This window comes from Micromonospora sp. DT41, from assembly GCF_049841715.1.
In the GTDB taxonomy this organism is placed as follows: Bacteria; Actinomycetota; Actinomycetes; order Mycobacteriales; family Micromonosporaceae; genus Micromonospora; species Micromonospora profundi.
Genome location: NZ_JBNCKU010000013.1, coordinates 57168 through 114838, shown reverse-complemented (window position 1 = coordinate 114838; position 57671 = coordinate 57168). Strand labels below are relative to the sequence as shown.

The window sequence follows — 57671 nt, the reverse complement described above, 5'->3', positions numbered from 1 at the left end:
CGACCCCGCGCTGCGCTCCACGCTTGGGCAGGCCCTCGGCCTCACCGGACGCACCATCGTCGTCACCGGCGCCAACTCCGGCATCGGGCAGGCTCTGGCCCTCGGCCTCGTCGAACTCGGCGCCAACGTCCTCGGTGTCGCCAGGCGTGCGGAAGGACTTGCCGCCGTCGCCGAGCAGGCCGGCCCCTCGTTCGCGTACGCCATCGCCGACGTCACCGACGAGGCTGCCGTCGAGGCGGCGATGGACCGCGCCGTCGAGACCTTCGGTGGTCTGCACGGTGTCGTCGCCAACGCCGGCATCGCCGTCGTCCAGCCAGCACTCGACGTCAGCGCCGACGACTTCCGCTCCGTCGTGGACACGAACATCAACGGCGTGTTCATCACGGCCCGCAGCGGAGCCCGGCGGATGACCGAGGGCGGCTCGATCGTCCTGACCAGTTCGAGCTTCGCCCGCCGTGGCTTCCCCGACTGGTCGAGCTACAACGCGAGCAAGGCCGCCGTGTCGATGCTCGCCGAGACCCTCGCCGTCGAGTGGGCGTCGCGCGGCGTACGCGTCAACGCGATCGGGCCGACCGCGACGCTGACACCTGTCAACGAGGCGCTCTTCGCCGACCCGGGCTTCACCGCGTCGGTCGTCGCGGGCATCCCGGCCGGCCGCATCCTCGACGCCCGTGAGCTCATCCTGCCCACCGCGTTCCTGCTCAGCCCGCTCAACGAGATGGTCCTCGGCCAGACGCTGATGGTCGACGGCGGCCAGACCCTCTGAAACGGCTTCGAGACGGCTTCGAGCACCACAACCCTGGAGACCTCGCATGACCCAGAACAGCCCCCGCGTCGTCCACGACGTACCCGACGCGTCCTTTCCTGACTGGTACCCGAGCAGCCCGGTAGTCACCGCCGGCCCGTTCGCGTTCACCGCCTCGATGAGCGCCACCGACTTCGACAACGGCGGCCTCGCCGAGGCAGCCCAGGCCGAGCCCGGCCTGCCGCTGCACAGCGGCCACCCTGTGAAGAAGCAGGTCCGCGAGGTGTACCGCCGCCTCGACTCCGCACTCACCGTCGCCGGGTCGAGCCTCGAACAGGGCGTGTGCATCAACCAGTGGCAGCCGACCTTCCACACCGACGGTCACCTGGACCCGGAGTGGACGCCGCGCTACCAGACCCACTGGGAGGACTGGCGTTTCGTCGCGCACTCCTACATCCAGGGCCGCGACGAGTTCCTGCTGTCCGACCGTCCGGCGAGCTGCCTGCTGCCCGTCGAGCGTCTGCTCGCCACCGACACCCACGTCGAGATCCAGCTCATCTCGCTGCTCAACGACTCCGGCATCGAGAAGCGGGCGTACGCGCACGACGTCCACAACCCGCTCGGCGGCTACTCGGTCGGTGTCGAGTCCGGCCCGTACCTGTTCAGCGCCGGCTTCATCCCCACCGACTTCGAATCCGGTCTGCACCCGAACGCCAGGGTGCCGCAGCACATCTGGTACGGCAACCAGGTCGCCGCGGAGACCGACGAGACGCTGCGCCAGATCCGCATCACGATGGAGGCTGCCGGCGGGCAGTGGAGCGACGTCATCAAGGTCGTCATCTACCTGACGCCCGAGGGCGTCCGGCAGTTGCCCGCCATCGACGAGGTCTGGGCCAAGCACTGGCCGACCGAGCCGCCGGCGCGCACCATCGTCCCCGTCTCCGGCATCGGCGGAGTCAAGGGCGGCAACGTCGAGATCTACGTCATCGTGGCGCGCCCCGAGCACGGCGGCGACCGCCACATCGTGCACACCGACAACGCGCTCGCGCCCATCGGGCACCAGGTCCAGGCGGTCCGCAGCGGCTCCCTGCTGTTCCTCTCCACCCAACTCGGACGGACCGCCTCGGGTGCGCCCGACAGCGCCCTCGCCCGGAGCCTGCCGCACACCCGCCGGCACATCGTCGACCAGGTGCGACGCATCCACGACGACGTCGCGGCGATCTGCACGGCCGCCGGGACGTCGATCGAGAACGCGGTCCGCGCCGACCTGTTCCTGTCCGACCTCGAAGACGTACCCGCCGTCTTCCAGGCCTGGCCGGAGCCCTTCACCAACGGGCTGCCCGCCGCCGGGTTCTACGAGATCCCCAAGGGCTTCCAGGAGGTCCCCGGCTGCGACCTCAGCGTCGACCTCATCGTCCACATCCCGTGAGCAGCGAGGCGTACCGGGCCGTGACCGAGACCAACGCCCGCATCGACGAGGTCCGCGACGGCATGCGGATCCTGTGGGACGTCACCATCACGATGGACGACGGCCTGCCACTCGCCGCCGACGTGTTCCTGCCGGAGCAGCCCGGACAGTATCCGGTGCTGATCAGCTACGGCCCGTACGCCAAGGGGCTGCCCTTCCAGGAGGGCTACCCCACGGCGTGGGAGGCGTTGTCGAGCAGCCACCCCGACGTCGTCGAGGGCAGTTCCTGCGCGTACCAGAACTGGGAGGTCGTCGACCCGGAGAAGTGGGTGCCGCACGGCTACGCGGTGGTCCGGGTCGACTCCCGGGGCTGCGGTCGCTCGCCCGGCTACATCGAGCACTTCTCCGCGCGCGAGACGGCTGACTACGTCGCGTGCATCGAGTGGGCGGCGAACCAGCAGTGGTCGACAGGCAAGGTCGGCACCTCCGGGGTGTCGTACTTCGGGATGAACCAGTGGCAGGTCGCTGCGGAGCGGCCCCGTGGCCTGGCTGCGGTCTGCATCTGGGAGGGCGCGAGCGACTTCTACCGCGACGCGTCCCACCACGGCGGCATCCTGTCGACGTTCTGGGAGCACTGGTACGACAAGCAGATCAAGGTCGTCCAGTACGGCCTCGGTGACCGTGGCCCGGTCAACCCCATCACCGGGCTCAACGTGTGCGGCGACGAGACTCTCAGCGACGACCAGCTCGCCGCGAACCGCAGCGACTTCGGCGCGATCATCCGCTCCCACCCGCTGCTCGACGACTGGTACCGCGAGCGCTCCGGCGTGCTGGAGAACATCGAGGTGCCGTTGCTCAGCGCGGGAAACTGGGGCGGCTCCGGGCTGCACCTGCGCGGCAACGTCGAGGGCTTCCTGCGCGCCGGCAGCGCGCAGAAGTGGCTGGAGATGCACGGCCTGGAGCACTGGACGACGTACTACACGGACTACGGGCGACAGATCCAGCTCGCGTTCTTCGACCACTTCCTCAAGGGCGTCGACAACGGCTGGGACCAGCGCCCGCCGGTGAGTCTGCTCGTCCGCTCACCGGGCGAGGTCTACGAGGAGCGGGTCGCGTCCGCGTGGCCGCTGCCCGAGACGGCGTGGCAGCGCCTCGAACTCGACCCCGTCCGGCTGGACCTCGTCGAGAAGGGCGACGCCGCGGCGGGATCCGTCGAGTTCTCCGGCGAGCAGGACGTCACGTTCCGGCTCCCGGTGTCGGACGTCGATCGCGAGGTCAGCGGCCCGGTCTCGGCGAAACTGTTCGTGTCCACCGACTCGGACGACGCCGACATCTTCCTCACCGTGCGGCTGTTCGACAGCGAGGGCAAGGAGGTCACCTTCGCCGGTGCCGTCGACCCCAACGCGCCGATCAGCATGGGGTGGCTGCGCCTGAGCCATCGCGAACTCGACGAGGTCGCCTCCACCGAGTGGCGGCCGATCCACCCGCACTCGCGCACCCTGCCCGTCGAGGCGGGCACCGTGTACGAGGTCGACGTCGAGGTCTGGCCGACCTGCATCGTCGTTCCCGCCGGTCACACGCTCGCGGTGACAATCGGCGGCCGGGACTACGAGAACCCGGAGCTCAAGGACGCGGTGACGATGTCCAACTTCAAGAACGCGATGAAGGGCTGCGGGCCGTTCCTGCACGACGACCCGATCGACCGCCCGGCGCAGCGGTACGCCACACGGGTCAGCATCCACTGTGGAGGCGACCACCGATCGAGCATCCTGCTGCCCTTCCAGGAGCGCTGATCGTCGTGTCCGCGGACTCCGTGGGTCTCCCGCAGCTTCCCCCGTGGCTGCGGGAGGCCCTACGGTCTGCCGTCTCGGCGGAACTGGTCGAGCGGGTCGTGGCAGTCGACCTCGACGCGGCCTTCGACCATCTGCGCGACGACGAGGAGTTCGTCGCGCAGTTGACAGCGAGCGTCACGGAGAACGTGCGCACCCTGCACCGGGTGGCGATGGGCGAGGTCCGCATCGAGGAACTCGACCTCGTGCAGCCCCGACGCCTCGCCGTGGTCCAGGCCCGGCGGCGCGTCGTGCAGGCATCACTGCAACTGTCGTACCGGGTCGGATTCCTCACCGTCTGGCGGGACTGGGTGGCCCGCCTCGACGCCGTCGAGACGGACCCGGTCCGCCGGGGCGAGGGCGCCCGCCTGCTCACCGAACTCGTCATGGCCTACCAGAACGCGGCACTGGCCCAGGTCGCCCGGGAGCACATGCTCTCCGAGGAGAGCCTCCAGCGGTCGCGGGACCACCTCCGCTTCCGGCTCGTCAAGGACCTGCTCAGCGACGATCACGTACCGGACAAGTTCGAACTGCTCGGGCTCGGCTACGACATCGACGCCGACCACATCGCAGTGGCCACGCGTGGCGATGCCGGTGGCACCGACTGGGTGCGACGCGCCCAGAGCGCCTGCGCGGTGACGGACGTCCTGCACCACCCCGAGCAGGACGGCACCCAGGTGCGCTTCCTCGCCCGCCGCGCGTGGACCGCCGAGGCGCGGACGGCACTACGCCGGCTGCTCGTCGAGGGCGGTATCGCCGCCGAGGTCAGCGCACCCGCCCGGGGTCTTGAAGGGCTGCGCCACAGCTACGGCCAGATCGGGCGGATTCGTCGGATCCGGGAGGCGTTCGCCGGGAAACACCGACGCCACCAGCTCGCCGGTGACGGCGTCCTCGAATACGCCGACGTCCGCCTGGAGGCGATCTTCCTCGACGACCTGCCCATGGCGGCGCAACTCGTCGAGGAGGAACTAGCGGCCCTCAGCGGTAGCGGCAGCGGGCTCGACGTGCTGCGCGAAACGCTGTGTGTCTGGCTGCGCGAGCGCAACTACGCGGCGACAGCGCGCGCCCTGCACCTGCACGAGAACACGGTGCGCAACCGCATCCACCGGATCGAGGAGATGCTCGGCCACGACCTCCAGTCCCGCCAGGCCGAACTCATGCTCGCGCTACGCCTGCACGACCTGCTCGCCGGCCTGGACGAGACCGTCATACCGATCCGCCGTGTGAGGTGAGCAGTTCCCGGGCCCGCTCGGTCGCCAGCACCGCGTACTGCCGCATCGCCGTCTTGACGGCGTCCAGGTCACGCTGCTGGTAGCCGCCGACGATCCGCTTGTGGACGTCGACGAACTGCGAGGAGCTCTTCCGGGTCTTCCCGAAGCTCTGCGCCATGATCGTCGGCATGGCAAGCGCCTCGTACTGGGCGATGGCGCGCCGGTTGCCCGACAGGCCGACGAGGAAGCGGTGGAACCTGTCGTTGGCGGCGAGGTACGCGTCGAAATCGGTGAACTCGTCGTTGAGGATGAACCCGCACAGTTCGCTGCACAGCTGGTCGAGGACGGCAAGGTCCTCCCCGGTCACCGAGCCGACCGTCAGATCGGCGATCCCCGTCTCGATGATCGCGCGCGCCTCGAACGCCTCAGCGGCGTCGTCGACGGTGAAAGGTGCGACCCGGTGGCCGTAATCCGTCGACGTGACGAGCCCTTCCCGGCGCAGCGTCGACAGTCCGGCGAGGACGGCGGCCGGCTCGACGTCGAGGCGTCGGGCCAGCTGCGGGACGTCGATGTCGTCGTTGCCGTCGATCTCCCGCGCGAGGATCATGTCCCGCAGCCGCTGGTACACCTGGTTGAAACGGTCGAGGGTGAGGCCACCGAACCCGCCGCGGAAGTACGTCAGGGGCAGGCCCTCGCGCGCCTGCGCGTCAAGCGCCCTACCGATGAAGATGCTGTGGCTGCCCGCCTGCACAGTGTCGGACACCTCGCACTCGATCGAGGCGAGCGCGTCGGTGAGGACGGGATTGCCGAGGACACCCTCGTGGGTGCGTACGCCCGTGAACTTGTCGTCGCTGGGGCGGGCGAACTGTAGCGCCAGCTGCTCCTGACCCTCGCCGAGGATGTTGAGGCAGAACGTGCCCGCCTCGGCGATGCTGCGCTCGGTCGGTACCGAGCGGTTCACGCACACAAGCACCATCGGCGGGTCGAGCGACAGGGAGGTGAGCGCACTCACCGTCATGCCCGCGCGTGCCTGGACGCCTCGCGAGGTGAGGATGGCGACGCCGGTGGCGAAGCAGCCGACGACGTTGCGGAAATGGTCACGGTCAACGTGTGGCGTCCGAACGACGGTCATGGACCCGAGTCAACCTCCGAGGGGAGGGCAAGACAATCACGCCTTCCCACAACCTGCCCCGGTCAGGCTGTGGGAAGCCGTAATTGTTCGGGGATTGACCAGCGGATTGACTGATCTCGTGAGACTCGGATACTTCGCCATGCCGCTGCACCGTCCCGGACGCCTGTGGACGGAGACCCTCCATGAGGACCGTGAGGCGGTCATCCTCGCCGATCGGCTCGGTTTCCACGATGCCTTCATCGGTGAGCACCTGACGGACAACCTTGAGAACATCACCAACTCGATGCTGTTCCTCGCGACGCTTGTCAGCGACGCGCCACGGATCAAGCTGGCGACCGGGACGACGAACCTGTCCCACCAGCACCCGGCGCTCGTAGCGGCGAACGCGGCGATGTTCGACCACCTGACTGGTGGCCGGTTCATCTTCGGCATCAGCCCGGGCGCGCTGCCGTCGGACGCCGAGGTGCTCGGCATCCTCGACGAGGACCGCAACGCGATGTTCGCCGAGGCCATCGAGGTCATCCTCAAGATCTGGGAGGGCGAGCCGCCGTACGACATCGTCTCTGCCAGCGGGCGCTTCAACGTCTCGACGCGGCGGTCGATGGACCTGCCGCTCGGCGTGGGCTACCTGCCCAAGCCCCTGCAGAGCCCGCGTCCGGAGATCGTCGGCACCGTCGTCGCGCCGTTCTCCAAGGGTGTCGTGGAGATGGGCCGCAAGGACTTCCACCCCCTGTCGGCGAACTTCCTGCTCCCGCAGTGGGTGGCCACGCACTGGGGCAAGTACGTCGAGGGCAAGCAGGCCGCCGGTGTCGAGGCGGACCCGGCCGACTGGCGGATCGCGCGGACGGTCTTCGTCGCCGACACCGAGCAGGAGGCCCGCGCGTACGGGCGCGACGACGCGAACAGCCCCTACCGCTTCTACTACGAGCAGATGCTGCGCAAGATGACCAAGCTCGGTCGGCTGGGCCTGTTCAAGCGCGACCGCAACGAGCCGGACGAGGCCATCACCATCGAGCGGGTCCTCGACGACCTCGTCATCTGCGGTACGCCCGAGCAGGTGGCCGAGCAGCTCGTCGCCTTCCAGGAGGAGACCGGCCCGTTCGGGGAACTCGTCTACGCCGGCCTCGACTGGGTCGACGAGAAGCTCGCGCGCCGGTCGATGGAACTCATGGCGACCGAGGTCATGCCGCTCGTCGAGAGGCACGGCAGCGGTGCGTGACCGGATGCCCCAGTTGCCGACGGCGGTCCTGACGCCGGCGCAGCAGGAGGCGGTCGCGGCGATCAGCGCCGGGCCACGGGGTGCCCTCTTCGGGCCCTTCGTCCCCCTGCTGCGCAGCCCCGGTGCGATGGTCCGACTCCAGGAGGTCGGCGCGTACCTCCGGTTCGGGTCCAGCCTGCCCAAGGCGGTTCTCGAACTGGCCATCCTCCAGGTGGCCCGTGCCCGGAACCAGGCGTTCGAGTGGGGCTACCACTGCCCGCTCGCCCTCGACGCGGGTGTGCCCCGGGACGTCGTGGCGGACGTCGCTGCCGGCCGGGAACCGCGTTCGATGCAGGAGCCGCTGGCGACGGGCTACGCGATCGTCGCCCACGTGCTCGCCGACGACGCGATCCCCGACGAGCTCTACGACAGGGCGGTCGACGTTCTCGGCGAGGAGGGCCTCATCGACATCGTCGTGTGCGCGGGCTACTACACGACCCTCGCCATGGTCATGAACGCGACGGGGACGGACGCCGACGCGCTCGACCCGCCCATCGAGATGAGCGCGTCATGAGCGCCGTGGTCGTCGGTGGGCGCACCCTGCGGGAAGGTCCCGGCCCGACCGTCGTGCTGCTGCACCCGCTCGGCGCGGGCGCCGACTTCTGGACTGCGGCCGCCGCCGAACTCGACGGCGTCGGCGTGTACGCCGTCGACCTCCCGGGCCACGGTGGCTGCCCGGTCCCCGAGGACACCTACGACACGGCGGACGTGGCGACCGCGCTCGCGACGCACCTGCGCGGTCTCGGTCACGAGAACGTCCACGTGGTGGGGCTGTCCCTCGGTGGGCTGATCGCCCTTGAGCTCGCTGTGCACGATCCCGGACTCGTCGCCAGCCTCGTGGTGGCGGCAGCCGTCCCGACGTACCCGCAGGACTGGCGCGAGAAGTGGCGTGCCCGCGCCGCCGAGGTCGTCGGCGCGGGCATGGCCCCCTTCGTCGAGCCCACTGTGCAGCTGTGGCTCACCCCCGAGGCGCTCGCCGCCGACGGGCCCGAGGTCAGCTACGTACGCAACGCTCTGGCCGGCACCGACCCGCGCGGCTACGCCCTCGCGTGCCTGGCGCTCGCGACCGCCGACGTCACGCCGCGACTCGGCGAGATAACAGCGCCGACCATGCTCATCGACGGCCAGCTCGACGCGCCGCTGTTCCACGACGGCTCGGCCCGCATGGCCGAGGCGATCCCCGGTACCCGCCGCGCGATCGTCGCCGGAGCGCGGCACGCAAGTGCCCTGGAGTTCGCCGGGCCCTTCGCGCGGCTCGTCGGGGACTGGGTGCGCGTCGGCCACCTCGAAGGGAGCAGGCAATGACAGCGACGGCCCGACCGCGCGTCGGCTTCGTGGGGCTCGGCGTGATGGGCTCGGCGATGGCGGGCAACGTCCTGACCACCGGCGCTTTCGAGGTCGGCGGTTTCGACATCGACGCGGACCGGCGCCGGGCGTTCGCCGAAGCCGGCGCCGTGGCGTACGACGACCTCGCCGCGCTCGCCGCCGTCAGCGACATAGTGCTCACCTCGCTGCCGAGTGCGGCGGCCTTCGACGCCGTCCTCAACGGACTCGCCGAGCACGCGCGCCCGGGAACTGTCGTCGTCGAGACGAGCACCCTGGACCTGCGTACCAAGCTCGACGGTGCGGCCCGCCTCGCGGGGGCAGGCATCGAGATGCTCGACGCACCGGTGAGCGGCACCGGCGCGCAGGCCCGGACCGGCGACCTCATCGCCTACGTCAGCGGCGCGCCGGAGGCGATCGAGCGGGCCCGGGGCCTCGTCGAGGCGTTCACGCGCGCCCACTTCGAGCTCGGCGAGGTCGGCAAGGGCACCCTCATGAAGCTCGTGGCGAACCACCTTGTCGCTGTGCACAACGTCGCCGCGGCCGAGGCGCTCGGGTTCGCCCAGGACCTCGGCCTCGACCTGCGGCAGGTGCTGGCCGCCGTCGGGGACGGGGCGGGAGCCTCCCGGATGTTCGGGGTTCGCGGGCCCGACATGGTGCAGGGGCGCTACGAGCCGGCGAGCATCCGGATGGACGTCTTCGCCAAGGACCTCGAGATCATCGGTACGGCCGCGGCCGAGGCGGGCACCGCGACACCACTGTTCGACGCCGCACGTGCCGTCTACCGAGACGGTCTGTCCGACGGCCTCGTGGCCAGTGACACCGCCGTCGTGTTCGAGGTACTCCGCCGACAGCCACGCCCAAACGAACCGGCGCCCAGCGGGCGACGGGAATCCACGTCGACAAACGACAGAGAGGAACAGCCATGATCACCGGAATCCGCGGTGTGAACATCAAGGTCCGTGACCAGGACCGATCGGCGAGCTTCTGGACCGAGCAGGTCGGCCTGGAGGTCGTCAGCGACGTCGTCATGCCCGACTTCGCTCCCCGTCGGTGGCTCGAGACCGCCGCCAAGTCCCGCAACGCGGTGATGGTCCTGCACTGGCCGGTCTTCGACGAGGTGGAGTTCTACTCCGGCATCACCTTCACCTGCGATGACATCCACGCGACCTACGAGGAGCTGACCGCCAAGGGCGTCGAGTTCGTCTCCGAGCCGGTCCTGGCCAACTTCGGCTGGTGGGCGTCGTTCAAGGACCCCGACGGCAACGTGTTCGTCGTACGGCAGGAAAAGGGCTGAGCGGCGTCTAGGTCCCGCGCCCGCCGGGTCTCCGGCGGGCGCGGGCATCAGCGGGGACGACATCACACGACGGGGCTGGAAGGTGGTTGACGATGGTGGAACGTACGGTGATCCTTCCTCGCTGGGTGTACCTCGGCGCCGGTGAGGTACGCACGGGCGCGGCGGTGGTCGTCGAGGGCGATCGGATCGTTCAGATCCTGCCGGCCGAGCAGGCCGAGGGCATCGACGGCCGGCGGATCGAGCTGACCGACAAGGTCCTGCTGCCGGGTCTGATCAACATGCACACGCACGCGGGAGCCGGCCCGGTCGGCAGGGCCATCTCCGAGGACTACGAACTGCCGACGGGCATGCCGTTCTACGTGCCGCTGTCGCGGCTGTGGCGGCACGCGTACCGCGAGGAGCTTCGGGAGCAGTTCCGCGCGGTAATCGAGTGGGACGTCCTCGGCATGATGCGGACCGGAACGACGACGATCCTCAACCACGCGTCGACGGACATCGAGGGCTACCTGCACATCGCCGAGCGGGTCGGGGTACGCACCTTCGCCGGCCCGACGATCCCGCTCGACGTCACCCACCGTCTCGGGCAGCTCTCCGGTGGGCTGGAGGACCGCAAGCAGACCACCTCGGAGCAGGCCCAGTTGGCCGAGCTCGAAGAGCTGGAGCGGCTCTTCGGGGAGTGGGACGGCGCCGCGGACGGGCGGATCACGATGATCCTCGGACCGGCCGCTGTGCACACCGACGAGTTCAGCGTGCTCGCCGGGGTGGGCGCGGCGGCGCAGCGACTCGACTGCCTCGTCACGACGCACCTGTGTCAGGCGCCGAGCGAACTCGCCACCACCCAGGAACGGTTCGGCACGACCCCGCTGCGGGTCCTTCAGCGCGCCGAGCTGGCCAACGAGCGGCTGATCGCCGCGCACGGCACCTACCTGCCGGACGAGGACCGCCAGCTCGCCGCCGACACCGGGATCACCATCGTCCACTGCGCCTCGCGCAAGGCGAAGGAAGCTGTCATCTCGCCGTCGGTCTCCTTCATGGACTCGGGCATCTCCGTCGCGCTCGGCACCGACGGCTTCAACTGCGACATGGTCGAGGAACTGAAGTTCACGGCGATGCTCGGCAAGATCGGCGTCGCCCAGTCGCACCGGCCGACGGCCGCCCAGGTCGTCGACCTCGCGACGAGCCACGCCGCCTCGGTCCTGCGCCGCCCGGACCTCGGCGTCATCAAGGAAGGTGCGCGGGCCGATCTCATCGGCGTCGCCATCACCGACCCGTCGATCGCACCGGCCCTGGACGTCGTCCAGTCCCTCGTCTACTACGGCAACGGCCGCGACGTGCAGTTCGAGATGGTCGACGGCGCCGTCGTCATGGAGGACGGCACCTTCGTCGGCGTCGACATCAACGGCGTTCGCGCTCGTGCGGAGGCGGCCCTCACCTCGATCTGGGAGTCGGCCATCGACGCGGGGGTCGTCAACGAGGTTCTCCCGAGCATCAACCGGTCGCAGGCGCTCGCCTAGCTCCGCCGGCCCGGGCCCTGCGCCCGGAACCCCAACCGATCTCACACCCAGGGCATCTAGGAGGCGGTCATGACCGATCTGCTCCTCAAGGCTAGGCAGAACACCACGCTACTGGCGGACCGCCCCGCCATCGTCGGCGACGTGACGACAGTGTCGCGCCGTACCCTGACGTGGGGCGAACTCGGCACCCGTATCGACGGTCTGGTCGGAGGGTTCCGGGAGCGGGGCCGCAAGCCCGGCGACCGCATCGGCATTGCCCACTACCAGGGCACCTTCGGGCTGGAGCTCTATCTCGCCGCGCAGGCGGCGGGTCTGCAGCCGGTGCTGCTCGGTATCACCCTCAACAAGCACCTCGACGCCGCCGCGCGGGCTCTGGACCTCAAGGAGCTGTTCACCGGACCGGAGTTGCTCACCGAGGCCCGCCGCGCGATGGGGTCGGCCCCCGTCTGGTTCACCGAGCCCGGCACCGACAGCTACGACGAGGTCGCCCGGCCCGACGGCGACATCGAGTGGGTCGGCCTCCGGGCCGCCGACACCGTGTCCGGGATCCAGTACTCGACGGGTACGACTGGCGTACCCAAGGGTATGGTCCGCTCCGTCGGTGCGGACTTCTGGGACGCGGTGAACCGTTCGTTGTGCATGCGGCTGCGTCACTCGGAGCGTTGGGTCGCCGCGAGTCCGACGAACATCAACGTCTCCGTCGGCGCCCTCCGGTGCATGACACTCCTGGGCGGCACGACGATCGCCCTTGACGACGTGTCCGTCGCGTCGATCGAGCGCAACAGCGAGGACGGCGTCACGGTCCTGCCGCTACAGGCGCCCGCCTGGCGCGAGATGCTCGACTCGGGCGCGGCGCAGCGCCTGCTGGAGCGGGGTCTGCGGGTCTGCGTCGCGACGGGTCAGCGGACGCCGCGGGCGACGCTGCGCCGCCTCGGCGAGCTCATGACCGACCGGGGTGAGGTCGTCAACAGCTACGGCCTCACCGAGACGAGCACCCTCACGATCCTCACGTCGTCGATGCCGGAGTACGGCGACTCGTCCTCGGTCGGGCGGCCCGCGCCGCTGAGCACCGTCGACATCGCCCCGCGCAAGGACACGTACGGCGACCCGCGCGGTGCCGGCGAGGTCCGGGCGACCGGGCCGGGCATCTCGCCCGGTTACATCCTGCCGTCCGAGCTTCACCCGACGGCACCGTCCAACGTCGGCACGTCGACAGACGACTGGTTCTACACAGGCGACGTCGGCCGCTGGGACGAGCGGGGCAACCTACAGATCCTCGGCCGGTGGAAGGACGCCTTCGTCCTCAACGGCACGTACGTCTACCCGTACGAGATCGAGGGGATTCTCGGTGAGATCCCCGGCGTGCGCGACTCCGTGGTGCTCGGCCTGCGTACCGACGGTGAGGCCGTCGGCGGCGAGGTTTCGGCCGACTTCGTGGCCGTCGTCGTCCACTTCGAGGGCGACGTGGCCGAGCAGCGGGCCGCGATCGGGGCGGCTGTCGCCGATTTCCCGGCCGACCTGAGGCGGCTGTTGCTCGTCGACGAGATGCCCCGCAACTCCAGCGCAAAGATCAACCGGGCGGAGGTCGCAGCCCTCGTCCTGGCCGGCGTCCCGGCGGTGCTGGAGCTGTGATGGGAGGGATCGACGTGACGCCACTGCGCATCTGCATGATCTCGCCGATCCACCTCTCCGAGCCGATCACCTCGGCCCGGGCGGCGCGGTTGCGCACGCTCGGCGGATCGGATCTCGACGTGGACCTCGTCCGACTGCCGGCGGAGGCGCCGCGGGGCCTCGACCGACCGGAGGACATCGAGGCGGCGGCGACGCACATCGTCGCCGTGGCGGCGGGCCTGGACCCGGCGCGCTACGACGTCGTCATGCCGGACTGTGTCCTCGATCCCGGCGTCGAGGCGCTCGGCGAGGGGGAGATCCCGGTCCTCGGCTTGCTCCGCCTCATCGCCGGCGGCCTGTACGGGATCGGTGGTCCATTTTCGGCTGTCACCCGAAACGAGACCATCGCTGACGAACTCGCGGCACGACTGCGCGGCTACGGCCTGGCCGACAGTTTCCGGGGGACCGACATCCTCAACCTTGGAATCGAAAAGGTGGTCCACGAAGAGGAATGGACGAGCGCTCTGGACCGGATCGTGCGCGAGCGCTCCAGGGCTGGTGTCGGGATCGTTCTCAACGGGTGCAGCGCCGTAGCGACTGGCCCATCCTCCTGGTCGGACAGCTGGATAGTTGACCCAACGACATACGCTTTTGACCTGATCAGGGCCCGTTTGCGGAACGGTTTGCAGCCGGTCGGCTAGGCCTGCGAGAGCTGTGCCGGGCGGTGGTGACGCCACCGCCCGGCAGGTGCGGCCGATGTTGCCAAACCGCAGCCGATCTGGCCGTTGACATCACTGTGACTGCTCCATAATCTCGCATATAGAAAGCCCGTTCCACAGAACGAAACACGAACGGCTAAATCCCTTCGACGGCTTCGGGACCGCACCACAGTGCGACCGGCTCTCGCATCCCCTTGGATCACTCCTGCCCGGCTAGCTGGACCGGGCCCCTCTCCTCATCGGAGGACACCGTGAAAGAAATTTCCTCGACCCCGTTCAGCCGAAGGCGTGCGTTGTTCCTCGGGCTGTCCAGCGCGGCAGCCCTCGCCCTCACCTCGTGCCGCGGCGCCGACACCTCGACCGGCACCGGCGACAACATCGACGCCCTGTCCCGTGACGGCGGGCCGGGCGACGGGCCGCCCGCCGGTGTGCAGCTGGCCGCCACGCAGGTTGCCACAATCGCCGTGTCGAACCTGTCCTCGTCGGTCGACCCGATGGTCGTCGTCAGCGGCGGCGCTCGGCGCTTCGACATGTACGAGTCGCTCGTCGACACCCACCCGAACACCGGCGAGCCCCGCCCGTTCCTCGCCACGCAGTGGAAGCAGGTCGACGACCGCACCTGGCAGTTCACGCTGCGCGACGGCGTCAAGTTCCACGACGGCACCCCGATGACCGCCGAGGACGTCGTCTTCAGCTTCCAGCGGGCGTCCACCCCGGGCTACGGCATCGCGACGCACTTCTCGACGATGGAGAGCACGCGCATCGTCGACGAGAAGACCGTCGAGCTGGTCACCAAGACCCCTGACGTGCTGATCCTCAAGCGTCTCGCCCAGGTCGCCATCCTGCCGAAGAAGTACTACGAGGGTCTCGGCTCGGACCAGAAGGCGCGCGACGCCGCCTTCGCCAAGGCGCCGATCGGCACCGGCCCCTACAAGTTCGTGTCGTACGCCTCGGACAAGGCAGTGGTGAAGAAGGCCGGCGACACGACGTGGCGCAAGCCCACCCTGGAAGAGATCACCTTCCTGCTCGTCACCGACGCCGGTACGCAGCTCAACTCGTTCCTCGCCGGGGACGTGCACTACATCAACATCCAGCCGCTCAACAACCTGCCGACCCTCACGAACGCCGGTGCGACCCTCATCGAGCTGACAAAGGGCAACGACCTCGGTGCCTTCATGGACTCGGTCGACAACAAGGGCAAGCCGAAGACCGGGCCGATGGGCGACAAGCGGGTCCGCCAGGCCCTCCAGTACGCGCTCAACAAGCAGGAGCTCGTCAAGGACGTCCTGCAGGGCCGCACCGTCGCCGACGACGGCCAGCTCATCGGCAAGGGCCTGCCGGGCTACACGGACACCGTGAAGGACTACCCGTACGACGTCGAGAAGGCCAAGGCCCTGCTCGACGAGGCGGGCTACCCCGTGAAGGCCGACGGCACCCGCTTCACAATCACGATGGCCTCCGCCTTCGCGGGTACGGGCTCCGTGCGCCGTCTCATCGGTGAGTGGATGCAGTCGTCGATCAGCAAGCTCGGCATCAAGGTCGAGTTCACGGCGCTCACCGACACCGCGCTGCAGCTGGAGTACTTCTACAACACCAAGCAGCGCCCCGACATCTACCACTTCGGTCTGTTCACGCGCCCGTACATGGACGCCGCGCGGGCCTACAGCCGCTTCATCTCCACGAGCGGCTCGTACCACATGGCCAACCCCGAGTTCGACGAGATGTACAAGCAGCAGCTCGGTGAGCAGGACCCGGCCAAGCGGCAGGCGATCCTCGCCAAGATGACCGAGCTGTTCCACGAGGAGTCCTGCTTCCTGTTCGCCTGCGGTGACGTCTGGATCGACGCGGGGGCCAAGAACCTCAAGGGTCTGGTCCAGTGCGACGTCCAGACCGAGCAGTACTACGACCGGCTCTACCTGACGGCATGACGGTGATTCCGTCTGACGGGTCGTCGGCGTTGTTCGCTCCGGTTCCCGAGTCCACTCGGGATCCGGAGACGATGGAGGCTTACGAGAAGGCCCACGCGTTGTTCGGGCACGTCTCCGAGCTGTTCTCCGTCCTCGCGAACGCGCCGACGGCCCTGTCGGGGTGGGTAGACCTGCTCCGTCGCCTGCGCCGTGAGCTGGCGGTCGAGCCGCGGCTCACGGAGCCGGCGATCATCACCGTTGCGCGGTTGCACGGCAACGGACGGATCGCCGCGTCGCACGAGCGGCTGGCGGCCGCCGCCGGGGTGGATACACGACTGCTCCGCGCGGCTGTCGCCGGTGAGACCGACGGGCTCGACGCCGACGAGCGTCTGGTCTGCGAGCTTGCCACCGCGATCGTCGGCGGTGAGGCTCCGGAATCGCTCGTGCGGCTGTGCCAGTCGCGCTTCGGGGTCCGGGAGACCGCCGAGCTCATCATCGTCACGTCGTTCTACTGCATGGTCTGCCGTGTCACCGCCTCGATGCAGGTCTACGTCGACCTGCCGCCGACACAACCGTCCGGGGACTGATCGGCGCCATGGCTGCTGTACTCGAATACGACAGGTACCCCGGTTCGGGCCCGCTCGCTGTGCTGTTGCACGGGTGGGCCTGCGCCGGGGAGGACCTGCGGCCGCTGGCCCTCGAACTCGCGGGCCGGTACGAGGTGCTCGTGCCCGGCCTGCCGGGTCACCCCCGCACGGGGGCGGCGCTCGGTAGTGCGTACGGGGTCGAGGCGATGGCCCGGTGCGTTCTCGACCTCGTGCGAGCGGTGGACCGTGGGCCGGCTCTTCTCGTCGGCCACAGCCTCGGTGGCGCCGTCGCGCTCGCCGCGGCGCGGCTCGAACCGGAGCTCGTCACCCGGGTCGTCACTGTGGAGTCGTCGTGGGCCTGGGTGGCGGCACCTGAAGGGGTCGTCGACCCCGCTGAGGTGGAACGCCGGATCGCCAGTGTGAACAACAAGCGGGAAGAGCTCGGCCTCGCCACAGTCGCCGGTGAGCTCGACCCCGCAGCTATGGCCGAGTCGATGTCCTCGGTGCTCGCGTGGTCCCGGGACCCCGACCGGGGGTCGCCTCTGCACCGTCTCGGCGTCTTCGGCGACCCTGGCTGGGCTGGGGTGCAATCGGCCGGGGCGCAGGGGACCGCGGCGGAGGGCGTTCGGGTCGTCCAGTTGCCCGGGTGCGGGCACTGGCCGCACGTGGAACGTCCAGCCGAGGTTGCCCAGATGGTGGCGGCTGCCGAGAGCGGCTGAGAAGAGCATTGACCGCCCCGTAGTACTCAATTACGTTGTGCGGAACGCCGTTCCAAAATCGGGAGGTGTCGTGAGCTGTTTGAAAGTTGTGCTTGTCCACGGCGCCGGCCGTGGTGCCTGGTGTTGGCGGCGCCTCACCCCACTGCTCGACGCGGCAGGGGTGCAGTGGGAAGCGCCGACGCTTACCGGGCTCGGAGAGCGCGCGCACCTGCTCACCCCCGAGGTCGGCATGCAGACCCACATCGACGACGTGAACGCCGTCGTCGCCCGGCACGCTCCGGCCCCTGTGTGCCTCGTCGGCCACAGCTACGGCGCGGTAGTGGTGGCAGGCGTCCTCGGGACCAGGCCCGAGAACGTCGCGCGGGTCGTCCTGATCGACGGCCCCGTCGTCGAAGACGGCGAGAGCGGAGCGGACGTCCACCCGGCCGGTGACGCGATGCGGGCCCGGGCGCGGCGGATCGCCGACACCGACATCATTCCCATCTCCGGTGGGCCCGACGACAGGCTCTCCCCGGCGGACAACGCCTGGGTCGCCGCCAGCGTCACCCCCCAACCCCTGCGGTGCGTCACCGACCCGGTCCGCCTGCCCGGCGGATGGCCACGGGACCTGCCCAAGGACTACGTCCTGTGCGGCCCGCCGGATGCATTTCCGGACCGGCCGTACCTCTCCCGGGTCCGGGCCGGCGACGGGTGGTCCACCCACCACGTCGACAGTCCGCACGACGTGATGATCGCGCGGCCCGACTGGCTCGCGACGTTGCTCGTCGGTCTCTGCGCGAACCCCAACGACGACTCCCGACGCTCGTGCCCGTAGCGACGGAAAGGCTGAACGCATGACTCTCAACGTCGCGCCCCCGGGCACCGCCCCCGCGACGACCGGTGACGGTGACGGAGGCCCCCGGGCCCCCATCTGGTCCCGGTTCCTCTCGCACGGCGTCGTCAACTTCGCGTTGCGGAGCATCGTGCGCCTCGTCCTGGTCATCATCGGCGTACTCACGCTCCTGTTCGTCCTGCTCCGCGTCGCCGGTGACCCGGCCGAGGCCCTCGCAGGGCAGGACGCCGAGCCCGCCGACCTGGAGCGCATCCGCGAGGATCTCGGGCTCAACCGGCCGATCATGACGCAGTACCTGGAGTTCGTCACCAGGGCGTTCCTGTTCGACTTCGGCGACTCGTACCGGCTCGGAACCGACGCCATGGCCGAAGTGCTGCACCGCATGCCGGCCACCCTCGGGCTCATCCTGGCCGCGCTCCTGCTCGCGCCGCTCATCGGCGTGCCACTGGGCATGATCGCCGCGCTCACCCGCAGCCGGATCTACAACAAGCTGATGGACGTCATCGTCGTGGGCGGCCAGGCCATTCCGGTCTTCGCCGTCGCGGTCCTGCTCGTCTACCTGTTCGCAGTCGACCTGCGCTGGGTGCCGTCCATGGCGACGGAGGGCTTCGCCTCGGATCCCCGGGCGATCATCCTGCCGATCCTCGTGCTCGCCATCCATCCCATCGCCCGCGTCCTCGAAGTGACCCGGGCGGGCCTGGCGGACAGCATGCAGGAGGACTTCGTCCGCACCGCGCTGTCGAAGGGCGTGCCGCCGGCCCGGCTCGTGACCCGCCACGCGATCCGTCCGGTGCTCAACAGCCTCATCACCGTCATCGGCGTCGACTTCGCCGGAATGCTCTCCGGTGGCGTCGTCGTCGAGTTCATCTTCGTCTGGCCCGGCCTCGGCCACGTGCTCATCTCCGGCGTCTCCAACCGCGACTACCCCCTGGTGGGGGCGGCGACATTCGTCGCGGCCGTCCTCGTCGTGCTCGTCAACCTCATCATCGACATCGCCTACCGCCGGCTCGACCCGCGGATTCGAAAGGGGCGCTGACCATGGCTCAGACACCGCCACCGGGCAGCGCGCCGGGCCCGGCAGGCCACGCCGACACGGTGGCCGCCGACGTCCGTGCGGCTGCGGCGACGCCGGGCGGTCCGCCCGTACCCGGCCAGCGCGACCCGTCGCGGACCCTGGCGCGCTCGTTCCTGCGGTCCAAGGGCGGGGTGGTCAGCCTCGTCGTGCTGCTGGCCATCATCGTCGTGACACTGCTGGCCGACCAGGTCGCACCATACGACCCGGAGGAGCCCAGCCCTGCGAAGGCGCTGCTCAAGCCCGTGTGGGCCGGCGGCAGCGGCGACCACCTGCTCGGCACCGACGAACTCGGCCGCGACCTGCTCTCCCGGCTCATCTTCGGCGCCCGGACAGCCCTGGCCCTCGCCTTCGGCGCCGCCACGATCAGTGCCATCGTCGGCACCGTGCTCGGCCTCGTCGGCGGCATGAACCGTCGGTGGATCGGGCCTGTCGTCGACTGGCTCTGCGACGTGCAGCTCGCCTTCCCCAACATCGTTCTCGCCCTTGTCGTCATCACGTCGCAGGGCAACAGCATCGGCTCGCTGCTGTTCGTACTGTCGATCTTCGGGTGGGTGCACTTCGCCCGTGTCGTGCGCAGTGAGGTGCTCACCCTCCGGCAGGCCGACTTCGTGCTCGCGGCGCGTGGTAGTGGCGGGTCGACCCTCAGCATCACCTTCCAGCACATCCTGCCCAACGTGATGTCGTCCGTGCTCGTCCTCTGGACGTTCGCGGTCGCGACGGTGCTCCTGCTCGTCAGCGGCCTCAGCTTCCTCGGCCTCGGCGTGCAGCCTCCGGCCTCCGACTGGGGGCAGCTGTTCGCCTCCGGTCGCGCCTTCCTCATCCAGAACCCGTGGTACGCGTTCATGCCCGCCGTCGCCATCACCGTCACGGTGCTCTGCGCGACGGTGCTGGGCCGGACGCTCCGCAAGACTCTGAACCCGAGGACCCGATGACTACCATTCCGAACCCGCCCCTGCTCGCGGTGCGCGACGTCACCGTGTCCATCACCAAGGGCAAGCGCGAGACCGAGGCCGTGACGGGCATCGACTTCGACCTGGCCGCCGGGGAGATCGTCGCCATCGTCGGCGAGACGGGGTCGGGCAAGTCCCTGTCGGCCCTCTCCGTGCTCCAGCTGATCCGCCACCCCGTGCAGCTCACCCGCGGCAGCGTGCTGCTGGACGGCAAGGACCTCACCACGCTCGAACCCGCCGACCTGCGCCGGGTGCGTGGCGGCGACATCGGGATGATCTTCCAGGACCCGATGACCGCGCTGAGCCCGTTCCACACGGTCGGGCAGCAGATCGGCGAGGCCATCATGCTGCACCGCAAACTGCCGAAGGCCGCGGTACGCGAGAGAATCCTGCGCCTGCTCGGCGACGTCGGCATCGTCAACCCCAAGCAGCGGATCGACCAGTACCCCCACGAGCTTTCCGGCGGCACCCAGCAGCGCGTCATGATCGCGATGGCGCTTGCCAACGAGCCCAAGCTGCTCATCGCGGACGAGCCGACGACCGGCCTCGACGTGACAGTCCAGGCCCAGATCCTGCGCCTCGTCCGCGAGGCCGCCGTGTCGTGGGGAATGGGCGTACTGCTCATCACCCACGACCTGGGTGTCGTGGCCGGCTACAGCGACCGCGTCGTCGTCATGTACGCCGGCAACGTCGTCGAGAGCGGGCCCACCGAGGAGGTTCTCGCCTCGCCGGCGCACCCCTACACGCGGGCGCTGCTCGACGCGCGGCCGGAGAACGGCAGACCCGGCACGAAACTCAACGCGATCTCCGGCGGGCCACCGGAGCTGTTCAAGTTCCCCGTCGGCTGCCGGTTCCAGCCGCGCTGTGCGACGGCGACCGCCGACTGTGGCACGGCGAACCCCCCGCTCCTGCCCGCGCCGGACGCGCCCGAGGGGCGGCTCGTCCGCTGCATCCATCCCTACGGGTCGCCGGCGCCAAGCGAGCCGGTCCGGTCGCCAGGCGTGTCGATCGCCCCGCCCTCGGTCCGCGCCGAACCCGGCGTCACCGCCATCCACGCCGAAGGTCTGCGCCGCGTGTTCGGCAGCGGCACCAACATCACCAAGGCTGTCGACGGGGTCGACCTCCGGCTCGCGTTCGGCGAGACCCTCGGCATCGTCGGCGAATCGGGCTGCGGCAAGTCGACGACGGCGCGGATCCTCGCCGGCCTCGACCAGCCGACCGACGGCGTCATCGGGTACGCCGACGGCAAGGAGCTCTCGAACCGCCGCCGCGGCGTCGACCACACCTTCGTCCAGTACGTCTTCCAGGACACCTTCGGCTCGCTCAACCCCCGGCGTACCGTCTGGCAGATCATCGAGGAACCGCTGCGGCGGCTCACCGATCTCTCGAAAGCCCAGCGGGCCAAGCGGATCCGCGAGTACATGGCCGAGTGCGGGCTCATGCCGAGCATCGAGTCCCGCTACCCGCACGAGCTGTCCGGCGGCCAGCGCCAGCGCGTCGGCATCTGCCGCGCTCTCGTCGTCCAGCCCAAGGTCGTCGTCATGGACGAGCCGATGTCCGGCCTCGACCTGTCGGTCCAGGCGCAGATCATCAACCTGCTGGAGGACCTCAAGAAGGACCTCGGGCTGACCGCGGTGCTCGTCTCCCACGACATCGGCGTCATCCGGCACCTCTGCGACCGCGTCGCGGTGATGTACCTCGGCCGTGTCGTCGAGACCGGCCCGGCGAGCACCCTGCTCACCGGGCCGCTGCACCCGTACACGGCGGCGCTGCTCAGCGCCGTCCCGCACCTGGGAACCGAGGAACGGCGCCCCGAGATCCCGCTGCGCGGCGATGCCGGCGACGTCGACCCGTTGTCGGTCTGCGGTTTCGCGCCGCGCTGCCCGATCGCGCGCCCCGAGTGCCGGACCCGCGAGCTGGGCCTGCAACCCGGACGGGACGGTGTGCTCGTCGCATGCCACTACCCGGGGCAGTTCGACCAAGCCTGAACCACCTGCCGCTGTGCCCCGCGCAGATGAAGTAGCACCGCCACAAAGTAGAGGAAGGCCGATACATGAACGAGCTTTCACAGTGTGATGTTCTGGTCCGGGGCCGGGTCATCACGATGGACGCCAACCGGCGTGTGCTCTCCGACGGCTGGGTCGCCATCACCGACGGCGCCATCGTCGAGGTCGGCACCGGGCCGGCCCCCTACCAGCCGGGCGAGACCTGGGGCGGTGCCGACTACCTCGTCATGCCGGGGCTCGTCAACACGCACACGCACCTCGTCCAGGGCTGCATCCGCAGCATGGCCGAGGGCACGAAGTTCCAGGAGCGGCTGTTCGGGTTCTACTACCCGATGACCGGCGCCTGCGACGAGGAGCGGTCCTACTGGTCGGCGATGACGCCGACGCTCGACCTGCTGCGCTCGGGCGTGACCACGACGACCGACGACCACTTCACCCACGCCAACAAGCGCTCGATGGACGGCGTGCTTCGCGCCCTGACCGACTCGGGCATCCGCGCCCGCGCCGCGCGCCTGCTCATCAACGACCCGCTCGCGGTGCCGGAGGAGCTGCGCGAGGACATCGACACCGCCCTGAGCGAGACCGACCGGCTCGCGGCCGCCTTCGACTCCGAGACGATGTCGGTCACGGCCAGCTCGATCGGCATCACCTACGTCAGCGAGTCCGACCTGCGCGCGCTCTACCAGTGGACGCTCGACAAGGGCAAGCAGTTCGACATCCACGCTCCCTCGATGATGGACGGCGCGTACCTCAAGGAGGTCCGTGGCTGGGAGGGCGGCTCGTTCGAGTGGCTGCACTCGGAGGGCATGCTCGACAAGCACGTCATCGGCATCCACGCCCAGCACATCCGCCCGGGTGAGGCCGAGCTGATCGCCCGTGCCGGCGCCACCATCTCCCTGGTTCCGGACATGGAACTCATCCTCGGAATGGTCACCTTCGACTCGCGTCAGTACCTCGACGCCGGGGTCACCGTCGGTATCGGCCTCGACGGTCCGGTCGTCTCGTACGGCCACAACTACTGGCTCGGGCTGCGGTCGTACCTCATGGCCCAGCGCATCGGTGACAGCGCGCGGCGGCTCACCCGTGGCGACAAGGGCAACTTCGGCGACGAGCTGCTGTTCGGCACCGCCGAGGAGGCGCTCGAACTCGGCACCATCGGCGGCGCCCGCGCGCTCGGCCTCGGTGACCGGATCGGCTCGCTCGAGGTGGGCAAGGAAGCCGACCTGCTCGTCATCGACATGTCGCGCGAGACGACAGCGGCTCCCGACGGGGCGCTGCTTGCCAACCTCGTCTGGTCCGGCGGGCCGGCCCCGGACTCCATCGACCGGGTCGTCGTGCGCGGTCGCACGATGATGCGCCGGGGTGAGCCGGTGCAGGTCGACCTCAAGGAGGCCGTGCGCCGCGCGAACGAGGTCCAGCGCGAGCTGTTCGAGGAGACCGGCTGCGACAGCTTCCTTCGGCGCGGCTCGACCTGGCAGTGGTCGTGACGAGCGACGCGCTGCCGGACGCGCCCGCGAACCCCACCATCGGGTGGATCGGGCTGGGCGGCATGGGGATGGCGATGGCCACGAGGCTCGTCGATCGTGGCCGTCCCGTCCTCGGATGGAACCGGAGCGCGGCACGCGCTGCCGACGCCGCCGCCCACGGCGTCACTGTCAGCACAGACATCTCCGAGGTGGCAGCGCGCGACATCGTCGTCAGCACGCTGCCCGACGACGAGGTGGTGCGCCAGGTCCTCGCCGGTGACACGGTCCTCGCGGCCGTGTCACCGGGCAGCGTCCACGTCAACTGCGCCACCATCTCGCCCGGGCTGTCGCGCGACCTCGACGGCCTCTACCGGACTCGGGGCGCGCACTACGTCTCGGCGCCGGTCTTCGGGCGGTCCGCGGCAGCGGTCGCTGGTCAGCTCACCGTCGTCGCGGGTGGGGACGCGGAGCCGGTGGATCTGATCCGTCCGGTCCTCGCCGACCTGGCGGTCAGCGTCCACACCTTTCCGGAGGCGGCACAGGCCAACCTGGTCAAGATCCTCGGCAACTACCTGATCGCTGTGACGGCCAGTTCGCTCGGCGAGGTGGCCGGGGTCGCCGAGAGCGCCGGGGTGGACCCGGGACAGTTGCTCGACGTACTCACCGAGCGGTTGTTCTCCGGGCTGATCCATCGCGCCTACGGCGAGATGGTCGTGGCACAGCGTTACGAGCCGGTCGCGTTCACGATGCGGCTGGGTAAGAAGGACGTCGACCTGGCCCGCGCGGAGGCGCGGCAGCACGCGGGTCGGCTTCCCCTCGGTGACGTCATCGCCGGGGCGCTCGGCGAGGGCGTCGACGGCACGGCCGCCGAGAAGGACTGGGCGTTCGTCGCGGAGTGGTTCCGGACGCAGGCTGGAGGATCGAAATGAGCCGTTGGCTCGTCGTGGGTTACGGCCGGGCCGGCGAGGTGCACGCGGCCGCGCTCTCGCGTGTCTCGACGGCTGTCGTCGCCGGTGTCGTCGAGGCCTCGTCGGAGGCCCGCGAACGAGCTTCCGCCGCGGGCTATGCCGTCCACAGCGACCTCGACGCGGCGATCAAGGAAGCGCGTCCCGACGCGATCTCGGTGGCGCTGCCGCACGATCTGCACGAATGGACCGTCGAGGTGGCGGCGGCCAACGGGATTCCCGTCCTCGTGGAGAAGCCGCTCGCCCGCGACGCCGAAGAAGCGGGCCGGATGGTGGCCGTCGCCAGGGCCGGCGGTGTCGAGCTCGGTTGCCTGATGAACTACCGGTCCTACGCCCAACTGCGCTGGGTCCGGGACATCGTCGCCGACGGCACGCTGCGGGTGCACAACGTCGTCGTCGAGGTCAACCTGCCGGCGGCCGTCCAGGTGCCCGGTTGGCAGACGAGCGAGGCCCGGGCGGGACGCGGCCTCCTGCTCACGGTCGGGGTCCACTACCTCGACCTGCTCGCGTGGTGGTTCGGTGCTCCGGAGCGCCTCGTGGCCGACGTCAGGGGATCGTTCGACGACGCCGCGACGGCGCTCATCGCGCTGCCCGGCGACGTGCGGGCTGCCGTCTCGATGGTGGCGGTCGCAGCTCGTGGCGCAGGCGTGCGGATCACCCTCTCCGCCAGCGAGGGGACCGTTGTCATCGAAGGTTCCCGGGTGGTGTCGAGCCCCGAGGGCATGACCCCGCCGGAGCCGGAGACCGAGGGCGCGGACCTGCTGTACGGCGCCGGCCATCTGGAGTATTTTCGGGCGGCCGATCGTGCCGTCGAACTAGGGAAACCCTTCCCCGTGAGGGGGGACGACGGCTTGGAAGCCGTACGCCTCGTGGATCTCTGGTACGCCTCGGCGCGGGCCGGCGGATGGGTCGGGTACGGCGAGTAACATGGCGACCCACCACGATCGGCTTACCGGCACCGTGCTCGATGCCACTGACTGCGGCCGAGGGGCACGATTTGGGAAGGGACAGACAGTTGTCGCAGGGCAGGCAGCGGGCTGACGCTGAGCTCCAGATGGGGGCTCAGGTCTCGAGCGCCACAATCGCGACGGTCGTGCGGGCCGCGGATCTGTTGATGTATTTCAAGGACGCACCGACCCGCGACCTCGGCGTCAGTGAGATCGCCGATGGGCTCGGCATGTCGAAGGCGGCGACGCACCGCATGCTCGCATCACTGCGCGTGCGCGGTCTGATCGAGCTCGACGAGACGACGCGCAGGTACTCCCTCGGCATCGGCATAATGCAACTCGGTCTCGCCTACATGGAGCACATCGACATTCGCCGGATGGCGCATCCGGAGCTCGTCCGGCTGTCAAACCGGACGAACGAGACGGCGACCCTGTCCGTACGCGTGGACCAGCGCAGGCGCATCTACGTCGACGAGGTGGTGCCCCGGCGCGAGGTCATCATGTCGGTGAGCCTCGGCACGCCGTACCCGCTGCACGCGGGCGCGTCGTCGAAGGCGTTCCTCGCCTTCTTCACGGAGGACGGGATCGACCGTTACCTCGAAAACGCGCTGGAACCGGTCACCGACGGCACGATCACCGACACGGCTGCTCTGCTGAAGGAGCTCAGGGTCGTCCGGGAGCGGGGTTGGGCGCGGTCGACAGGGGAGCGGCGCAGCGGTGCCGCATCGGTCGCCGCGCCGGTCTTCGACCACAAGGGCGCGGTAACGGCCGTCATCAGCGTGTGCGGGCCCAAGGAGCGGTTCGAGTCCGAGTTCGACGACTGCCGTGACGCGTTGCTCGAGTCGACCGCGCGGCTGTCCGCGCGCCTCGGCTGGGAGCCCGGCCGCACGGAGAGGTGAGCGGTCGCCGGTAACCGGTACCGGCCGGGGCGGTGCAGGCTGTACCCAGCGGAGGTTTGCTGTCGACCCGTTTTCGGGTGACATCGGGGTATCCGACTCGTGCGGATACCCCGATGTCACCGTTGGCGGTGGCCTCGTTTCAGTCGCGTCGGGCGGAGCCGAGGAACGCGTACGTCAGCAAGCCCGCTACCGCCAGGACGGCGGCGACCACCGCCGCCGGTCGGCTGGCGTGGGGTTGGCTCTGCCAGGTGGCGAGGGCGCCCCACGTGCTCGACTGGGTGAACAGGGCGGCGACGACCGTCCAACCCAGGGGGAGGAACCAGGCGCGGGCCGCGCCGACGACGCTCGCGCACAGGGCGGTCAGGCCCAGCAAACCGGCGGCGTCGCGGAGCACCAGCGCGGCGGGGCCGAAACGGGCGTCGGTGGGCAGAGTGGCGAGCAGTACGACGAGCACGAGCGCCAGCGCGGCCAGCAGGTGCAGGGCTCGGCGCCAGGGCCAGCGCAGCGACGCGGTGCGCTCCAGATCCTCGTCCGGGGCGGCAAGCGTTGTCGACAGGACCGACACCATCAGCACGAGCGTCAGCACGACGATCAGGATGATGGCGTCGCGTTCCTTGGCGAAGGTCAGCCACAGCGCCCAGATCAGGGCGGCGGCGCCGACGGACGCGGCGAGTGCCAGGGGTACGCGTCGCGCGCGCAGGTGGAGGATCACCGCGACAGCAGCCCGGTGCTGTCCCGGCAGGCCAGGATCGCGTCGCGGACCGCCGTCACGCGGGAGAGCGCCTCCGCTTCCGGCAGCTTTTGCAGTCCCTGCCACAGCGCGACAGCCTCGGCGGTGATCTCCGGATCTTCCTCGATCATCTCGGGGATCGCCTCGACTGCGGAGACCGGCTCGCTGCCGAGCAGGTAGTAGGCGGCTGCCCGTTCGACAGCGCCGTTGCGCTCGCAGCGCGTGTCGCCGTACCCGGTGCCCAGACCGAAGACCATCTCGGGCACCACGGCGTCGGGATGGGCCAGGCCACCACGTTCGTCGATCCGGACGAAAACCGTGACGACGTCGAGGTCACGAGCCGGCGGACCATCGGTGAGGTAGGCCCGCCGTTCCTCGTGCGCCTGGGTGGGGGCGTTCGGCAGCTTCGCGAGGACGGCCAGCCCTTCGCGGGCGAGCGGGGTCAGGGTGTCAAGCACGTTGGCGTGGATCCGGGTGACGCAGACCTTCGGCGTGTCGTTGGTGCAGACGAGTTCGCGTGCGACCGGATCGACCGGTGCGACGAGAGCGGCCTCGTCGCGGGGGACGATCGCCGCTGCGGCGCCGAAGCCGAGCAGCACCGGCAGCGCGGCGGCCAGCCAGACCCGTGGGCCCCGGGCGACCAGCAGCAGTACGCCCGTCAGCGCGAGCCCGACCATCCAGACGGCGAGCGCGGCGGTGACCCCCGCGTCGATGGTCTGGAACGGATAGAACGAGCCGCTGCCGTAGGCGGGGGACAGCACCGCAGCCAGCCAGTCCGGCTGCATGACCGCTGTGAAGAAGACCAGCAGCACACCGGCCACGGCGAGCACGGGGGCGGTCACCAGCGCGGGCAGCAGCCGCCCGATGCCCAGGCCCAGCCAGGTCGCCGCGATCAGGGACAGCGCGCCGACAAGCACGATGGCGACGACGTCCGGCGGAAAGTAGCCGGCGGTCGAGGCGAGCTGTACGCCGCCCGCGACGACGACGAGCACGTAGGCGAGCCCGAGCGTGGCACCCATCGCGACGAGCACCGGCAGCATCCGCCGCAACGGTGAGCGGGGTGTGGTGTCGAACAGCTCACCGACCTTGGCGCGGTGCTCGCGGCGGCCCTGCCACGCGCCTGCGGCCAGGGCGATCGGCCACAGCAGGAGCATGTACTCCTTAGTGGCCAGCGTGAGAGGCAACCAGCCGTCCGCCCAGCGTCCCCGGGCGAGGTAGAGGGCGGCCACACCGACCGCGAACGCGAGCAGGGCGGCGCCGGCAGCCGCGGAGCGGCGCAACTCGATCCGGAGGATGCTCATCGGACGGCCTCCGCCCGGTGGCGACGCAGCAGGGCCGAGTAGCCGCGTTCGGCAGGGCTGTCGCCCGCCTGACCGTCGTCGCCCTGCGCGACCAGCCCGGCGGGCGTGCCCTGCCACACCAGCCGACCCTCGTTGACGAGCACCACCTCCGTGCAGGCGGCCACCACGTCCTCGACCAGGTGGGTGGAGACCAGCACGCACGCGTCAGTGCCCAGGTCACGCAGCAGTTCGCGCAGGTCGAGGCGCTGCTCCGGGTCGAGGCCGACGGTCGGCTCGTCCATCAGCAGCACCTGCGGGTCGTTCACGATGGCCTGGGCCACGCCGGCGCGGCGCAGCATCCCGCCGGAGAGTGTCTTGAGCCGGGCGTCGGCCTTGGCGCTGAGCCCCACCCGGTCGATCGCGCGTTGCGTGGCCGCCGGGATGTCGGCCTTCGGCATCTCCTTCAACCAGGCCAAGTACGCCACGAACTCGCGCACCGTGAACCGCGGGTAGTAGCCGAAGTGCTGCGGCAGGTAGCCCAGCGCGCGTCGGGCCGGGCGCAGGTCTGCGCGGCCGTCGACCGGGCAGCCGAGCAGTGTCAGCCGCCCACCGGACGGCGTGAGCACCGTCGCGAGGGCGCGCATCAGCGTCGTCTTGCCCGCCCCGTTGGGCCCCAGCAGGCCGTGGACGCCGGTGCCCAGGCTCAGATCGAGCCCGTCGACGGCCAGGTGACGCCCGGCGCGCACCTTCAACGCCTCGGCGTGAATGGCCCAGGGATGGGTGGTAGCTGTCGTTTCCGCAGTGCTCACCGCTCGCATTGTGGTTCCTCTCAGAACGAGGTGATGCGCCGGAAACTGTCGGCGCGTAGCAGGGTCAGGGCGGCCAGCACGACCGTGAGGAGGGCCCACGCGCCGGTGGAGGCGGGTTCGAGGAGCACGGGCAGCTCCGCGCTTGCCAGGCTGGGTGCGACCACGGCGGCGGCCCAGGCCGCCATCAGGCCGATCGCTGCGCGCTGGACGCCGACGAGGGAGCCGAGCAGCAGCGTGGCTGCCGTGAAGGCCAGACACGGCAACAGCAGCAGCGCAGGGCTCGGCCGGCTCGTACCGACCGAGGTGACCGCGGCGAGCACCGGGATGACAAGGACCAGCACCACTGCGGTACGCCGCAGCAGCATCCTCAACCCGGCCGACGGGGTACCGGCGATCAACTCCCAGGCCGGATCGGCGCGTCTGCTCCAGGCGGCCGCGACACCGGGCAGCGGTGCCAGGGGCGCGAGCAGCAACACGATCGACGGCAACTGGGGCAGAAGGTTGGTGAGCACGGTGGCGGTGCCGAGCACGGCGGCGGTCATGGCCACCCACGGCAGCAGCGCCGCCACGAACCAGCGCTGCCGCACCGGCGTACGGAGGAAGGCTCTTGATCGTGGGGCGGGGCCGGCGGCGATCTCGCTGTCGACGGCCGCCGCGACCTGGGCGATCAGGGCGCGCGACGCGGCAGTGGTGCTGCCGGCGAGCCGGGCACGGCAGTCGCCGCAGCTCTCCAGGTGCACCTCGATCGACCAGACGGTCGCCTCGTCCAGCCCGGGGCCGCCCTCGGCGTAGCTGTCGATCTCGCTCAGGGTGGGATGCGTGGTCATGACAGGGCCTCCCGCAGGGCGATCCGGGCTCGGCGGACCCGGGACTTGACGGTGTTCTCGGGTACGCCCAGCAGCACCGACGTCTCGCGGACGGAGAAGCCGTCGAGGACTGTGGCCCGCAGCACCGCGCGGACCTCGGGCGGCAGGGCGGCCAGGGCCTGTTCGAGTTCCTGCCCGACCCGGCCGGCCAGCACCTCGTCCTCGGCGGCCGGCGCCACTGTGACGCCCGGGTGCACCTGCGGCATCTGTGCCTGCCGGGCGCGGCGCCGGAACGCGTCGACAAGGCGGTGCGCGGCGATGGTCCACAACCAGCCGACGGCGCTGCCCTTGACGTGGTCGCCAGCGAAGCTGCCAGCAGCCCGCCAGACGGCCAGGTAGGTCTCCTGGAGCACGTCGGCGACCACGTCCGGATCGGCGCACCGGCGACGCAGCCGCACCTCCAGCCACGGCGCCGTACGCCTGTAGAGCTCGTCGAAGGCCCGCCGGTCACCGCGGGCCACGCGGCGCACGAGCTCCTGCTCGTCGGCCGCATCCAGGCTTCGTCTCACATGGGGTAAGACGACGGCTCCCGGATGATCGGGTCCCGCGATGGTGTGATCGCCGTCACTGCTGCTGCGCATGTCCTCAGTCGTTACGCCGGGGCGGCCCCGGTCCGCCGATCGTGGCGCAGCACCCGGTGACGGCCGGGGAACGGACCGGCGTCAGCTCCGTCCGGGCGTCACGCGGGCGGCGGAGAATCGTCCCCCCGGGGCGCCTTACGCAGCCACAGTGACACACCGGCCAGGCAGCAGACCGCACCTACGACGACGATCGCCGTCTCCTCCAGCTCGGAGAGGTCGTCCAGGAACGGAAATGTGTGCGAGAGCACCAGCGCCACGAACGCGATCAGCAGCAGAAGCACGGCGAGCACTCGGTTTCGGAGCATGAACGCATCGAAGCACACCACGTCGAGCATCCACGTGCGTCCACCCCGATCAGGCAGCCCCTCGTCGTGACGGCGGGCGGTGGACGACGGCCACGGCTGCCAGGCAGAACACGGCAGCGGCGACGAGCGGTGGGCGGGCACCGAGGTGGACGGCCGCCGAGCCGAGGGGGATCGCCACCACGAGGGGCCCGAACATCGCCGTGTTGGCGGTAGCGGAGACCCGGCCCAGCAGCGTCGACGGCGTGTGCGTCTGAACTGCTGTCACCCCGGCGACGAGGGTCCAGGGCAGGCCGACACCGGCGAGGGCCGCGCCGGCGACGGTGACCGGCCACCACGGTAGGCAACGCACCAGACAGCCGAGGGCGAACAGCGCAGCCCCGGCGGCGCCGAGAGCGTTGGTGCCCCACCTGTTGATGAGCCACCCGACGATCAGGCCACCGGCGATGGAACCGGTGCCCTGTGCGCTGGCCAGCACACCGAGGAACGTCGTCGGTAGGCGTAGCTCCGAGACGACGATCGCGTAGATCGCCGCGGTGGAGAAGCCGGACATGGCGATCGACACGGCCGCGAGCACGACCGGCACACGCGTCGCCCGCTGCGCGGACAGCAGCGAGATCCCCGCCCGCAGGCCGTTGTCCCGCCGGGCTGGACGGTGAGGTGGCGTGCGGTGCAGGCGGACGGCTGCGTACAGGATGGCGACGAGGACGGGCATCGCCGCGCTCAGCGCGACGACGGCGTGACCGCCGCGCCAGGCGTAGAGGCCCGCGCCGGCCAGTGGCGCGATCAGCTTCATGCCCTCCTGGGCGCTTGAGCGCCACCCGTTGACAGTGCCGAGTTCCGCAGGCGGCAGCGCGGACGGCAGCAGTGCGGTCTCACCGGCGTCGATCAGGACGTAGCTGAGTCCGTATGCGCACGAGACGGTGAAGATGAGCCAGGTCTGTCCCGGCCCGTGCACCGCGAACAGTGCCAGCAGGACGGTGGCCAGGGCGAGGTTGACGGCGATGACCAGCGGGCGTCGGGGGCCCGGTCGAGCAGGGCGCCCAGCCACGGGCCGGCGAGCACCGGGGCGTACACGCAGAGGCCGGCGAGCGCCGCTAGGCCTGTGGAACCCGTCAGGTCCAGGATCCAGATGCCGGAGACCAGGGACATGGCACTGCCGCCGAAGCCGGACAACAGCGAGATCGTCACGAACAACCCCGCGTTGCGGCGCATGAGCCCTCCAGGTTGAGCCGGGATGACTCATACTCTGATTCTTGAGCCGTGGGGGAGCAATACGCCTAGGGCTTTGTCAATGGCTTGTTGACAGGGTGGTGGTCAGCCTTCCCGTGACGATTCGGACCGGTGGCGGCACTTGGTCGCCCGCCGCCGCCAGGTCGGTGACGAGGTGCAGAGCCAACGCGTACAGCGAGCCTGGAGCCGCATCGAGGGCGACGTCCACCGTGCTGCGGACGAGTGCGGCCCGGCGGAACCGGGTGTCCCACAGTCGGTCCGCGCCGATCCACCGATCGAGGTCGACCACGGCGGCCCTTAGCGCCACGATCTGCGGCGAGAGGCTGAGGTCGAGGTATTGCCGCCGCGATCGCCGCGCGGCCAGCAGGCGTTGCCGGCGCTGTTCGGCGGCCTGCCGGGTGCCGAGGCCCAACGCCGTCGCGATCTGAGCCCACGTCGCGCCACCGTGGCGCGCCCGGTCGATGAGGTCCAACTCCTGCTCGTCCAGCCCGGTGCGGGTCACCCGCACGTCCGTCAGCCGGTCCAGCTCCGTAGTCACCTGTCAACATTACGTTGACACGGCGGACACGCGCTCCTGCTGCCGGAGCCCAGACCTGACCAGCCGATCAGCCCTTTAGTGGATAAGTAGGTATGCGTGTCGCAAACAGGACAAGACGGTAAAGCCCCTGGTGGGGCACTGTTGGGGCAGGGAAAGAGGCGGACAGATGTCGGCCATATCCCTTCCCACCGCCGCGGGCACCAGCAGCGGTGTTCACCGCCCACCGGGACAAGGACGTCATCACCGCCGGCAGTTCGCCGCTTCGCGGTCGCCACCGCATCCGCGCCTACCGGCATCAGCCACCGTGGACTCCGCCCGGGGCCGACGTCGCTCACCCGCGCGACCGGCCCCGGCGACCCGAATTCAGGAAGGACCCCCCAATGGCCGCTCCCACGGCGACCGTAGCACTGAACGCATCCGTCTTCGCGCCGGGTGACCAGATGCTGCTGACCGTCACGTACTCCGACGCCGACACCAAACCGCTCACCGTCACCATCGTGGTCACCGACGCGCAGGGCAACAGCAGCGCACCGGTGAAGGTCAGCGCCGTCATCGACCCGCTCACCGTCACCGTTTCCGACAGCTCCGGGCGTACCTGGAACCGGGTCTCCGACAACGGCTCGGTGGCCGTCTACCGGGCGGTGGCGTGATGCCCCGGGTCACCGTCCAGGTTTGCGACGCCGCCGGTCACGCCGCGACGGCGACCGCCGACTACGAGCTGAGCCAGCCGGTGCTCGGCGGCTACTACCTGTCCGGCGGCGCGGATCCGACAGCCGACATGGCCGGCGGCAACTTCCGCTCGCTGACCCAGTACCGCAGCCTCGCCGACGGCTACATCTTCCCCGGCTACAACCGGCCATGGCTGACCAGCCTCGGCAAGGCCCGGGTGCAGATGAACATGGTGCTGGAGCTGAAGCACTACGGCGCACCGAACGCCGGGCCGCAGACGTTCACAGTGGACGGAACCTCGTACACGGTGCCGGCGCCGTCGATGACCATCCAGCAGCGCCCCGGCACCACCTGGCCGAGGGCGTACGGGTACACGCAGGTCATCACCGGCCAGTGCGACGGACTGCTGCACCGCGCCCTGGCGCAGTATCGGACACTCGGCTTCGGGGTGAACATCCAACTCGCCTCCGAACTGGACACCGACCACGAGTTCGGCACCACCGAGAACGGCAAGGCGTACACCTGGGCGGAGTCGGACGCGCGGGCCGTGCAGGCGGTGAACTACATCATCAGCTGGTTCAAGGGACGGGCGCTGCCCACCGGCACCACCTTCTCGATCGGGGTGGGCGGCTTCGACCGGGCCTGCTACCAGCGCACCCACCCGGAGTCGCTGATGGCCCGGCTGGACTTCCTCCAGTGGAACGCCTACGCCACGGCCCCCGGGCAGACCGCGTTGGCCCGTTTCCGCCGTACCAGGGACTGGGCGGTGGCGGACCTCGGACCGGTGGCGCTGTCCCGGCCCGTGATCATCGCGGAGTACGGGGTGCGGGTGGCGGAAATCCCCGACCAGGCGGCCTGGATCGCCACCGTCCCGGCGGCCATCGCCCAACTCAACGCCGAGCGGGGGCCACGCATCGTCCGGACCAACTACTTCAACTCCGGGTGGGGCACCCTGTCGCCGAAGGCGGCCGGGTTGGCCGCGTTGCGCGAGGCGTACGCCAAGCGGCCGTACGTCTGAGCGACAGTCGAGCCGGCACGATCGGCGCCGGCTCAGCCGTTGTCGAGCCGTTCGGCCTCCGCATCCGTGCGCGCCGCGCCGAACGGCTACCTATGCTCGGATCATGGAACTGAGGATCTTCACCGAACCCCAGCAGGGCGCCAGCTACGACGAGTTGCTCGCGGTGGCCCGCTGCGCCGAGGACGCCGGCTACGGTGCGTTCTTCCGGTCCGACCACTACCTCAAGATGGGCGCGGTCAGCGGCGACCCCGGCCCCACCGACGCGTGGACCACCCTCGCCGGCCTTGCCCGGGACACCAGCCGGATCCGGCTCGGCACCCTGATGACCGCCGCCACCTTCCGGCTGCCCGGCCCACTGGCGATCACCGTGGCGCAGGTCGACCAGATGAGCGGCGGCCGGGTGGAGCTGGGCATCGGCACCGGCTGGTACGGCGACGAGCACACCGCGTACGGCATCCCGTTCCCGCCCCTGGGCGAGCGGTTCGACAGGTTGGAGGAGCAGCTCGCGGTCATCACCGGCCTCTGGTCCACGCCGCAGGGGGAGCGGTTCGATCACGCCGGGCGGTACTACCCGGTCAGTGACTCGCCGGCCCTGCCCAAGCCGGTGCAGCAGCCCCGTCCGCCGATCCTGCTCGGCGGCATGGGCCCGAAGCGCACGCCCCGGCTGGCCGCCCGCTACGCCGACGAGTTCAACCTGCCGTTCGCCTCCGTGGCGGACACGGCGGCACAGTTCGAGCGGGTCCGCGCGGCGTGCGCCGAGATCGGTCGCGACCCGGCCGGAATGGTGTGGTCAAACGCCCTGGTGCTCTGCTGCGGGCGCAACGACGCCGAAGTGGCACGGCGGGCCGCCGCCATCGGCCGCGAACCCGACGAACTGCGGGCCAACGGCCTGGCCGGGACGCCCGACGAGGTCCTGGAAACCATCGGCCGGTACGCCAAGATCGGCAGCCAGCGCCTCTACCTCCAGGTCTTGGACCTGGGCGACCTGGACCACGTCGAACTGGTCGCCACCGAGGTGATGGCCAACCTGTGAGCGCTGGCCCGGCGGGTCAGTCCCCGCGGTGGGCGTTCCCGGCCGGGTCGCGCAGCACGGTGTCCAGCCGACCGTCGCGGTCGCTGTCCACATAGGTGATGTCCGGTACGCCGTCACCGTCCACGTCGATCTCCACGATGTCGGCGAGGCCGTCACCGTCGAGGTCGGTGACCACCTCGACCGAGCCGTCCAGGTGCCGGGTCACGATCGACAGCGACCCGGCGCCGGGCTCGCGCGGCGGCGGCCCGGGCGACGGTACGGGCGTCGGCGCGGGCGCGGGAGCGGGTGTCGGACGGGGACCAGGCGTGGGCGACGGATGGCTCGCCCACCGGGCGTCCGGCGGAGCACTGGCCGGTTCGACCGCGCTGCCGGTCGGGTCCAGCTCCTCCTCGGACGGGAAGACGTCGCCCCGCGGGGCAGGGTCGCGATAGCTGCTCATGGGCGTAGGGTTCCCCGACGATGACGAGAACAACCGTGCCCGATCGTCCGGTGTCCGTGGCGCCCGGTCTGTCGGAGGATGCGGGAAGCTACGCCACGGTCATGAACGGGGGTCCGAGCGTGGAGCTGCGCCGGAGTCGGGGGTCCCGGCTGCTCGCCGTTGTCTGCGTACTCGGTGGGGTGGTGTTGTTGGCCCTGCCCAGCGACGGCTCCCCGCTACGGACGGTCATCGCGGTCGGCGCTGTCGCGCTCGGCCTCGTGGCGCTGTTCAGCGCCCTGCGGCCGTTCCGGTTCGGGATCGACGCGGAGGGCCTGACCATCAGGCGTCCGGGCCTGCGGCGGTCCATCGCCTGGGCCGAGGTCGACGCGCTGGTCCTCGACGAGCCACCTCGACGCGACGGGCGCCCGGAGCCGCCGCGCCTGCTGCTGGTGCCTCCGCCCGGTGTGCCGGTCGAGCCGGTGACCGCCCGCCACCCGATCGACGGGCGGCCCGCGATCGAGCTGCTCGTCCTCGACCAGGTCCGGGAGCAGCCCGAGCAGGTGGCCGCCGCGATCACCAGCTACGCCGGTGATCGTTTCGTGGACCTGCCCGCGCTGCGTCGCGCCGCCTTCGCCGACCCCGACCTGCCCGCCAGCCTGCGCGGCTACCAGATGAACCGGGTCGACCAGTTGATCCGGCTCGGTCAGGACGCGCTGGTGTCCGGCGACGCGCAGATCCGGCAGGCCGCCCGTAACGAGATCGAACACGCCCGCGCCGCCGGGTTGCCGGTCGCCCAGCGGGGGTACGGGACGCTCGCGGCCGAAACGGCGCTGGACGCCCTCGCCGCCGCGTTGGCCGACCACCCGACCACCGACCGGAGGACCACGCCGTGACCGCCCTCGAACCGGGCGGCCCGTCGGCCGCTGCCGACGTGCCGCGCCGTAACTGGGCCGGCAACGTGCGCTACTCCGCGCGGGAGTTCCACCGACCCGACACCATCGACGACCTACGCCGCCTCGTCGCCGGCAGCACCCGCCTCCGGGCGGTCGGCAGCGGCCACTCCTTCAACCGCCTCGGTGACACCGACGGGGACCTGGTCAGCCTCGCCGGGCTGCCCCCGACGGTCGAGGTCGACCGGGAGCGCGGGCAGGTCACCGTCGCCGGCGCGCTGCGCTACGGCGACGTCGGCAAACACCTGCACACCCAGGGGTACGCGCTGGCGAACCTCGCCTCACTGCCGCACATCTCGGTGGCCGGCGCGGTGGCCACCGCCACCCACGGCTCCGGCCAGACCCACGGCAACCTCGCCACAGCCGTCGCCGCCCTGGAGTTCGTCACCGCCGACGGCGACCTGTTGCACGTCGACCGTGACGACGACACGTTCGCCGGCATTGTGGTCGGGCTCGGCGCGCTCGGTGTGGTCACCCGGCTCACCCTGGACGTGGTGCCGACCTACGACCTGCGCCAGTACGTACGCCTCGACCTGGCCCCCGAGGCGCTTGACGAGGCGCTCGGCTCGGCGTACAGCGTGAGTGTCTTCACCGACTGGCGTACGCCACGGCTGCGGGAGGTGTGGCGCAAACAGTCGGTGGACCAGGCTCCGCCGGAGGCGGACTGGCTCGGCACCACCGCCGCCGACGAGCCACGGCACCCGGTGCTCGGGATGCCGGCGGAGAACTGCACCCCTCAGCTCGGCGTGCCGGGGCCGTGGCACGAGCGGCTGCCGCACTTCAAGCTCGGCTTCACCCCGAGCAGCGGCGACGAACTCCAGTCCGAATACCACGTGCCCCGCGCGTCGGTGGCCGAGGTGCTCGCCGCGTTGGCCGAGGTGGCGCACCTGATCGCGCCGGCGCTGCACGTGTGTGAGCTGCGTACGGTGGCGGCGGACGAGCTGTGGCTCAGCCCGAACTACCGGCGCGACAGCCTCGCTGTGCACTTCACCTGGGTGGACGACGCCGCCGCGGTCCTGCCGGTGCTGGCCGAGGTCGAGGAACGCCTGGCTCCGTTCGCGCCCCGCCCACACTGGGGCAAGGTCTTCGTCACCGATCCGGGTGCCCTGGCCGCCCGCTACCCGAGGTACGCCGACTTCGAGGCCCTGCTGACCACCCTGGACCCAAAGGGCAAGTTCCGAACCAACCTCCTAAACCACTACTTCCCGGCGTAAGGTGCCCATTTCCCTCCGGTGATCATGAGGTTGGCGGGGTCGGTGGTCGGCGTGTCGCACGCTAACCTCATGATCAACCGGACGTGGTGGTCGGGGCGCGGAGGGTGCTGCGCTGGACCGCTCGGCTGATGTCGCTGGGGGAGATGATGCCGGTGAGACGACCCTCGTCGTCCACCACCAGGGCCCGCCCGTCGGCGCACTCGGTGAGCCGGGGCAGCAGGTCGTTGAGCTGCTCACCCGGCTTGGCGAGAACCAGCTCATCGGCTCGGCAGGCCACCTCGGCAAGCGTGGTCGACGCCCGCCGGTCCGCCGGTACGCCCCGTACCCGGTCCAGCGTCACGAGCCCGCTCGGGCGACCCTCCTCGGTCAGTGGCAGCGCAGAATGCCGGTACGCGAACAGGTAGTGATCGACGAACTCGGCGACAGTCAGGTCCGCCGAGGCGGTCTGCGGCTGCGGAGTCATCACGTCGGCCACCCGGATCCCGCGCAACGCGCTGCCGGTGCGGGCCTGCCGCTCCTCCATGCCGGCGGCACCGATCAGGAACCAGCCGATCAGCGCCAGCCACAACCCGCCGAACCCGACGCCGGACAGGAACTGCCACAGGCCGACGCCGATCAGCAGCACGCCGAGCACCCACCCCGCCCGGGCGGCTACCACCGAGGCCCGGGTCCGGTCGCCGGTGGCCTTCCACACGGCGGCGCGCAGCAGCCGGCCGCCGTCCAGCGGTGCGGCGGGCAGCACGTTGAAGATCGCCAGCAGTACGTTGATGCCGGCCAGCCACGCCACCGCGCCGAGCAGCAGCCCGCCCTGTCCGGCAAGCGCGAGAATCACCGCGATGGCACCGAAGAACGCGCCGAGCAGCAGGCTCACCAGCGGGCCGACGCCCGCGATCCGCAGTTCCGCGCCCGGGTCGCGCGGCTCGCCCCGCAACTCGGCAACCCCACCGAAAAGCCACAGCGTGATGCCATCGACGGCCAGCCCGTTGCGCTTGGCCACCACGGCGTGCGACACCTCGTGGGCGAGCAGACCGACGAAGAAGACCACCGCCGCCACCAGCCCGGCGATGGTGTACGCCAAGGGGCTGCGGTCCGGGTACGAGCGGGGGAACTGGTTGGCGGCCAACCCCCAGGCGATCAACGCGAAGATGACCAGAACGCTCCAGTTGACGCCGACCGGCACCCCCGCGATCCGACCGAGTCGGAAACTCGCCCTCATCTCCGGCTCATACCCGCGAACGGCGTTCTCATGCCGCTTGGCCAATCGGCGGGAGGGAGGAGGGTCGGGCAATGCGCGGTTGGGCGACCGTGAGCGCCAGCAGGCCGTGCTCCAACCCGACCACCAGGGTGCCCCCGACGAAGTGGCATGTCAGTGCCGGGTGCCGGACCGGGATGCTCTGGAGAAGTCGGTGCGTCTGCGGATCCCAGAGCCGGACGGTGCAGTCCAGGCTCGTCGACACCACGATCTCCCGATCGCCGTAGGGCATCGGGTGCACGGCGGTGACCGGCAAGGTGTGCCCGGACATGGTGGCGACCGGGCGGCCGTCGGCCGGGTCCGACAGCCGGATCGAGCCGTCCTCCCCACCCGAGACGAGCAGGGTGTCGCCGTGCGGGGTGACCGCGCAGAGCGCACGTACGGCATCGTGGTGACCGGGCTGCTGCTGCCACAGCGGTGTGCCGTCGCTGTCCCAGAGCCGTACCGTGCCGGTGTTGTCGGCCGAGGCGAGGACCTGGCGGCCCTGACGAGTGACGACAGTGAGTGCGGTGAGCCAGCCGGTATGCCCGGGGAGGCTGTCCCGTAGGGCCCCGGTTGCCGGCATCCAGAAGCGCACCATTTTGTCGTCGCCGGCCGACGCCACGATCTGGCCGTCGTCGGCGTCGATCACGCACGTCGCGTTCACCGGGTCGGAGTACCCGCCCATCGCCAGCTTCGGCGTCGGCTTGGGCGCCGCGTCCCAGACCCGGATGCTCCCGTCGTCGTGGCCTGTCACCAGCACGGCCGGGTCGACGTCAACACAGGTCAGCGCGTTTATCGGGCCGAACCGGCTGTGGAACTCTCCGCGCGAGGTGCCGTCGGCCGGGTCCCAGACCCGTACGCTGCCGTCGCTGCCGGCGGAGACCAGCAGCCGTTCGTCTCCGATGGGCAGGGTGCAGAGTGCTGTCACCCGTCCGACCTGCCCGTCGGCGGTCGACCTGTCGGGAAGTTCGGCATCCGGGTTCCACAGGCGGATCGTGCCGTCTTCGCCTGCCGTCGCGAGCACTTTGCGATCGGTCATCGACAGTTCGCAGACCGCGTGGATCCAGCTCGCACGGCCCCGCAGGCTGGGATGCTCGACGCCGGACGCGACGTCCCAGAGCCGGATGACGCCGTCCTCCCCGGTGCAGGCGAGGAGCGTCACCCTGCCGGTGTCGATGGTGCACAGGTCGGTCAGCCGTCCGGTGCCGACGGCGAATTCGCGATCCGGTTGCCCGGTGGCGGCGTCCCACAACCGGACCATGCCGTCGTAGCCCGCTGACGCGAGCAGGGTGCGTGAGCCATCGCGGACGGTGCAGAGAGTTGTCACCCAGTCGGTGTGTCCGGCAAGCGTGTTGAGGGCCTCGCCGGTCACCGGATCCCACAGCCGAATGTTGCCGTCATACCCGGCCGACGCGAGCATCCCCGCCCCGCCGAGCGGCAGGTGAGTCACGGCGGTCGCCCAGCCGGCGTGACCGGTAAGCGTGTGGCGCAGGGTTCCGGTGCTCGGATCCCACACCCGGACCATCCCGTCGTCGCCGACCGAGGCGAGCAGGTCGCCGTCGGGGAACGGCACCGCACACACACCCCGGACCCAGTCGTCGTGGCCGTGGAACGTGTGCACCGGCTGGCCGCTGTGCGGATCCCAGACGCAGATCGACCCGTCGTAACTGGCGGTCACGAGGAACAGCTCACCGCCCACCCGGACCGTGCACATGCTGCGCACGCAGTCGTCGTGGCAGCTCAGCAGGCTCTCCGACTCGTTCGTGAGTGGATTCCAGAACCGTACGGTGCCATCCTCGCCTGCTGAGGCCAGCAAGGTGCGGCCCGCCACCGTGATCGGGCAGACGTCGTAAACCCCCTGCGTGTGGCCGCCCTCGAAGACGCCGCGTTCCTGCCGAGGCGGAGTGCGTGCCCAGCGTGCGTGGTAGGGCGCACCGGCAGGAGAGACGTCACCGTGCAGACCGTCGAGCTTGTCGACCACGGAGAAGAGCGCGGCCCGCTCGGCCGGTGGGGCTGCGATTGCGGCGGGAGTGCGTTGCAGCAGGTGGGTACGGGCGCGGGCGGCCGTACCCTGCGCCGAGCCGCTCACCCTCAGGAGGCGGTCGAGCCGGGCGTGCAACAGGTAGTTGTCGTCGCCGAGAAGGTCGTCGACGCAGCCGGCGCGGGCGGCATGGCCAGGCAGTGATCGCAGTAGGTAGTCGGGTGCCGCCGCCCAGTCGCTCTGCCACCCGATCGCCGTCCACTCCTGGAACAGTCGGCGTTCGTCGTCGGCCTGGCTCGTCAGGTCGGCGCGGGCGCTCAGCAACGCGTCGTTGAGGGCCTGGTGGAACAACCGGTACGTGGGCTGCCCGGCGCCGCCGGTCTCGACCAGGAAGTTCGCCGCGGAGGTGCGGGCGAACTCACCCAGCTGGGCCTCGGTGGCAGTGCCACCGAGCGCTGCCACTGCGGCCTGCCAGAGTGCCAGCGGCAACCCGGGCGACTCGGCGTACGCCAGCGCGGTAAGCGTCAGCCGGGCCGGCGTGGAACCGGCGTCGGGTAGCCACGTCAGGTAGGTGTCCAGGGCATCCGCGACGGTGCCGCTGAACGTCACCCGGGCCGGGTCGATGGCCACGGTGTCGCGCAGCGCTCGAACCCGCGCGACCAGTCCGGCGACGAGGAAGTTGCCGTTTGCCAGTTCGGCGATCCGCCGTGCCACCGGGGCGGCCACGGTCTCGTCGGCGTACGGGTTGCCAGGACGTTCGGCACCCTGAAGCTGGAGAGTCGCGCACGCGTAGTCGACCAGATCTGACTCGGCGAAGAACTCCAGCGCGTCGAGGTCGATCAGGTCCGCGTTGTTGCCGAACCGGCTGAGCAGGTCGCCTTGGTCGTCGGCGCGTCGGCTACCGATGACGACCTGGGCGCCGACGTCGGCGCTGCGGGCCAGAGGCAGGAGCACCTCTTCGATGAGCAGGCGGGCCTGCTCCGGGCTGGATGCCTCGTCCAACGCGTCCACCACGACGTTGATCCGCGTCGGCCGGCGGGCGAGCCGTTCCCGCAGTGCCGGCACGAGAGCCTCGGGGTGCTCCGGCAGCCCGACGCCGGCGGCGCGGGCGATCTCGGTCGCCACGTCCAAGGCGCTCTTGCCCTTGGCATGCACCGCGCAGGACACCGAGCCGACAGTGGCCCGCCAGGCGGAATCCGATGTCGGTAGCGCCGCTCTGATCGTCGCGTCGGCGGTGCTGACGATGCGGCCCAGGACCGCCGACTTGCCGACCCCGGGAGATCCTGTGACGATCATCGGCCGGCCCGTCGGCTGGGTGTTGTCCAGCCAGCTCGTCAACCGTTGCAGCGCGACCTCGCGCCCCCGGAACCGGGAACCCGTTTCGCTGGCGACCGCGACTCCACGCGCGCGTGGCAGCCAGTGCCGCCCGGCCTCGTCGTCGGTGGCGAGGGTCCAGCCCCAGGCGGCGAGGGCGGCGTCGTCGGCATCCTCGGCGCGCCACCGGGCGAGCGAGTCCAGCTTGAGTTCCGGCATCATCTCGTCGATGTGGGCGAAGGTCAGCGCCTGCCCGCGGCCCGACGCGTCGGCCTCCAGCAGGATTCCCGCCACGGCCTCGTAGTCGGGCGACCACAGGGCAGCACCGCTGAAGCCCTTGGCGACGCCGGGGTCGGACTCCGAGGTGAGCAGAACGCGACCCCAACCGCCCTCGGCGCCCACCTGGCCGTGCGCCGGGCGTCCGCCCACGGTGTCCTGCGGGAAGCCGTACGCCCACCACGGCCTGCCGCTGATTGCCTCTGCCGGTAGAACCCTCAGCCGGGCTGCTGTCACGGGGGCGGGAACAGGCTCGACGAGTTCGAGAAGCACCAGGTCAATGTGCTGTTCGGGGCGACCGTTGTGCAGGCACTGACGGACTTTTCGGCGATCCCAGTATTTGACCTTCGCCTTGGGAAAGGAAATCCACAGGTCGGCGCGGAGTTCGCCCTTGACGAAGGCCACATGTTCGCAGGTGAGGACGAGATTCGAGTCGATGACAAAGCCGGTGCCGATCGGCATATGGGTCTTCTCGCCGTCATGGATGGCGACTGTCCACGGGGCGCTCGGTGCTGCGGTCACCGGGTGGACCCCTAACTGTCGAACGTGCTGCCGTCAGCCGGCGACGCCTGCGGTTGCCAGTGGAGGGTTACCTCGAAGTTGCCCTCGGTGGCTGCCTTGGCGATGAGCCAATTCGTGGTACCGGTCACCTTGACACCGAATTTGACCTGCACGGCGTCGGGTGTCAGCACCCTGACCTGGTCGAGCAGCTCACGCGCGGCCTGGATCGCGGGTTTCGCGGCTTCCCTGACCCGGCCCGCGACGTCACCGGAGCTGGCTGGTTGAAACCCGGCGACCGGCTCGATCTCAATCTCGGTGATCGTCCCGCTGTCCACTTCGTAGCGGACTACCTCAGACGACACACCTGACCTCCGGCTTTGAGAAATCGGCAACACAATGCCGGCGATCGGTTGGACACGACCACCGCGGATGCCCTGCTCGTAACGAGCGCAATGCTGCACCGGCGTCAAGTTGGTTGGCAAGCGACCGGGCATGATCGGTTGCCCGGGGATCTGCTGACGGGAGTTGCATAAGCCGTCGACCAGGCGATTTAGGTATCGGCGTCGATCTCGCTGTCGGGTATCTGCCGTTTCATATCGGACCTTGCGCCGTACTCGGTCGATAGAGAGAATCGGGCCGGTATACCGTTGCCGGCGAAACACGGTCGACGATCAAACCCCTCCGCAGATGTCCGCCGTGGCTGTCGGCGCGATTCCGTACCCCTTCAGGAGCACAATGCCCCACGATGGTCTCACCCCCGTGCAGCGTTACGTACTCGTCCGGCTGATGATCAACGCGGATGCCCTGCCATTCAAGCTCTTCGGTAGCCTCACGAAGGACAAGCGGATAGATCTGGTCGACAGGGGTTACGTGGTCGCCACGGAGCGGCCGATCACCCTGGACCTGACCCAGCAGGGCCACGATCGGGCGGTCGCCGAACTCGGAGCCGAGCCGCCCCTGCGGGCGGGCACGGCCGGCGAGACCCTCTACGCCACTCTCGACTTCATCCGGCGGCTGGTGGAGCACACCGGGACGGAGCCCAGGGACTTCTTCCGGTTCCGACTGGCGAAGGACCTGCCGGCCGTCGCGGAGCAGGCACCGGAGCCGGCCACCGAGGCGACCGACGTGGAGCAGCGCATCCGTGCGGCGTACACCGATCTGGCGCCTCGGCCCGGCGACTACATCGCGCTGGCCGCGCTGCGCGCCGCGCTGGCGGGGGTGCCCGGCCCGCAGGTCGACGCCGCTCTCATCGACCTCAACCGTGCCCCCGACGTGCATCTGGTGCCCGAGTCGAACCAGAAGGCACTGACGGCTGAGCAGCGTGCTGCTGCGGTGAGCATCGGTAACCAGCACAAGCATCTCCTCGCCATCGGCCTGTAATGGATGAGGCCGAGCGACGCGCACTCACGGCGCTCCGGTTCAACTGGGCGCCGACCCCGGACGACGTCTGGCAACCCCCGTCCTTTCACGTGGACGGCCTGCACGAGCACGCCGTCGAGCTGATCCTGGACGGGGTCGCGGAAGCGGACCGGAGCGCCGACTCCAGCCCGATCGGCGTCGCTCTGCTCGGGCAGCGGGGCACCGGCAAGACCCACCTGCTCGGTTACGTCCGCGAGCGGGTGCAGGTGATGGGCGGGTACTTCTTCCTGGTCAGCCTGTTGGAGGCGAGTACTTTCTGGACCAACGCGGTGCTGTCCATCCTGGACGGCCTCGCCCGGCCAGGTGCTGACGGCCGGCCTCAGCTGCACTTGTTCCTCCGGCGGCTGGCCGAGGCAGTCGACGCACCGCGGCCGATCCGACGCGCGATCATCGGCGAGTACGAGTTGACCCGCCCGGCGCTCGACGCGTTCGTGGACCTCATCCGCAAGCACAACCGGCAGGTCGGCATCGAGTGCCAAAGCACCGCCCGCGCGCTGGTGCTCCAAGCGGCGGAGTCATCGGCTCTGCAGGACGTGGGATACGGGTTCCTCTGCGCCAACGACGAGGAGGAGCCCGGTGAGCGCGCCACCTGGGGGATCCGGCGAGGCAGGCGATCCCCGCAGGAGATCGTCCGGGACATCTCACGGTTGCTCGCCCTGACCGGGCCGACGGTCATCGCGGTCGACCAGATCGACCTGCTTATCGCCCAGTCGCTCAAGGCCACCAGCGGGGAGGACCAGTCCGACCAGTGGCGGACCTCGCTGCTGCTGGAGCAGATCGCTGGCGGGCTGATGGCGTTGCGCGAGGAAACTCGGCGGACCCTGTCGGTGGTCGCCTGCCTGCCGCACACCTGGATGGAGGTCAAGTCCCAGGCGACCGACACCATCCAGGACCGGTTCCGGGAGGCGGTCCGGCTCAAGGAGATTCCCTCCGCCGAACTGGGCCGGGCGCTCATCGAGCGGCGATTCACCGCACGCTTCGAGGAGATCTCCTTCAGCCCGCCGTACCCGACGTGGCCGGTGCTGCCGGCCGCCTTCGCGGAGGCGGTGCAGTTCACGCCGCGGGAGATGCTCCGTGTCATCGACCGGCACATTCGTGGATGCCTCGCCGCCGGAGAGGTTCGGGAGCTGGCACATCTGCTGTCCGGGGAGTCGACAGCCGTTGCGGCGACGTCGTTCGAGCGGGTCGCGGAGATGCGGGTCGCCGCCCAGGGGGACGATGTCGCGACGACAGAGCAGTTGGCCCGGTTCGACGCCGACTTCGCCGATCTGTGCGCCCGGGCCGACCCGACTGCGGCGCTGCGGCAGGAGACCGAAGATGCCGTCGTACCGGACCTGTTGAAGGCCGGGCTCACCGCGTGGATCGCCGAACGGGGCCCGGCCGGAGACGGGTTCAGCATCGACCCGCAGGCCGGCGGCAAGCCGGCACTGCATGCTCGGCTCCGACGCACCCTGGACGAGGAGATCGAGGACGAGCAGCACTGGTCGTTCCGGGCGGTCAGCGCCCGCCATCACATCGCAGCGCTGAATCGGATCCGCGTGGCGAGCACCACCGCCGGTCTGGCCGAGGGAGTGTCGAAACGACGCCTCTACCTGCTCCGCACCCCGGACTGGTCGCCCGGCGCCCGGACCAAGGAGGTCCTGGCCGCGTTCACCGCCGCCGGAGGCAGCACGCTGGCCTTCAGCGAGCAGGACGTGACGACACTGATGGCACTAAAGGAGCTGATCGGTCGGCACGGTTCGGAGACGCTGCGGCAGTGGTTCGCCAGCCGCCGGCCGACGGAGAAGGTCGCGCTGCTCCAACAGGCGCTCGGCGACGTGACCGCCGAGGCGGGTCAGGCCGACCGTACGGTCGAGTCGTTGTCGGATGCCGAGCCCGGTCCGACAGTGGGCCCGGGTCGATCGACAGCCGATGCGACAGCCGACGTCGACGCGACAGATACCGTCGTGCCGATCGGTGTGGTGGTCGGCGGCGACCGACCGGTGTCGGTCGAGCTGGAGGCGCTCAGGCGACACACGGCGATCTTCGCCGGGTCCGGTTCCGGCAAGACCGTCCTGATCCGGCGGCTTGTCGAGGAATGCGCTCTGCGCGGCGTCTCGGCCATCGTGCTCGATCCCAACAACGATCTGGCCCGTCTCGGCGACCCGTGGCCTGACCCACCGGCGGCGTGGGGTGAGGACGATGCGCGGCTGGCCGCCGACTACCTCGCCAAGACCGACGTCGTGGTGTGGACCCCCCGCTGGCACGGCGGCCGGCCGCTGAGTTTTCAGCCGCTGCCGCAATTCGCCGACATCCTCAACGACTCGGACGCCTTCGCAGCCGGCGTCGACGCAGCGGTGGCGGCGCTCGCGCCGCACGCCCGTGCCGAAGGGCCAACGGACCGAGCGCGCCTCAGCCGGGCCGTGCTACGTGAGGCGTTGACCAGCTATGCGCGCACCGGCGCGAGCGACCTGCGGGAGTTCATCGGGCTGCTCGGCGCGCTCCCCGAAGGTGTCAGCCAGCTCGAAGACGGCGTCAAGCTCGGGGCAAAGATGGCCCAGCTCCTGACAGCGGCCATGGTCAACGATCCGCTGTTCGGCGGTAGCGGCACCGCCGTCGACCCGGGGGAACTGCTCACCCCACCGCCCGGCTACCGGGCCCGCATCTCGGTGATCAGCTTCCTGGGGCTCCCTGACGACCAGCAGCGGCAGACCTTCGTCAACCAGTTGCAACTTGCCCTGTTCGCGTGGATCAAGCGCAACCCGGCAGGAGATCGCCCGCTGGGTGGACTCTTCGTGATGGACGAGGCCCAGACACTCGCCCCCTCCGGCGCGATGACGGCGTGCACGCAGAGCACCTTGGCGTTGGCCTCGCAAGCCCGCAAATATGGGCTCGGCCTGGTCTTCGCGACCCAGGCGCCGAAGGGCCTGCACAACCGGATCCCCGGCAACGCCGCGACCCAGTTCTTCGGCCTGCTCACGAGCATGACCCAGATCGACGCGGCGCAGGAGATGGCGCGGGCCAAGGGCAGCGCGCTCACCGATGTGGGTCGGCTCAGCACCGGCCAGTTTTACGCTGCCGTCGAGGGGAGCGAGTTCGTGAAAATGCAGGCGCCAATCTGCCTGAGCCACCATCCGAAGAGCCCGCTGAGCAACGAGGAGGTCGTCGCTCGGGCACAGCGGGCCAGGTAGGACTGGCCGGTGGTGCGCCGTCATGTTCAGCGGCGGGGTGCCTCGCTGGCGATGGTCGCCTCGCGGGGCAGCGCCGCCGCGCGCAGCGCCCAGTCCAGCGCGTAGTCGGCGATCCGCTCCCAGCCGTCCTGCCCGACGGTGAAGTGGGACCGGTCGGGGAACTCCTCGTAGGCGGTGAGCGCCCGGGACTTCTGGTAGAGCGCCGCGTTGGACTGCACAACTGTCGCCGGTACCACGTGGTCCTGTCCGCCGGCCATCAGCAGCAGCGGCGGGCGGTTGTTGCGACCGTTGTCGATCTTCGCGGGCGAGGTCGGGTCGAGGTTGGCGAACGCGCTTTCGAAGAGCACCCGCCCGGCTCCCGGGACGGCGTAGCGCTGCCAGGCCCGGTCGGAGTCGGCGCGGCTCATCGTGTTGCCGAAGGCGTAGGCGAAGTCGTCAGGGGTGAACGGGACGGCCCGGTTGCGGTTCGCGGGGTTGCGCAGGATCGAGAACGCCGAGCGCAGCTGGCTCAGTGGCACCTTCAGCACTCCCTTGGGCGCCGACGAGTGCACGCCCACAGCGGCCGCGCCGAGGCCCCTGTCGACGAGGATCTGGGTGAACAGCCCGCCGAACGAGTGGCCCATGATGATCGGCGGGCTGGGCAGCGCCCGGATGATCCGGTCGTAGTGCGCGACGATCGTGGCGATGCTCTGCTCGGCGATCGGGCTGGGATCGTCGCGCAGCTGCTCGACATCCCGGTCCATGCCGGGCCAGGCCGGGGCGAGGACGTTCATGCCGCGTGCCGTGTACCGCCTGGCCCACCCCTCCCAGCTGCGCGGGGTCATCCACAGCCCGTGGATGAGTACGACCGTGTCGACCCGGCCCTGCGGCGTGGCGCCCATCGCGTTCCCCCCGGTGTAGCGGTGTCCGGCCCGGCGGTTACCCGCTGCCGGGCGCGGGATTCCTCCGCCCGCCGAATCGTGTGGGCCCTGACAAATGTCATGGTGGGAACGTGACGGCCGCTCCGGACGTCAGGTCCGCGCCTCCGGAGCATCAGTCGCGCTTGAGGCGGTGCGCCGCTCAGGCGGTCGGCGGTGGCGTGGGCAGTTGGTCGACCACTACCAGGCTGCTGCCGGGGCGAACCTCGGCGAGCAGCTCGCGTTGCCCGCTGCGGGTGACCCGGATGCAGCCGTTCGTGGTGTTCCTGCCCAGGTCGTCGTCGTTGTGCCAGGTGTGCACCCCGATGTGGGCGCCGCGCAGGCTGGCGGGTACCGCCTCGGGGTCGTCAGGCACCGAGCCGAGGGCGTAGATGTCCACCCCGCCGTAGACCGCCTCCGGCGGCGGCGTGCGGCCCAGGATGAACGTCCGACCGAGGGGGGTTTCCTGGCCGGACTGACCGAGGCTCGTCTTCCAGGAACGCATCGCCTTGCCCGCCCGGTACCAGGTGAGCCGGTGCACCTTGCGTTCCACAACGATCTGGTCGCGCAACGGCACCGTGTCGAATCCGCCGGGCGGCAGCCAGGCGAGACGCCTGTTGGCCGACGGCAGCAGGACAGCCGTCCAGCCGGCCCGCTGCTCGGCGATCGGCACCGTCAGCTCCACACCGGCGAGTGTCGGTTCGAGGAAGGCAAGTGGACGTCCGCCGGGCGCGTCGTACGCGGCGATCCGCCGGGTCGGATGCACGCCCTCGGTCAGCGGGGTGGTGTCCATGGTGGCCGGGTCGGCCGGGAACCCCTTCGGTGCGGGGTCGTAGTCGACCACTGGCAACCCGTCCGGGGCGGGAGCCGCGGCCGGTACCGATTCCTCGGGACTCTGCTCGATGCTCGGCGGCGTCGGAGCGGTCGCGACAGCGACCGGCCGGTCGCGGTTCGTCGAGCGTGGAGTGAGGGCCTGGCCGATCAGCAACGCGAGGATCACCAGCGCGGCCACGGAGACGGCCGCGCCCACCCACAAACCCCGACGACGATACGGAGACATTCGGTCAAACAGCACCAAACGACTGTATCGGACCACCCGACGTTAGGAAGGGCCCCTTCTTATACAAAAAGCGATAAGAAGGGGCCCTTCCTTGCAGTGGATCAGACGCGGGCGCCGATGTGGATCGCTATCGCGTCGTGGGCTGGCACGTTGGCGGCGAACCAGCCGCTACCGTCCACGGTGATCACCGGTCCGCTGCACGTGCCACCGGAGTACGTGCCGTGGATGACGTCGCAGTAGCGACCGGCGGGCAGCCCGGTGTAGTAGGAGCGGCCGTTCACCGCCGAATCCTCGTCATTGACGGTGATGTAGCCCTTGCCGCCGCGGCTGAACGCGATGTGGTTGTTGCCGTTGTCGTACCAGTTGGCCACGCCCGCGCCCTCGGTGGCGTTGCGGAAGCCGACCATGTTGGCGATCACCGGCCAGCGGTGCTCGCACTCCCATCCGGAGTAGCAGGTGGTGTTCAGCGTCTTGTTGGCGCCGTCCGAGGGCGGGCCGGCGTCCCGGTTGCTGAAGGTGTAGCTGGACATGACTGTCGGCGAGCCGTACGGCCAGGCCAGCATGAAGGCGTTCGCGAGCGCGTAGATGCCCCGGTCCCGATACGTCAGCACGCCGCCGACGTCGCGTTGGGTGTCGTGGTTGTCGACGAACACCGAGGCGACTCCGGTGGGCAGGTGCCCCCAGCCCTCGCCGAAGTTGCGCAGGTACGCCAGTCGCTCCGAGCGGAACACCCGGGCCAGGTCCTTGCCGTACCGAAACTCGTGCACGTCACCGTTGCCGGTGTACTCGGTCGGCTGCACCGGCTCACCGGAGCCGTAGATGACCTCCTGCACGATGTACGCCGAGCGGGAGAGCTTGCCCCGGATCGCGGCGATGTCGGCGGCCGGCATGTGCTTGCTGGCGTCCAGCCGGAAGCCGTCCACGCCGAGCGAGAGCAGGTCGTTGAGGTACGACGCGATCTTCGTACGGACGTAGTCCGACTCGGTCTTCAGGTCCGACAGGTTGACCAGCTCGCAGTTCTGCACCTCGTACCGGTCGTTGTAGTTGACGATGTCGTCGCCGCCGTTGCGCCCACAGTGGTGGAAGTCCTGCGTCTGGTAGATGCCCGGGTAGTCGTAGTGCGAGTAGGACGAGCCGGCCCAGCCCGTGCCGCCGTTGGCCTGCCCGGACATGTGGTTGATGACCGCGTCGACGAGCACCTTGACGCCTGCCGCGTGGCAGGTGTTGACCATCGACTGGAACTGGGCGCGGGTGCCCTTGCGGGATTCGATGCGGTAGCTGACCGGTTGGTACGCCAGCCACCACTGGTTGCCCCGGACGTGTTCCTGCGGGGGCGAGACCTGGACGTAGCCGTAGCCCTTCGGGCCGAGAGTGCTCTGGCACTCGCTGGCGACCGACGGCCAGTTCCACTCGAAGAGCTGGACGATGACCTTCTTGTTGCCTGCGGGCGCCGCGGCGGCCGGGGGTGCCGTCACGGTGAGGGGGACGAGCAGGCTGGCGATCAGGCCGAGGGCGAGGATCGCCGAGGCGCGTCGACGTCGGTGCATCGGGACTCCTGACGGGAGCGGGGGGTGAGGTGGTGGTGCGAGGGAGCACCAGTTGCTCGAATCTTGCAACCCGTGCTGAAAATTGCCGAAAGATTACAAGCTCGTTGCAACGGCTGTCAACGCATGCACATCCGTCGCTGCCTCCTCCGTTCTGCGGGGTTGACTGTCACGCGCGGCGACGCCGACCGGTTCGATCCCGCCCCAGAAAATTTCCGCCCCGGATGATCCGCGCGCGCCGTCCGTCCGTACTGGATGGGGGAGCAGGGGTCGGCCGGTGGTACGCCGCCGCGAGACGATCGAGGAGCAGATGGCCCGGGCAAAGCAGAACGAGAAGGCCACCACGGTCCGGACCAGCGCCAGCAGTCGGGGGGTCCGAACCCGTTCGCGGTCGGCGACCATGCTGCTGATCGCCTCGGTGGTCGCGGCGCTCTGGGCGGCGACGATGCTGACCGGAGCGGGGCAGACGGCATACGCGTACGGCTTCTTCTTCACCGAGTTCTTCGCCGGGGTGGTCGCCCTGGTGTCACTGAGCCTCACCGTGATGCTCGGGCTGCTCGCCACCGACCGGCTGGTGCTGAGCATCCCGCACCGGGTGCTGATGCAGTCGGCACACCGGGCCACCGGCGTCCTGGGCGTGGCCGGGCTGGGCTTCCACGTGCTCACGAAGATCGCCACCGGTCGGGCTGCGGTAACCGACTCGTTGATCCCGTTCGTCGGCGGCCGAGGGCTCTACGTCGGCCTCGGCACGGTAGCCGCCCTGTTGATGGTCAGCGTGATCTGGACCGGCATCATCCGAGCCCGCTTCGCAGGTGTCGGTCCCAAATGGCTGTGGCGGGCCATGCACTCCACCGCGTACCTCTCCTGGCCTTTCGCCATCCTGCACGGCCTCAACGCCGGCCGGGCCGCGAGCTCCTGGGTGGTGCTCAGCTACCTCGCCTGCATCCTGCTCGTCGTGCTGGCACTGCTGGTGCGGCTCTCGGTGACAATCGGCCGGCGCAGCCGCGAGCAGCACCAGGCCGCCCTGCGTAACGCCGCGATGGCCGGCCGGGCCAGCGCGGAGAGCCGTGGCCGCGCCCTGCTGGCCGGTCTGAGCCGACGCCGCGACACCAGCGAGGACAAGCGTCCCGCCTGGGCGGAGGCCACCACCGCCACCTGGACCGCGCCACCGGCCGGCCCACGGCGGCGCGACCCCGAGCGGTTCACCGTCCCGGTGGTCCCCGAACCCGGCTCCCTCGCCGAGCCGACCCGGCCCAGCCGGCGTCGGCGGGACGAGGAGCCGGCCGCCCGGCAGGACGTGGACCGGCGGACGCGCGGACGGCGCGACGAGGCGGAGCCCACCCGCCGGTCCTCCCGCCGCAGCGCGCAGGAGCCGCCCACCCGCCAGCGCGACGAGGAGGAGCTGGAGCCCGTGGCCCGCCAGCGAGGCGAGCGCACCCGCACCCGCACCCGCGACGATGCGACCACCACCGGCCGGCGACGTGACACCACGCCCGTCGAGGAGCCGGTCGCCGAACGGTCCCGCCGAGGCTCCCGGACCGAGGACGACGGCACCCGCTACTCGGCGCCGCCCCGGCGGACGCTCGACGAGCCCGAGGAGCCGTGGGACAGCCCGCGCCGCTGGCAGGCCGCGGAGCCGATCTCGGCTGGCCCGGTCTCCGCCGAGCCGATCTCCAGCAGCCCGATCTCCGCAGGTCCGATCTCCGCGGCGCCGCGCAGCGGCAGTGGCCGTCACAGCGCCGAGGACGACCTGCCGGAGGAGCCGGACTACTGGCGCCCGCCGGCCCGGTACGTCCCCGAGGACGTACCGCCGCCCGTCGACGACACCCCGACCCTTGTCGACCTGGCGTCCCGGCGAGCCCGCCGTGCAGCCGGCGAGAGCCGCTCCGCCAAGCGCCGTAAGGCCAGCGCGGATGCCGTGGACGGGGCGTACTGGGCCGGGCTGCGGGGTGAGGCCAAGTGATGCGGACGACCGTGCCCCCGGTCGCCTGCGTCGGCGAACCCCGACTGACCGCCGGCTTCGCCGAGTTCGGCCGACTCGACCTGGCAGCGCACGAGGAGGTGCACGGCCCGATCGGCCCGATGGAACCGGCGCAACTGCTCCGCCTCGCCGAGGGCATGCAGCTCAAGGGCAAAGGCGGCGCCGGCTTCCCGTTCGCCCGCAAGCTGCGCGCGGTCCTGGAGTCCTGCGAGCGGCAGGACCTCGCCGCCGTGGTGGTGGTGAACGCCACCGAGGGCGAGCCGGCGAGCTGGAAGGACAAGGTGCTGCTCACCCGCGCGCCGCACCTGATTCTCGACGGCGCCGCGCTGGCCGCGTACGCGCTCGACGCCGAGGAGATCGTCATCGGTGTGGCCGACGACGGGGTCGGCCGGGAGTCGCTGATGGACGCGCTGGCGGAGCGGCGGATGCCGGTGCCGGCCACAATCGTCACGGTGCCGCACCGGTTCATCTCCGGCGAGGGCGGCGCGCTCGTCAACGGGATCAACGGGTTGCCGCACATCCCGCCGGGCACCAAGAAGCGCTCCAGCGACTCCGGCGTCGGTGGACTGCCCACGCTGCTGTCCAACGCCGAGACGTACGCCCAGTTGGCCGTCGCCGCCCGACTCGGCCCGTACGAATACGCGGCACTCGGCACCGACGACGAGCCGGGCACCCTGCTGCTCACGGTGACCGGCGCGGCGGCCCGACCGGCGGTGGTGGAGATCGCCGCCGGCACTCCGCTGCGCGAGATCCTCGACCTGTGCGAGGTGCCGGACGTCCAGGGCATCCTGATGGGCGGCTACCACGGCAAGTGGATCACCCCGGAGGCGGCGGAGAAGGCAGAGGTCTCCCGCAAGGGCCTCGCCGCTGTCGGCGGCACCCTCGGCGCGGGCATCATCGTCCCGGTCGGCGTCGACACCTGCCCGCTCGGTGAGGCCGCGCAGGTGGTGCGTTACCTGGCCGGTGAGTCCGCAGGCCAGTGCGGACCGTGCAAGATGGGCCTGCCGGACCTGGCCCGCGCCGTCGACCTGGCCGTCGCCGGCAGCCAACCGGCCGACGTGGTACGCGCCGCAGCCGGCGAGGTGAAGGGCCGGGGCGCGTGCAGCCACCCCGACGGCACCGCACGGTTCGCCCTCTCCGCGATCGAGGTCTTCGCCGACGACCTGAGGATGCACAGCACCGGCGACGGCTGCGGCCGGCGGGTCAAGGGCGTCATGGGGTTGCCGGGCGCGCCCGACGCGAACCCGCAGAAGCTCACACTGGACTGGTCGCGCTGCGACGGCCACGGGCTCTGCGCGCACGTGGTGCCGGACTTCATCCGCCTCGACGGCAACGGCTATCCCGCGTTTCCGGCCACGCCGGTGCCGACCTGGCTGCGCGAGGGCGCACTGAAGGCGGTCAAGGTCTGCCCGGAGCTAGCGCTACGCCTCGCCAAGGCCGAGTAAGGAAGGGCACCTTCTTAACGCCTCGTGTATAGGAAGGGCCCCTTCCTAACAACCTGTGGAGGAAGACACGGATGCGCAACTCGCACGGACGGAGGTGGCTACGCCGTGGCGGTACCGCAGCCGTACTGGTTGTCGCTCTGCTCGCCACGGCCTCCTGCACCGGCACGGTGCCGCCCGACGCTGCCGCCGCCGGGGCGACGCCGGCCCCGGCCAGCTCCCCGGCCGCGCCGACCGTACCCGCCACCGGCTCGCCGACGGCCGCGCCGGCCCCGATCCCGGACACCCTGCGATTCACCGGGACCACCCTCGACGGCAGCCCGCTCGACGCGACGACGTTCGCCGGCCGGCCCGTGGTGCTCTGGTTCTGGGCGCCGTGGTGCGCCACCTGCGCCAGCCAGGCGTGGACAGTTGCCGAGATCGCGCCGCAGTACCGGGACACAGTGCCGATCGTCGGCGTCGCCGGCCTCGGCGAGCGCAACGCCATGAAGGACTTCGTCACCGAGTTCGACCTCGCCGGCACGCCACAGATCGACGACCGCGCCGGCGCGCTCTGGCGTCGGTTCAAGGTGACCGAACAGAGCATCTTCGTGATCATCGATCGGAACGGCACTGTCGTCCACCAGGGCTTCCTGGACGGTGAGGCGCTCACCGCCCGCGTCGCCGCGCTGGCCCGGGCGTGACCACCCCGCTGCTGCTCGCGCTGACCGCCGGCATGCTCGGCGCTGTCAACCCGTGCGGCTTCGCGCTGCTGCCCGCGTACCTCTCGCTGTTGGTCGCCGGGACCACCGACACCCGCGGCGCTGTCGGCCGCGCGCTCACCGCGGCGGCCGGGCTGACCCTTGGGTACGTCGTGGTCTTCGGCGCCTTCGGCCTGGCCCTCGCGCCGCTCGCCGGCTGGCTGCGACCCCGGCTGCCGTGGCTGACAGTGGCGCTCGGACTGCTGCTCGTGGTGGCCGGCTGTTGGCTGCTCACCGGCCGCCGGCTGCCCACCCCCGGCTGGTCGGCCCGAGCGCCCCGACTGACCCGTTCCTGGCCGTCGATGGTGCTGTTCGGCGCGGCGTACGCGCTGGCCTCGCTCGGCTGCGCCATCGCACCGTTCCTGGCCATCGTGGTGACGAGCCTCCAGGCCGGCTCGACTGGCGAAGGGCTGGCGCTGTTCGGCGCGTACGCCCTCGGGATGGGGCTTGTGGTCGCTGTCGCCGCGCTCGGTGTGGCGCTTGTGCGCGACGGCCTGGTGGCCCGGCTGCGGGTCGCCGGCGCGCTGGTGCCCCGGCTCAGTGCCCTGGTGCTGCTGCTCACCGGCGGCTACGTCGCCTGGTACGGCTGGTACGAGCTGCGGCTCGTCGCAGGCCGACGCGAAGCCCTGGCGGACCCGGTGATACGGGCGGCGGCCCAGGTGCAGCACGCCCTCGCCGACGGCCTCGACGCGCTCGGCCCGGTGGTCCTGCTCGCCGTGCTCGTCCTGCTCGCGGCGCTGGCCCTGGCTGTTAGGAAGGGCCCCTTCCTAACGCCTGCGGTAGAGGAAGGGTCCCTTCCTAACACGGTGGCTGAGCGCCCGACGGCACCGGCGGATACGCCGACGGGGGCCGGGATGGACCCAGCCCCCGTCGAGCGGACCGCTTAGCGCGGGGTGAGGCGGTCGGTGCCCATCCGGTCGCGCAGCACCTCGGGGATCAGCACCGAGCCGTCGGCCTGCTGGTACTGCTCCAGGATGGCAGGGAAGAGCCGGCTCGTCGCTAGGGCCGAGCCGTTGAGCGTGTGCACGAAACGGGTCTGCTTGCCGCCCGGCTCCCGGTAGCGGATGGCCGCCCGGCGGGCCTGGTAGTCGCCGGCCCAGGAAACCGACGACACCTCCTTGTACTTGCCGGTGCTCGGCATCCACACCTCGATGTCGAGGGTCTTCTTCATCGAGGCGCTCGCGTCACCCGCCGAGAGCAGCGTCCGCTGGTAGTGCAGGCCCAGCCCCTCGACCAGGCTCTCGGCGTGGGCGAGCATCTCCTCCAGTGCGGCGTCCGCCTGCTCCGGAAGGGTGAACTGGAAGATCTCCACCTTGTTGAACTGGTGCCCCCGCACGGTGCCGCGCTCGTCCGAGTGCGACCCGGCCGACTCCCGGCGGTAGCACGGCGTGTACGCGAACGCCTTCAACGGCAGCTTCGTGGTGTCCAGGATCTCGTCCTGGTACGCGCCGAGGATCGCCGTCTCCGACGTGGGCAGCAGGAACTGCCCGCGCGGGGCGGACGCGGCGTCCAGGTGGTAGACGTCGTCGTAGAACTTCGGGAACTGGCCGGCGGCGAAACCGGCCGAGTCCAGCAGCAGGTGCGGCGGGAGCAGGAACTCGTACCCGGCCCTGATGTGCTGGTCGATGAAGTAGTTGAGCAGCGCCCACTCCAGCCGTGCGCCGACCCCCGTGTAGATCCAGAAGCCGGAGCCGCCGAGCTTCACCCCGCGCTCGTAGTCGACAAGGCCCAGCCCTCGGGACAGCTCCACGTGGTCGCGGACCTTCTCGATCACCGGCGGCTCGCCGAAGGTCTTGACGACTCGGTTGGCCTCCTTGCCGCCGGGAAGGATGTCGTCGGCGGGCAGGTTGGGCAGCTCGCTCATCGCATCGCGCAACCGCGCCTGCACCCCGTCCAGCTCGGACTCCAGGTCCGAGAGCTGCCGGCGACCGGCCTCGGGGGCGACGGCCTCCGGCTCCCGGCCGGCGCGCTTCGCCTCCGCGTACGCACGGGCATCCGCCTTGCGGCGCTGCCGCTCGGCGTCGATCTCCGTGATGAGGGCGCGCCGTTCCTGGTCCAGCCGCTGGATCTCG

At 70.4% G+C, this 57671-nt stretch carries 50 protein-coding genes and 1 pseudogene (2 of these 51 cut by a window edge); 34 read left to right on the top strand and 17 right to left on the bottom strand.

All coding sequences use genetic code 11. From position 1 onward, the window contains the following. The 4 genes in view from ACLQ23_RS23655 to ACLQ23_RS23640 are tightly spaced (at most 46 nt apart) and all read left to right on the top strand, a layout consistent with a single transcriptional unit that may run on beyond the window. Window positions 1-766: the 3' portion of an SDR family NAD(P)-dependent oxidoreductase gene (locus tag ACLQ23_RS23655; protein WP_355629455.1), read on the top strand. It extends 14 nt beyond the left edge of the window; only the last 766 of its 780 coding nucleotides appear in the window; the start codon falls outside the window, past its left edge; it ends in the stop codon at window positions 764-766. Window positions 767-812: 46 nt separating this feature from the next. Continuing rightward, window positions 813-2174, top strand: a complete 1362-nt coding sequence (locus ACLQ23_RS23650) for a RidA family protein (RefSeq protein ID WP_355629458.1) — start codon at window positions 813-815, stop codon at window positions 2172-2174. Next, a complete protein-coding gene (locus tag ACLQ23_RS23645) occupies window positions 2171-3946 on the top strand; it encodes a CocE/NonD family hydrolase (protein ID WP_425881094.1) in 1776 nt (591 codons plus the stop codon). The genes ACLQ23_RS23650 and ACLQ23_RS23645 overlap by 4 nt, the downstream gene beginning before the upstream one ends. Before the next feature lie 5 nt (window positions 3947-3951). After that, window positions 3952-5214, top strand: coding sequence for a PucR family transcriptional regulator (locus ACLQ23_RS23640; RefSeq protein ID WP_355629464.1), 1263 nt, complete (start codon window positions 3952-3954; stop codon window positions 5212-5214). Here the strand turns inward: ACLQ23_RS23640 and ACLQ23_RS23635 are convergent. Next, complete coding sequence (locus ACLQ23_RS23635; protein WP_355596156.1) at window positions 5189-6325, bottom strand: flavin reductase; 1137 nt, start codon at window positions 6323-6325, stop codon at window positions 5189-5191. The two genes, ACLQ23_RS23640 and ACLQ23_RS23635, sit on opposite strands and share 26 nt — an antisense overlap. A gap of 118 nt (window positions 6326-6443) precedes the next feature. On the opposite strand from ACLQ23_RS23635, the gene ACLQ23_RS23630 reads away from it, so the two are divergent. From ACLQ23_RS23630 to ACLQ23_RS23540, 19 genes are all read left to right on the top strand, one after another. Beyond that, window positions 6444-7544, top strand: a complete 1101-nt coding sequence (locus ACLQ23_RS23630) for an LLM class flavin-dependent oxidoreductase (RefSeq protein ID WP_355596158.1) — start codon at window positions 6444-6446, stop codon at window positions 7542-7544. A gap of 4 nt (window positions 7545-7548) precedes the next feature. Then, window positions 7549-8097: a carboxymuconolactone decarboxylase family protein gene (locus tag ACLQ23_RS23625; protein WP_355629467.1), complete on the top strand. Its 549-nt coding sequence runs from the start codon at window positions 7549-7551 to the stop codon at window positions 8095-8097. Next, the gene (locus ACLQ23_RS23620; RefSeq protein WP_355629470.1) at window positions 8094-8888 is read left to right on the top strand and encodes an alpha/beta fold hydrolase; all 795 of its coding nucleotides are present in this window, start codon (window positions 8094-8096) and stop codon (window positions 8886-8888) included. The genes ACLQ23_RS23625 and ACLQ23_RS23620 overlap by 4 nt, the downstream gene beginning before the upstream one ends. Next, on the top strand, window positions 8885-9835 hold the full coding sequence (locus tag ACLQ23_RS23615) for an NAD(P)-dependent oxidoreductase (RefSeq protein ID WP_425881093.1): 951 nt from the start codon (window positions 8885-8887) through the stop codon (window positions 9833-9835). The genes ACLQ23_RS23620 and ACLQ23_RS23615 overlap by 4 nt, the downstream gene beginning before the upstream one ends. Then, a complete protein-coding gene (locus ACLQ23_RS23610) occupies window positions 9832-10203 on the top strand; it encodes a VOC family protein (protein ID WP_355629476.1) in 372 nt (123 codons plus the stop codon). The genes ACLQ23_RS23615 and ACLQ23_RS23610 overlap by 4 nt, the downstream gene beginning before the upstream one ends. 92 nt (window positions 10204-10295) lie before the next feature. Beyond that, window positions 10296-11717 carry an amidohydrolase family protein gene (locus ACLQ23_RS23605; RefSeq protein ID WP_355629478.1) on the top strand — a complete coding sequence of 474 codons (1422 nt, stop codon included), beginning with the start codon at window positions 10296-10298 and terminating at the stop codon, window positions 11715-11717. Between the two features lie 69 nt (window positions 11718-11786). Further along, on the top strand, window positions 11787-13349 hold the full coding sequence (locus ACLQ23_RS23600; protein WP_425881092.1) for a class I adenylate-forming enzyme family protein: 1563 nt from the start codon (window positions 11787-11789) through the stop codon (window positions 13347-13349). Further along, the gene (locus ACLQ23_RS23595; protein ID WP_355596172.1) at window positions 13349-14029 is read left to right on the top strand and encodes an aspartate/glutamate racemase family protein; all 681 of its coding nucleotides are present in this window, start codon (window positions 13349-13351) and stop codon (window positions 14027-14029) included. Before ACLQ23_RS23600 ends, ACLQ23_RS23595 begins: the two co-directional genes overlap by 1 nt. Before the next feature lie 269 nt (window positions 14030-14298). Next, window positions 14299-15975, top strand: a complete 1677-nt coding sequence (locus tag ACLQ23_RS23590; protein WP_355629481.1) for an ABC transporter substrate-binding protein — start codon at window positions 14299-14301, stop codon at window positions 15973-15975. A gap of 71 nt (window positions 15976-16046) precedes the next feature. After that, on the top strand, window positions 16047-16541 hold the full coding sequence (locus tag ACLQ23_RS23585; RefSeq protein WP_355629483.1) for a hypothetical protein: 495 nt from the start codon (window positions 16047-16049) through the stop codon (window positions 16539-16541). 8 nt (window positions 16542-16549) lie between these two features. Then, window positions 16550-17260: an alpha/beta fold hydrolase gene (locus tag ACLQ23_RS23580; RefSeq protein ID WP_355629486.1), complete on the top strand. Its 711-nt coding sequence runs from the start codon at window positions 16550-16552 to the stop codon at window positions 17258-17260. A gap of 70 nt (window positions 17261-17330) precedes the next feature. Further along, the gene (locus tag ACLQ23_RS23575; protein WP_355629489.1) at window positions 17331-18074 is read left to right on the top strand and encodes an alpha/beta fold hydrolase; all 744 of its coding nucleotides are present in this window, start codon (window positions 17331-17333) and stop codon (window positions 18072-18074) included. Window positions 18075-18093: 19 nt separating this feature from the next. Beyond that, entirely contained in the window at window positions 18094-19128 is a 1035-nt protein-coding gene (locus ACLQ23_RS23570; protein ID WP_355629492.1) for an ABC transporter permease, read from the top strand. A gap of 2 nt (window positions 19129-19130) precedes the next feature. Continuing rightward, window positions 19131-20099, top strand: a complete 969-nt coding sequence (locus ACLQ23_RS23565; protein WP_355629495.1) for an ABC transporter permease — start codon at window positions 19131-19133, stop codon at window positions 20097-20099. Beyond that, window positions 20096-22105 carry a dipeptide ABC transporter ATP-binding protein gene (locus ACLQ23_RS23560; RefSeq protein ID WP_425881091.1) on the top strand — a complete coding sequence of 670 codons (2010 nt, stop codon included), beginning with the start codon at window positions 20096-20098 and terminating at the stop codon, window positions 22103-22105. Before ACLQ23_RS23565 ends, ACLQ23_RS23560 begins: the two co-directional genes overlap by 4 nt. A gap of 65 nt (window positions 22106-22170) precedes the next feature. Continuing rightward, a complete protein-coding gene (locus ACLQ23_RS23555) occupies window positions 22171-23610 on the top strand; it encodes an amidohydrolase family protein (protein ID WP_053653301.1) in 1440 nt (479 codons plus the stop codon). Beyond that, window positions 23607-24518: an NAD(P)-dependent oxidoreductase gene (locus ACLQ23_RS23550; protein WP_355629502.1), complete on the top strand. Its 912-nt coding sequence runs from the start codon at window positions 23607-23609 to the stop codon at window positions 24516-24518. The genes ACLQ23_RS23555 and ACLQ23_RS23550 overlap by 4 nt, the downstream gene beginning before the upstream one ends. After that, window positions 24515-25480 carry a Gfo/Idh/MocA family protein gene (locus ACLQ23_RS23545; RefSeq protein ID WP_355629505.1) on the top strand — a complete coding sequence of 322 codons (966 nt, stop codon included), beginning with the start codon at window positions 24515-24517 and terminating at the stop codon, window positions 25478-25480. Before ACLQ23_RS23550 ends, ACLQ23_RS23545 begins: the two co-directional genes overlap by 4 nt. Window positions 25481-25608: 128 nt before the next feature. Further along, window positions 25609-26400 (top strand): IclR family transcriptional regulator, encoded by a 792-nt coding sequence (locus ACLQ23_RS23540; protein ID WP_355595105.1) that lies wholly within the window; start codon window positions 25609-25611, stop codon window positions 26398-26400. 139 nt (window positions 26401-26539) lie between these two features. Here the strand turns inward: ACLQ23_RS23540 and ACLQ23_RS23535 are convergent, their stop codons facing one another. From ACLQ23_RS23535 to ACLQ23_RS23500, 8 genes and pseudogenes are all read right to left on the bottom strand, one after another. Next, window positions 26540-27112, bottom strand: coding sequence for a hypothetical protein (locus tag ACLQ23_RS23535; RefSeq protein WP_355629507.1), 573 nt, complete (start codon window positions 27110-27112; stop codon window positions 26540-26542). Beyond that, entirely contained in the window at window positions 27109-28431 is a 1323-nt protein-coding gene (locus ACLQ23_RS23530; RefSeq protein WP_355629509.1) for a hypothetical protein, read from the bottom strand. Before ACLQ23_RS23530 ends, ACLQ23_RS23535 begins: the two co-directional genes overlap by 4 nt. Further along, window positions 28428-29228, bottom strand: a complete 801-nt coding sequence (locus ACLQ23_RS23525; protein WP_355629512.1) for an ATP-binding cassette domain-containing protein — start codon at window positions 29226-29228, stop codon at window positions 28428-28430. The genes ACLQ23_RS23530 and ACLQ23_RS23525 overlap by 4 nt, the downstream gene beginning before the upstream one ends. Before the next feature lie 11 nt (window positions 29229-29239). Continuing rightward, window positions 29240-30046, bottom strand: a complete 807-nt coding sequence (locus ACLQ23_RS23520) for an anti-sigma factor family protein (RefSeq protein ID WP_355629514.1) — start codon at window positions 30044-30046, stop codon at window positions 29240-29242. Beyond that, window positions 30043-30594, bottom strand: a complete 552-nt coding sequence (locus ACLQ23_RS23515) for an RNA polymerase sigma factor (RefSeq protein WP_355629517.1) — start codon at window positions 30592-30594, stop codon at window positions 30043-30045. Before ACLQ23_RS23515 ends, ACLQ23_RS23520 begins: the two co-directional genes overlap by 4 nt. 170 nt (window positions 30595-30764) lie before the next feature. Further along, window positions 30765-30971, bottom strand: coding sequence for a hypothetical protein (locus tag ACLQ23_RS23510; RefSeq protein WP_425735673.1), 207 nt, complete (start codon window positions 30969-30971; stop codon window positions 30765-30767). A 49-nt stretch (window positions 30972-31020) separates the two neighbouring features. Further along, a pseudogene (locus tag ACLQ23_RS23505) lies at window positions 31021-32144 on the bottom strand (MFS transporter). A 115-nt stretch (window positions 32145-32259) separates the two neighbouring features. Next, window positions 32260-32739: a hypothetical protein gene (locus ACLQ23_RS23500; RefSeq protein WP_425881090.1), complete on the bottom strand. Its 480-nt coding sequence runs from the start codon at window positions 32737-32739 to the stop codon at window positions 32260-32262. 380 nt (window positions 32740-33119) lie between these two features. Here ACLQ23_RS23500 and ACLQ23_RS23495 point away from each other — a divergent pair, with 380 nt between their 5' ends. The 3 genes from ACLQ23_RS23495 (at window position 33120) to ACLQ23_RS23485 (ending at window position 35459) form a co-directional block, all read left to right on the top strand. Further along, complete coding sequence (locus ACLQ23_RS23495; RefSeq protein ID WP_425881089.1) at window positions 33120-33389, top strand: hypothetical protein; 270 nt, start codon at window positions 33120-33122, stop codon at window positions 33387-33389. Then, window positions 33389-34426 (top strand): hypothetical protein, encoded by a 1038-nt coding sequence (locus tag ACLQ23_RS23490; protein ID WP_425881088.1) that lies wholly within the window; start codon window positions 33389-33391, stop codon window positions 34424-34426. The genes ACLQ23_RS23495 and ACLQ23_RS23490 overlap by 1 nt, the downstream gene beginning before the upstream one ends. Window positions 34427-34529: 103 nt before the next feature. Beyond that, window positions 34530-35459 (top strand): LLM class F420-dependent oxidoreductase, encoded by a 930-nt coding sequence (locus tag ACLQ23_RS23485; RefSeq protein WP_425881087.1) that lies wholly within the window; start codon window positions 34530-34532, stop codon window positions 35457-35459. Window positions 35460-35475: 16 nt separating this feature from the next. Here ACLQ23_RS23485 and ACLQ23_RS23480 read toward each other — a convergent pair whose 3' ends face one another. After that, a complete protein-coding gene (locus ACLQ23_RS23480) occupies window positions 35476-35898 on the bottom strand; it encodes a hypothetical protein (protein WP_425881086.1) in 423 nt (140 codons plus the stop codon). Between the two features lie 101 nt (window positions 35899-35999). Here ACLQ23_RS23480 and ACLQ23_RS23475 point away from each other — a divergent pair, with 101 nt between their 5' ends. Both ACLQ23_RS23475 and ACLQ23_RS23470 read left to right on the top strand, forming a co-directional pair. Continuing rightward, complete coding sequence (locus tag ACLQ23_RS23475) at window positions 36000-36770, top strand: hypothetical protein (protein ID WP_355595129.1); 771 nt, start codon at window positions 36000-36002, stop codon at window positions 36768-36770. Between the two features lie 38 nt (window positions 36771-36808). After that, window positions 36809-38041: an FAD-binding protein gene (locus ACLQ23_RS23470; protein ID WP_355595303.1), complete on the top strand. Its 1233-nt coding sequence runs from the start codon at window positions 36809-36811 to the stop codon at window positions 38039-38041. A gap of 73 nt (window positions 38042-38114) precedes the next feature. Here ACLQ23_RS23470 and ACLQ23_RS23465 read toward each other — a convergent pair whose 3' ends face one another. From ACLQ23_RS23465 to ACLQ23_RS23455, 3 genes are read right to left on the bottom strand one after another with little or no spacing between them, the layout of a single operon-like run. Next, a complete protein-coding gene (locus ACLQ23_RS23465; RefSeq protein ID WP_355629532.1) occupies window positions 38115-39257 on the bottom strand; it encodes a site-2 protease family protein in 1143 nt (380 codons plus the stop codon). Window positions 39258-39285: 28 nt separating this feature from the next. Next, window positions 39286-43368, bottom strand: a complete 4083-nt coding sequence (locus tag ACLQ23_RS23460) for an AAA family ATPase (protein ID WP_355595133.1) — start codon at window positions 43366-43368, stop codon at window positions 39286-39288. A gap of 11 nt (window positions 43369-43379) precedes the next feature. Further along, on the bottom strand, window positions 43380-43808 hold the full coding sequence (locus tag ACLQ23_RS23455; RefSeq protein WP_355595305.1) for a CU044_2847 family protein: 429 nt from the start codon (window positions 43806-43808) through the stop codon (window positions 43380-43382). Window positions 43809-44082: 274 nt separating this feature from the next. On the opposite strand from ACLQ23_RS23455, the gene ACLQ23_RS23450 reads away from it, so the two are divergent. Continuing rightward, on the top strand, window positions 44083-44727 hold the full coding sequence (locus ACLQ23_RS23450; RefSeq protein WP_355595135.1) for a hypothetical protein: 645 nt from the start codon (window positions 44083-44085) through the stop codon (window positions 44725-44727). Further along, a complete protein-coding gene (locus ACLQ23_RS23445) occupies window positions 44727-47936 on the top strand; it encodes an ATP-binding protein (RefSeq protein WP_425881085.1) in 3210 nt (1069 codons plus the stop codon). The genes ACLQ23_RS23450 and ACLQ23_RS23445 overlap by 1 nt, the downstream gene beginning before the upstream one ends. Before the next feature lie 26 nt (window positions 47937-47962). Here ACLQ23_RS23445 and ACLQ23_RS23440 read toward each other — a convergent pair whose 3' ends face one another. The 3 genes from ACLQ23_RS23440 to ACLQ23_RS23430 all read right to left on the bottom strand — a co-directional run bounded on the left by ACLQ23_RS23440 (window position 47963) and on the right by ACLQ23_RS23430 (window position 51439). Further along, the gene (locus ACLQ23_RS23440; RefSeq protein ID WP_425881084.1) at window positions 47963-48817 is read right to left on the bottom strand and encodes an alpha/beta hydrolase; all 855 of its coding nucleotides are present in this window, start codon (window positions 48815-48817) and stop codon (window positions 47963-47965) included. A gap of 178 nt (window positions 48818-48995) precedes the next feature. Further along, entirely contained in the window at window positions 48996-49862 is an 867-nt protein-coding gene (locus tag ACLQ23_RS23435) for a L,D-transpeptidase (RefSeq protein ID WP_425881083.1), read from the bottom strand. Window positions 49863-49993: 131 nt separating this feature from the next. After that, window positions 49994-51439, bottom strand: coding sequence for an alpha-amylase (locus ACLQ23_RS23430; RefSeq protein ID WP_425881082.1), 1446 nt, complete (start codon window positions 51437-51439; stop codon window positions 49994-49996). A 274-nt stretch (window positions 51440-51713) separates the two neighbouring features. Here ACLQ23_RS23430 and ACLQ23_RS23425 point away from each other — a divergent pair, with 274 nt between their 5' ends. The 4 genes from ACLQ23_RS23425 (at window position 51714) to ACLQ23_RS23410 (ending at window position 56486) form a co-directional block, all read left to right on the top strand. Further along, entirely contained in the window at window positions 51714-53399 is a 1686-nt protein-coding gene (locus ACLQ23_RS23425; protein WP_425881081.1) for a hypothetical protein, read from the top strand. Further along, window positions 53396-54862 carry an NADH-quinone oxidoreductase subunit NuoF family protein gene (locus tag ACLQ23_RS23420; RefSeq protein WP_053653279.1) on the top strand — a complete coding sequence of 489 codons (1467 nt, stop codon included), beginning with the start codon at window positions 53396-53398 and terminating at the stop codon, window positions 54860-54862. The genes ACLQ23_RS23425 and ACLQ23_RS23420 overlap by 4 nt, the downstream gene beginning before the upstream one ends. 71 nt (window positions 54863-54933) lie before the next feature. Next, the gene (locus ACLQ23_RS23415) at window positions 54934-55542 is read left to right on the top strand and encodes a TlpA family protein disulfide reductase (RefSeq protein WP_355595148.1); all 609 of its coding nucleotides are present in this window, start codon (window positions 54934-54936) and stop codon (window positions 55540-55542) included. Next, window positions 55539-56486 carry a cytochrome c biogenesis CcdA family protein gene (locus ACLQ23_RS23410; protein ID WP_425881080.1) on the top strand — a complete coding sequence of 316 codons (948 nt, stop codon included), beginning with the start codon at window positions 55539-55541 and terminating at the stop codon, window positions 56484-56486. Before ACLQ23_RS23415 ends, ACLQ23_RS23410 begins: the two co-directional genes overlap by 4 nt. Here the strand turns inward: ACLQ23_RS23410 and serS are convergent. Next, on the bottom strand, window positions 56483-57671 hold the 3' portion of the coding sequence (gene serS, locus ACLQ23_RS23405) for a serine--tRNA ligase (protein ID WP_355595307.1). Its footprint extends 95 nt past the window's final position; the window shows 1189 of its 1284 coding nt (coding positions 96-1284); its start codon lies beyond the right edge, outside the window — the gene reads right to left on this strand; the stop codon is at window positions 56483-56485. The genes ACLQ23_RS23410 and serS overlap by 4 nt on opposite strands.

Bases quoted from the DNA above. Each gene is read 5' to 3' on its own strand.
- ACLQ23_RS23610 (WP_355629476.1), top strand. From the start codon at position 9,832: ATGATCACCGGAATCCGCGGTGTGAACATCAAGGTCCGTGACCAGGAC.
- ACLQ23_RS23585 (WP_355629483.1), top strand. From the start codon at position 16,047: ATGGAGGCTTACGAGAAGGCCCACGCGTTGTTCGGGCACGTCTCCGAG.
- ACLQ23_RS23465 (WP_355629532.1), bottom strand. From the start codon at position 39,257: ATGAGGGCGAGTTTCCGACTCGGTCGGATCGCGGGGGTGCCGGTCGGC.
- ACLQ23_RS23490 (WP_425881088.1), top strand. From the start codon at position 33,389: ATGCCCCGGGTCACCGTCCAGGTTTGCGACGCCGCCGGTCACGCCGCG.
- ACLQ23_RS23495 (WP_425881089.1), top strand. From the start codon at position 33,120: ATGGCCGCTCCCACGGCGACCGTAGCACTGAACGCATCCGTCTTCGCG.
- ACLQ23_RS23475 (WP_355595129.1), top strand. From the start codon at position 36,000: ATGAACGGGGGTCCGAGCGTGGAGCTGCGCCGGAGTCGGGGGTCCCGG.
- ACLQ23_RS23545 (WP_355629505.1), top strand. From the start codon at position 24,515: ATGAGCCGTTGGCTCGTCGTGGGTTACGGCCGGGCCGGCGAGGTGCAC.
- ACLQ23_RS23440 (WP_425881084.1), bottom strand. From the start codon at position 48,817: ATGGGCGCCACGCCGCAGGGCCGGGTCGACACGGTCGTACTCATCCAC.
- ACLQ23_RS23510 (WP_425735673.1), bottom strand. From the start codon at position 30,971: ATGCTCCGAAACCGAGTGCTCGCCGTGCTTCTGCTGCTGATCGCGTTC.
- ACLQ23_RS23635 (WP_355596156.1), bottom strand. From the start codon at position 6,325: ATGACCGTCGTTCGGACGCCACACGTTGACCGTGACCATTTCCGCAAC.
- ACLQ23_RS23560 (WP_425881091.1), top strand. From the start codon at position 20,096: ATGACTACCATTCCGAACCCGCCCCTGCTCGCGGTGCGCGACGTCACC.
- ACLQ23_RS23625 (WP_355629467.1), top strand. From the start codon at position 7,549: ATGCCCCAGTTGCCGACGGCGGTCCTGACGCCGGCGCAGCAGGAGGCG.
- ACLQ23_RS23430 (WP_425881082.1), bottom strand. From the start codon at position 51,439: ATGCACCGACGTCGACGCGCCTCGGCGATCCTCGCCCTCGGCCTGATC.
- ACLQ23_RS23650 (WP_355629458.1), top strand. From the start codon at position 813: ATGACCCAGAACAGCCCCCGCGTCGTCCACGACGTACCCGACGCGTCC.
- ACLQ23_RS23480 (WP_425881086.1), bottom strand. From the start codon at position 35,898: ATGAGCAGCTATCGCGACCCTGCCCCGCGGGGCGACGTCTTCCCGTCC.
- ACLQ23_RS23615 (WP_425881093.1), top strand. From the start codon at position 8,885: ATGACAGCGACGGCCCGACCGCGCGTCGGCTTCGTGGGGCTCGGCGTG.
- ACLQ23_RS23520 (WP_355629514.1), bottom strand. From the start codon at position 30,046: ATGACCACGCATCCCACCCTGAGCGAGATCGACAGCTACGCCGAGGGC.
- ACLQ23_RS23485 (WP_425881087.1), top strand. From the start codon at position 34,530: ATGGAACTGAGGATCTTCACCGAACCCCAGCAGGGCGCCAGCTACGAC.
- ACLQ23_RS23605 (WP_355629478.1), top strand. From the start codon at position 10,296: ATGGTGGAACGTACGGTGATCCTTCCTCGCTGGGTGTACCTCGGCGCC.
- ACLQ23_RS23565 (WP_355629495.1), top strand. From the start codon at position 19,131: ATGGCTCAGACACCGCCACCGGGCAGCGCGCCGGGCCCGGCAGGCCAC.
- ACLQ23_RS23540 (WP_355595105.1), top strand. From the start codon at position 25,609: ATGGGGGCTCAGGTCTCGAGCGCCACAATCGCGACGGTCGTGCGGGCC.
- ACLQ23_RS23415 (WP_355595148.1), top strand. From the start codon at position 54,934: ATGCGCAACTCGCACGGACGGAGGTGGCTACGCCGTGGCGGTACCGCA.
- ACLQ23_RS23620 (WP_355629470.1), top strand. From the start codon at position 8,094: ATGAGCGCCGTGGTCGTCGGTGGGCGCACCCTGCGGGAAGGTCCCGGC.
- ACLQ23_RS23580 (WP_355629486.1), top strand. From the start codon at position 16,550: ATGGCTGCTGTACTCGAATACGACAGGTACCCCGGTTCGGGCCCGCTC.
- ACLQ23_RS23600 (WP_425881092.1), top strand. From the start codon at position 11,787: ATGACCGATCTGCTCCTCAAGGCTAGGCAGAACACCACGCTACTGGCG.
- ACLQ23_RS23530 (WP_355629509.1), bottom strand. From the start codon at position 28,431: ATGAGCATCCTCCGGATCGAGTTGCGCCGCTCCGCGGCTGCCGGCGCC.
- ACLQ23_RS23595 (WP_355596172.1), top strand. From the start codon at position 13,349: ATGGGAGGGATCGACGTGACGCCACTGCGCATCTGCATGATCTCGCCG.
- ACLQ23_RS23570 (WP_355629492.1), top strand. From the start codon at position 18,094: ATGACTCTCAACGTCGCGCCCCCGGGCACCGCCCCCGCGACGACCGGT.
- ACLQ23_RS23445 (WP_425881085.1), top strand. From the start codon at position 44,727: ATGGATGAGGCCGAGCGACGCGCACTCACGGCGCTCCGGTTCAACTGG.
- ACLQ23_RS23525 (WP_355629512.1), bottom strand. From the start codon at position 29,228: ATGCGAGCGGTGAGCACTGCGGAAACGACAGCTACCACCCATCCCTGG.
- ACLQ23_RS23555 (WP_053653301.1), top strand. From the start codon at position 22,171: ATGAACGAGCTTTCACAGTGTGATGTTCTGGTCCGGGGCCGGGTCATC.
- ACLQ23_RS23450 (WP_355595135.1), top strand. From the start codon at position 44,083: ATGCCCCACGATGGTCTCACCCCCGTGCAGCGTTACGTACTCGTCCGG.